The organism is Ruegeria sp. AB8 (assembly GCF_056542605.1).
On record NZ_JBQGAB010000022.1, the window covers coordinates 1 to 56,149 of the forward strand.

General features: G+C 59.9%; 55 protein-coding genes, 1 pseudogene and 1 riboswitch (1 of these 57 cut by a window edge). Of the genes and pseudogenes, 41 read left to right on the forward strand and 15 right to left on the reverse strand.

What is annotated here, in order from left to right; all coding sequences use genetic code 11:
- The 4 genes and pseudogenes from ACR0CG_RS19230 to ACR0CG_RS19245 all read right to left on the reverse strand — a co-directional run.
- Positions 1 to 99, reverse strand: a pseudogene (locus ACR0CG_RS19230) (IS5/IS1182 family transposase); the annotation flags it as partial.
- 208 nt (positions 100 to 307) lie between these two features.
- A complete protein-coding gene (locus ACR0CG_RS19235) occupies positions 308 to 1,534 on the reverse strand; it encodes an HlyD family secretion protein (RefSeq protein WP_480526890.1) in 1,227 nt (408 codons plus the stop codon).
- Complete coding sequence (locus tag ACR0CG_RS19240) at positions 1,527 to 1,865, reverse strand: hypothetical protein (RefSeq protein ID WP_170808275.1); 339 nt, start codon at positions 1,863 to 1,865, stop codon at positions 1,527 to 1,529. Before ACR0CG_RS19240 ends, ACR0CG_RS19235 begins: the two co-directional genes overlap by 8 nt.
- Positions 1,866 to 2,028: 163 nt before the next feature.
- The gene (locus ACR0CG_RS19245) at positions 2,029 to 2,904 is read right to left on the reverse strand and encodes a LysR substrate-binding domain-containing protein (RefSeq protein ID WP_480526892.1); all 876 of its coding nucleotides are present in this window, start codon (positions 2,902 to 2,904) and stop codon (positions 2,029 to 2,031) included.
- Positions 2,905 to 3,171: 267 nt separating this feature from the next.
- On the opposite strand from ACR0CG_RS19245, the gene ACR0CG_RS19250 reads away from it, so the two are divergent.
- Positions 3,172 to 3,678, forward strand: a complete 507-nt coding sequence (locus tag ACR0CG_RS19250; protein ID WP_480526894.1) for a YybH family protein — start codon at positions 3,172 to 3,174, stop codon at positions 3,676 to 3,678.
- A 171-nt stretch (positions 3,679 to 3,849) separates the two neighbouring features.
- Here the strand turns inward: ACR0CG_RS19250 and ACR0CG_RS19255 are convergent, their stop codons facing one another.
- Positions 3,850 to 4,185: a hypothetical protein gene (locus tag ACR0CG_RS19255; protein ID WP_170808272.1), complete on the reverse strand. Its 336-nt coding sequence runs from the start codon at positions 4,183 to 4,185 to the stop codon at positions 3,850 to 3,852.
- A 487-nt stretch (positions 4,186 to 4,672) separates the two neighbouring features.
- Positions 4,673 to 4,880, forward strand: a riboswitch (cobalamin riboswitch).
- Between the two features lie 94 nt (positions 4,881 to 4,974).
- Between ACR0CG_RS19255 and ACR0CG_RS19260 the strand changes: the two genes are divergently transcribed.
- From ACR0CG_RS19260 to cobJ, 7 genes are read left to right on the forward strand one after another with little or no spacing between them, the layout of a single operon-like run.
- Complete coding sequence (locus ACR0CG_RS19260) at positions 4,975 to 5,355, forward strand: DUF1636 domain-containing protein (protein ID WP_170682400.1); 381 nt, start codon at positions 4,975 to 4,977, stop codon at positions 5,353 to 5,355.
- Entirely contained in the window at positions 5,352 to 6,407 is a 1,056-nt protein-coding gene (gene cobW, locus ACR0CG_RS19265; protein ID WP_480526896.1) for a cobalamin biosynthesis protein CobW, read from the forward strand. The genes ACR0CG_RS19260 and cobW overlap by 4 nt, the downstream gene beginning before the upstream one ends.
- Positions 6,408 to 6,410: 3 nt before the next feature.
- The gene (cobN, locus tag ACR0CG_RS19270; RefSeq protein ID WP_480526898.1) at positions 6,411 to 9,704 is read left to right on the forward strand and encodes a cobaltochelatase subunit CobN; all 3,294 of its coding nucleotides are present in this window, start codon (positions 6,411 to 6,413) and stop codon (positions 9,702 to 9,704) included.
- Positions 9,701 to 10,828, forward strand: coding sequence for a precorrin-3B synthase (cobG, locus tag ACR0CG_RS19275; protein ID WP_480526900.1), 1,128 nt, complete (start codon positions 9,701 to 9,703; stop codon positions 10,826 to 10,828). The genes cobN and cobG overlap by 4 nt, the downstream gene beginning before the upstream one ends.
- Positions 10,828 to 11,457, forward strand: a complete 630-nt coding sequence (locus tag ACR0CG_RS19280; RefSeq protein WP_170609609.1) for a precorrin-8X methylmutase — start codon at positions 10,828 to 10,830, stop codon at positions 11,455 to 11,457. Before cobG ends, ACR0CG_RS19280 begins: the two co-directional genes overlap by 1 nt.
- The gene (locus ACR0CG_RS19285; protein ID WP_480526902.1) at positions 11,454 to 12,182 is read left to right on the forward strand and encodes a precorrin-2 C(20)-methyltransferase; all 729 of its coding nucleotides are present in this window, start codon (positions 11,454 to 11,456) and stop codon (positions 12,180 to 12,182) included. Before ACR0CG_RS19280 ends, ACR0CG_RS19285 begins: the two co-directional genes overlap by 4 nt.
- Positions 12,179 to 12,955, forward strand: a complete 777-nt coding sequence (cobJ, locus tag ACR0CG_RS19290) for a precorrin-3B C(17)-methyltransferase (RefSeq protein ID WP_480526903.1) — start codon at positions 12,179 to 12,181, stop codon at positions 12,953 to 12,955. Before ACR0CG_RS19285 ends, cobJ begins: the two co-directional genes overlap by 4 nt.
- Here cobJ and ACR0CG_RS19295 read toward each other — a convergent pair.
- Positions 12,946 to 13,677: a cobalt-precorrin-6A reductase gene (locus ACR0CG_RS19295; RefSeq protein ID WP_480526904.1), complete on the reverse strand. Its 732-nt coding sequence runs from the start codon at positions 13,675 to 13,677 to the stop codon at positions 12,946 to 12,948. The genes cobJ and ACR0CG_RS19295 overlap by 10 nt on opposite strands.
- Here ACR0CG_RS19295 and cbiE point away from each other — a divergent pair.
- From cbiE to mdoH, 13 genes are all read left to right on the forward strand, one after another.
- Complete coding sequence (gene cbiE / locus ACR0CG_RS19300) at positions 13,676 to 14,875, forward strand: precorrin-6y C5,15-methyltransferase (decarboxylating) subunit CbiE (RefSeq protein ID WP_480526906.1); 1,200 nt, start codon at positions 13,676 to 13,678, stop codon at positions 14,873 to 14,875. The two genes, ACR0CG_RS19295 and cbiE, sit on opposite strands and share 2 nt — an antisense overlap.
- Positions 14,872 to 15,234, forward strand: coding sequence for a cobalamin biosynthesis protein (locus tag ACR0CG_RS19305; RefSeq protein ID WP_480526973.1), 363 nt, complete (start codon positions 14,872 to 14,874; stop codon positions 15,232 to 15,234). The genes cbiE and ACR0CG_RS19305 overlap by 4 nt, the downstream gene beginning before the upstream one ends.
- A 2-nt stretch (positions 15,235 to 15,236) precedes the next feature.
- A complete protein-coding gene (gene cobM, locus ACR0CG_RS19310; protein ID WP_480526908.1) occupies positions 15,237 to 16,031 on the forward strand; it encodes a precorrin-4 C(11)-methyltransferase in 795 nt (264 codons plus the stop codon).
- Entirely contained in the window at positions 16,024 to 17,340 is a 1,317-nt protein-coding gene (locus tag ACR0CG_RS19315) for a cobyrinic acid a,c-diamide synthase CobB (protein ID WP_480526910.1), read from the forward strand. The genes cobM and ACR0CG_RS19315 overlap by 8 nt, the downstream gene beginning before the upstream one ends.
- Positions 17,337 to 18,065, forward strand: a complete 729-nt coding sequence (cobA, locus tag ACR0CG_RS19320; protein WP_170808263.1) for a uroporphyrinogen-III C-methyltransferase — start codon at positions 17,337 to 17,339, stop codon at positions 18,063 to 18,065. Before ACR0CG_RS19315 ends, cobA begins: the two co-directional genes overlap by 4 nt.
- The gene (gene cobF / locus ACR0CG_RS19325) at positions 18,058 to 18,801 is read left to right on the forward strand and encodes a precorrin-6A synthase (deacetylating) (protein ID WP_480526911.1); all 744 of its coding nucleotides are present in this window, start codon (positions 18,058 to 18,060) and stop codon (positions 18,799 to 18,801) included. Before cobA ends, cobF begins: the two co-directional genes overlap by 8 nt.
- Before the next feature lie 185 nt (positions 18,802 to 18,986).
- Positions 18,987 to 19,451 carry a DUF302 domain-containing protein gene (locus tag ACR0CG_RS19330; protein WP_480526913.1) on the forward strand — a complete coding sequence of 155 codons (465 nt, stop codon included), beginning with the start codon at positions 18,987 to 18,989 and terminating at the stop codon, positions 19,449 to 19,451.
- 79 nt (positions 19,452 to 19,530) lie between these two features.
- Complete coding sequence (locus tag ACR0CG_RS19335; RefSeq protein ID WP_480526914.1) at positions 19,531 to 21,150, forward strand: thiamine pyrophosphate-binding protein; 1,620 nt, start codon at positions 19,531 to 19,533, stop codon at positions 21,148 to 21,150.
- Positions 21,137 to 22,321, forward strand: coding sequence for a CaiB/BaiF CoA transferase family protein (locus ACR0CG_RS19340; RefSeq protein WP_480526915.1), 1,185 nt, complete (start codon positions 21,137 to 21,139; stop codon positions 22,319 to 22,321). Before ACR0CG_RS19335 ends, ACR0CG_RS19340 begins: the two co-directional genes overlap by 14 nt.
- Before the next feature lie 180 nt (positions 22,322 to 22,501).
- Entirely contained in the window at positions 22,502 to 23,872 is a 1,371-nt protein-coding gene (locus tag ACR0CG_RS19345) for a tetratricopeptide repeat protein (RefSeq protein WP_480526917.1), read from the forward strand.
- A gap of 31 nt (positions 23,873 to 23,903) precedes the next feature.
- Positions 23,904 to 25,121: an OpgC family protein gene (locus tag ACR0CG_RS19350; protein WP_480526919.1), complete on the forward strand. Its 1,218-nt coding sequence runs from the start codon at positions 23,904 to 23,906 to the stop codon at positions 25,119 to 25,121.
- Entirely contained in the window at positions 25,118 to 26,617 is a 1,500-nt protein-coding gene (locus ACR0CG_RS19355) for an OpgD/OpgG family glucan biosynthesis protein (protein WP_480526921.1), read from the forward strand. Before ACR0CG_RS19350 ends, ACR0CG_RS19355 begins: the two co-directional genes overlap by 4 nt.
- Entirely contained in the window at positions 26,614 to 28,485 is a 1,872-nt protein-coding gene (gene mdoH / locus ACR0CG_RS19360; RefSeq protein WP_480526974.1) for a glucans biosynthesis glucosyltransferase MdoH, read from the forward strand. The genes ACR0CG_RS19355 and mdoH overlap by 4 nt, the downstream gene beginning before the upstream one ends.
- Here the strand turns inward: mdoH and ACR0CG_RS19365 are convergent, their stop codons facing one another.
- Both ACR0CG_RS19365 and ACR0CG_RS19370 read right to left on the reverse strand, forming a co-directional pair.
- Positions 28,486 to 29,301 carry a CE1 family esterase gene (locus tag ACR0CG_RS19365; RefSeq protein WP_480526923.1) on the reverse strand — a complete coding sequence of 272 codons (816 nt, stop codon included), beginning with the start codon at positions 29,299 to 29,301 and terminating at the stop codon, positions 28,486 to 28,488.
- On the reverse strand, positions 29,301 to 29,771 hold the full coding sequence (locus ACR0CG_RS19370) for a rhodanese-like domain-containing protein (protein ID WP_480526924.1): 471 nt from the start codon (positions 29,769 to 29,771) through the stop codon (positions 29,301 to 29,303). Before ACR0CG_RS19370 ends, ACR0CG_RS19365 begins: the two co-directional genes overlap by 1 nt.
- 222 nt (positions 29,772 to 29,993) lie before the next feature.
- Here ACR0CG_RS19370 and ACR0CG_RS19375 point away from each other — a divergent pair, with 222 nt between their 5' ends.
- The 7 genes from ACR0CG_RS19375 to selD are packed head-to-tail and all read left to right on the forward strand — an operon-like array spanning position 29,994 to position 38,086.
- The gene (locus ACR0CG_RS19375) at positions 29,994 to 32,864 is read left to right on the forward strand and encodes a monovalent cation/H+ antiporter subunit A (protein ID WP_480526925.1); all 2,871 of its coding nucleotides are present in this window, start codon (positions 29,994 to 29,996) and stop codon (positions 32,862 to 32,864) included.
- Complete coding sequence (locus ACR0CG_RS19380; RefSeq protein ID WP_170609578.1) at positions 32,864 to 33,223, forward strand: Na+/H+ antiporter subunit C; 360 nt, start codon at positions 32,864 to 32,866, stop codon at positions 33,221 to 33,223. The genes ACR0CG_RS19375 and ACR0CG_RS19380 overlap by 1 nt, the downstream gene beginning before the upstream one ends.
- Complete coding sequence (locus ACR0CG_RS19385; RefSeq protein WP_480526927.1) at positions 33,220 to 34,770, forward strand: monovalent cation/H+ antiporter subunit D; 1,551 nt, start codon at positions 33,220 to 33,222, stop codon at positions 34,768 to 34,770. Before ACR0CG_RS19380 ends, ACR0CG_RS19385 begins: the two co-directional genes overlap by 4 nt.
- Complete coding sequence (locus ACR0CG_RS19390; RefSeq protein WP_170682411.1) at positions 34,770 to 35,267, forward strand: Na+/H+ antiporter subunit E; 498 nt, start codon at positions 34,770 to 34,772, stop codon at positions 35,265 to 35,267. Before ACR0CG_RS19385 ends, ACR0CG_RS19390 begins: the two co-directional genes overlap by 1 nt.
- The gene (locus ACR0CG_RS19395) at positions 35,264 to 35,533 is read left to right on the forward strand and encodes a K+/H+ antiporter subunit F (RefSeq protein ID WP_170609575.1); all 270 of its coding nucleotides are present in this window, start codon (positions 35,264 to 35,266) and stop codon (positions 35,531 to 35,533) included. The genes ACR0CG_RS19390 and ACR0CG_RS19395 overlap by 4 nt, the downstream gene beginning before the upstream one ends.
- Before the next feature lie 7 nt (positions 35,534 to 35,540).
- Positions 35,541 to 35,927: a Na+/H+ antiporter subunit G gene (locus ACR0CG_RS19400; protein ID WP_170609573.1), complete on the forward strand. Its 387-nt coding sequence runs from the start codon at positions 35,541 to 35,543 to the stop codon at positions 35,925 to 35,927.
- Positions 35,928 to 35,932: 5 nt separating this feature from the next.
- Positions 35,933 to 38,086, forward strand: coding sequence for a selenide, water dikinase SelD (gene selD / locus ACR0CG_RS19405; protein WP_480526929.1), 2,154 nt, complete (start codon positions 35,933 to 35,935; stop codon positions 38,084 to 38,086).
- Here selD and mnmH read toward each other — a convergent pair.
- Positions 38,083 to 39,135 carry a tRNA 2-selenouridine(34) synthase MnmH gene (gene mnmH, locus ACR0CG_RS19410; protein ID WP_480526931.1) on the reverse strand — a complete coding sequence of 351 codons (1,053 nt, stop codon included), beginning with the start codon at positions 39,133 to 39,135 and terminating at the stop codon, positions 38,083 to 38,085. The genes selD and mnmH overlap by 4 nt on opposite strands.
- A 41-nt stretch (positions 39,136 to 39,176) precedes the next feature.
- Positions 39,177 to 39,842: an SOS response-associated peptidase gene (locus ACR0CG_RS19415; protein ID WP_480526933.1), complete on the reverse strand. Its 666-nt coding sequence runs from the start codon at positions 39,840 to 39,842 to the stop codon at positions 39,177 to 39,179.
- Positions 39,843 to 39,895: 53 nt separating this feature from the next.
- Between ACR0CG_RS19415 and ACR0CG_RS19420 the strand changes: the two genes are divergently transcribed.
- Entirely contained in the window at positions 39,896 to 41,548 is a 1,653-nt protein-coding gene (locus ACR0CG_RS19420) for a tetratricopeptide repeat-containing sulfotransferase family protein (protein WP_480526934.1), read from the forward strand.
- 66 nt (positions 41,549 to 41,614) lie between these two features.
- On the opposite strand, the gene ACR0CG_RS19425 is transcribed toward ACR0CG_RS19420, so the two are convergent.
- On the reverse strand, positions 41,615 to 43,192 hold the full coding sequence (locus ACR0CG_RS19425) for a bifunctional metallophosphatase/5'-nucleotidase (protein WP_480526936.1): 1,578 nt from the start codon (positions 43,190 to 43,192) through the stop codon (positions 41,615 to 41,617).
- A 109-nt stretch (positions 43,193 to 43,301) separates the two neighbouring features.
- Here ACR0CG_RS19425 and ACR0CG_RS19430 point away from each other — a divergent pair, with 109 nt between their 5' ends.
- From ACR0CG_RS19430 to arsC, 4 genes are read left to right on the forward strand one after another with little or no spacing between them, the layout of a single operon-like run.
- Positions 43,302 to 43,640, forward strand: a complete 339-nt coding sequence (locus tag ACR0CG_RS19430) for a DUF952 domain-containing protein (protein WP_321251805.1) — start codon at positions 43,302 to 43,304, stop codon at positions 43,638 to 43,640.
- Entirely contained in the window at positions 43,637 to 44,068 is a 432-nt protein-coding gene (locus ACR0CG_RS19435) for a DUF1330 domain-containing protein (protein WP_480526938.1), read from the forward strand. Before ACR0CG_RS19430 ends, ACR0CG_RS19435 begins: the two co-directional genes overlap by 4 nt.
- Positions 44,065 to 45,123, forward strand: a complete 1,059-nt coding sequence (locus ACR0CG_RS19440; protein ID WP_170808246.1) for a quinone-dependent dihydroorotate dehydrogenase — start codon at positions 44,065 to 44,067, stop codon at positions 45,121 to 45,123. The genes ACR0CG_RS19435 and ACR0CG_RS19440 overlap by 4 nt, the downstream gene beginning before the upstream one ends.
- On the forward strand, positions 45,120 to 45,461 hold the full coding sequence (gene arsC, locus ACR0CG_RS19445; protein WP_480526940.1) for an arsenate reductase (glutaredoxin): 342 nt from the start codon (positions 45,120 to 45,122) through the stop codon (positions 45,459 to 45,461). The genes ACR0CG_RS19440 and arsC overlap by 4 nt, the downstream gene beginning before the upstream one ends.
- Here arsC and ACR0CG_RS19450 read toward each other — a convergent pair.
- The 3 genes from ACR0CG_RS19450 to ACR0CG_RS19460 are packed head-to-tail and all read right to left on the reverse strand — an operon-like array spanning position 45,458 to position 47,719.
- Complete coding sequence (locus tag ACR0CG_RS19450) at positions 45,458 to 46,774, reverse strand: MATE family efflux transporter (protein WP_170808244.1); 1,317 nt, start codon at positions 46,772 to 46,774, stop codon at positions 45,458 to 45,460. The genes arsC and ACR0CG_RS19450 overlap by 4 nt on opposite strands.
- Before the next feature lie 6 nt (positions 46,775 to 46,780).
- Positions 46,781 to 47,299 (reverse strand): PaaI family thioesterase, encoded by a 519-nt coding sequence (locus tag ACR0CG_RS19455; RefSeq protein ID WP_480526942.1) that lies wholly within the window; start codon positions 47,297 to 47,299, stop codon positions 46,781 to 46,783.
- Positions 47,300 to 47,719, reverse strand: a complete 420-nt coding sequence (locus ACR0CG_RS19460) for a PaaI family thioesterase (RefSeq protein ID WP_170808242.1) — start codon at positions 47,717 to 47,719, stop codon at positions 47,300 to 47,302. It lies immediately after the preceding gene.
- A 112-nt stretch (positions 47,720 to 47,831) separates the two neighbouring features.
- Between ACR0CG_RS19460 and ACR0CG_RS19465 the strand changes: the two genes are divergently transcribed.
- The 8 genes from ACR0CG_RS19465 (at position 47,832) to ACR0CG_RS19500 (ending at position 55,787) form a co-directional block, all read left to right on the forward strand.
- Positions 47,832 to 48,200 carry a MerR family transcriptional regulator gene (locus ACR0CG_RS19465; RefSeq protein ID WP_170619491.1) on the forward strand — a complete coding sequence of 123 codons (369 nt, stop codon included), beginning with the start codon at positions 47,832 to 47,834 and terminating at the stop codon, positions 48,198 to 48,200.
- A 277-nt stretch (positions 48,201 to 48,477) separates the two neighbouring features.
- Positions 48,478 to 48,879, forward strand: coding sequence for a MerR family transcriptional regulator (locus ACR0CG_RS19470; RefSeq protein WP_480526944.1), 402 nt, complete (start codon positions 48,478 to 48,480; stop codon positions 48,877 to 48,879).
- Positions 48,880 to 48,919: 40 nt separating this feature from the next.
- Complete coding sequence (locus tag ACR0CG_RS19475) at positions 48,920 to 50,701, forward strand: acyl-CoA dehydrogenase C-terminal domain-containing protein (RefSeq protein ID WP_480526946.1); 1,782 nt, start codon at positions 48,920 to 48,922, stop codon at positions 50,699 to 50,701.
- A gap of 55 nt (positions 50,702 to 50,756) precedes the next feature.
- Positions 50,757 to 50,969 (forward strand): hypothetical protein, encoded by a 213-nt coding sequence (locus ACR0CG_RS19480; protein ID WP_170609554.1) that lies wholly within the window; start codon positions 50,757 to 50,759, stop codon positions 50,967 to 50,969.
- A gap of 276 nt (positions 50,970 to 51,245) precedes the next feature.
- A complete protein-coding gene (locus tag ACR0CG_RS19485; RefSeq protein WP_480526947.1) occupies positions 51,246 to 51,884 on the forward strand; it encodes a glutathione S-transferase family protein in 639 nt (212 codons plus the stop codon).
- Positions 51,885 to 51,895: 11 nt separating this feature from the next.
- Complete coding sequence (locus ACR0CG_RS19490) at positions 51,896 to 53,107, forward strand: acetyl-CoA C-acetyltransferase (RefSeq protein WP_480526949.1); 1,212 nt, start codon at positions 51,896 to 51,898, stop codon at positions 53,105 to 53,107.
- Positions 53,107 to 53,592 (forward strand): cupin domain-containing protein, encoded by a 486-nt coding sequence (locus tag ACR0CG_RS19495; protein ID WP_480526951.1) that lies wholly within the window; start codon positions 53,107 to 53,109, stop codon positions 53,590 to 53,592. Before ACR0CG_RS19490 ends, ACR0CG_RS19495 begins: the two co-directional genes overlap by 1 nt.
- Positions 53,589 to 55,787 (forward strand): 3-hydroxyacyl-CoA dehydrogenase NAD-binding domain-containing protein, encoded by a 2,199-nt coding sequence (locus tag ACR0CG_RS19500; protein ID WP_480526953.1) that lies wholly within the window; start codon positions 53,589 to 53,591, stop codon positions 55,785 to 55,787. The genes ACR0CG_RS19495 and ACR0CG_RS19500 overlap by 4 nt, the downstream gene beginning before the upstream one ends.
- Before the next feature lie 52 nt (positions 55,788 to 55,839).
- Here the strand turns inward: ACR0CG_RS19500 and ACR0CG_RS19505 are convergent, their stop codons facing one another.
- Positions 55,840 to 56,149 carry the 3' end of a Hint domain-containing protein gene (locus ACR0CG_RS19505; protein ID WP_480526954.1) on the reverse strand. Its footprint extends 416 nt past the window's final position, so only the last 310 of its 726 coding nucleotides appear in the window; its start codon lies off the right edge, out of view; its stop codon occupies positions 55,840 to 55,842.

The window sequence follows — 56,149 nt, forward strand, 5'->3', positions numbered from 1 at the left end:
CACACGCCGGTCATCGACACGCGGCTTACCGTGAGACTTGGGAAAGAAGGGCTCAAGACGCGCCATCTGCGCGTCGGTCAACCAGAAAAGACCAGACATGTTCACCGCTCGTTTTTCAGCCGTGAATCATGCCGACCGCTGGAAATCAATGGGTCCTGACCCTAGAAAATGGATGACTAAGAACACCACCAAAAACAACAACATGGTTGACAACTAGATCAGGTCCTCAAAAAAGACGGAGGAAAACGGGTTAATGAAACTGGCGTCGCTGTCCGTCGCGACGCTTTTCCGTTCAACGAGATGGGCCTCAATTGAAAACCAACGCCTTGACGGGCAGCAAAATTGTCTGCGCGCGCAAGACGATCGCGTTTGCGATACCCATCCCGTCCACAATCCGTGCAAGAAAAGCCGAAAAACCCGTTATTTCACCGGCATCAATTTCCTTCGCCCGGCTTGTATAGGCAACGCCGACGCATGAACTTCCCGGGGGGATATCTTCCAGATGTTTCGGGAAGATTGGCGCAAGAAAGGCTGTCACAGTGCCGGGGCGCGCCCGATCCTGCTGATCCAGCAGCGCGTCCCCCGGCCTGAATTGCCCCGCAGCAATCGCGTCTTGCACCTCGTCCACGACCATCGGGATTATGGTCAAGGGTTTGGATGCGCAGGTGATTTCCACCAGCATGCCAGGCTTGAGCACGCTGGCTGAAATCTGACCGAAAGCCGCTATGAAACGCCCTTGTCCTGAGACGTCTGGCACCAGAATGCCAGCGGGACGCAGAATTGGGTTAACGATGTCGCCCGGCTTCAGGAGGAATTGCGTCACAACCCCGTCCACCTCGGCGAATACGGTTGATTTCGAGATTTCGTTTTCGGCCTCCCGAAGCACGGCGCGCGCGCTTTCAAGCTGCGCAGGAAGAAGTGAGGTTTGGCGAAGCTTGGCACCATCGAGTGCCGCGAGTGCGGCTGCGCGACGGCTCTCCGCCCCGGACACTGCCGTCTGCAACCGCTCCAGCTCCTGCTCGCTCACAACAGTATCGTTTCGCTCGGCAAGCTCTAGGCGTCGATCCAGATCGCTTGTGGCCTGCGCAAGATCTGATTCTGCCGCCTCAACACCAGCGGCGGCTGCCGCGATTTCTGTTGCGGTCAGACCCAAAGCGGCCTCGATCTCTTCTATACGGCGTTGAGCGGTATCTGCTGCTGCTTCCTGTCGGGTCGTGTCCAACCGGAAAATGGCGTCACCGGCATCAACCGCATCATTGTTGGCGACATACACCTCTGAGACGCGGCCACCGCGATCTGACAGTATGGTAACCGTGCGAAATGCGGCGGACACGTTCCGCGTTGAGGGGTGAAAATAGAAGATCACTGTGATCAGCGTAACGGCCAGTATTGCGCAGGCGGTCAAACCCCACCGCAATTCATACCAGACGTTGAACAGGGTTATTTCATGGCCCCATCTCTTGCCCTGCTTATAGCGACGGTACAGGTAATCCGGGACAATCGTGATCAATGCAGAGAATACCAACTCAAGCATCGTGGTTCTCCGAAAGGTCCACTTCGGTCCTGAGCGGGAATATCTCGTGCAGAGGCACAGCGGCAATCAGAATGGCGGCGATCCAGAAGGCATTGTTCAGTGTGAACAGCGAGATCAACCCAAGCACACCAACCAGTTGCATTTGAACCTTGTGCGCGCCTGCCGCCATGCGGTCGGGGATAGCCTGCACGGTAAAATACAATGCGCCGAAGCCCAGCAGGACAACGACAAGAAGAAACCCAACAACGATCAAAAAGCCGTCTGTTTCCCCCGGAGGTGTCACCCAAAACGGGAGCCGCGCCATCGCCTCATCAGAGATAGAGCTGTTCACGTGAACCTCCTGTTTCCAAATGATCCCCGGCAAGGATAAGCGATTGAAATCAAAAAAACCAATCCTGCACGAGGCAACTCTGATCAGCCCCCGGCCCGATAGCGTGAACATAATGACGGGCCAGTGCCCGATATGACGTTGGACGGAATCCAGTTCGAGGTTCTCAAGCCTCCTGAGAAAGTGGTGCGCACGTCACTTCAAGCCATTTCAAGAAAGCACCTACCTGATCGGAAATGCGCCCCTTTCGGTAGACCGCAAAGTAGCAGGCCACCCATTTCGGCGGCACGTCGATAGCTTCCAGTCTGCCTTTATCCAGGTACTTTTTGACGGTCACTAGAGGGCTTAGATGCAATCCGTAGCCTTGCAAGGCGGCGTCCAGCTCGAACTTCGATCCCCCCGGATCAACAAGCTGAAGGTCGTCGACGCGCAGGCCGAAGTCCCGGACGACACCTTCAAAGACTTGGGAACCGATGCTCTTGTCCTGTATCCACGGCACATCGGTCAGGTTTTTCGCACCCAACCTGACAAGCTCTGGTGTGCCGCATAATACGAACGGCGACTTTAGAAGCAGTTTCTGGGCCGCGCCGCTCCAAACATGGTTTGGCGGGCCTCCGCGTATCGCAATGTCAAAGGCTTCGAGATCGACGTCCCACGAATTTCCTTCCGCAGCGAAGGACACCTGGATGCCGGGGTGTTCCGCCCAGAAGCCGCCAAGACGTGGCATGATGACCGCGTCGACAAATCGGACAGTCGTAGACACACTCACACCGCGAGCGGCCTCCTGAGCCGTCACATCATCAATGCCTTTTGCGATCTGCTCGAATGCGTCGTTGAGGGTGCTGGCCAGCGTCCGACCGGCCTCGGTCAAAGCAAGTCCACGTCCCTCTCGGCGCACAAGTGGAATCCCCAGATCAGCCTCAAGCTTTCGCACCTGTTGGGCAATTGCGGCAGTGGTTACGTTCAGTGAACGCGCCGCAGCAGAATAGCCGCCTAAACGGCCGGTCGCCTCAAACGCCGTGAGGGTCGAAAGCGGCGGCAACTTATGCCAGTCAATAAGGTCATTCAGTAGAAATACTTAATGATTGCTATTTTTTCCTGCCTCGCAAGGTACACCAAACGTAACTATTGTCGAGAAATACACCCGATACGAGTTGAACAATCAGTGGTGTAGCTATCTGAAATTGCGATTGCCCTAAAAGCCTGTCGAATTGCGTTGCAATACGATCGTCCTGCAATGCGTTTTGCGTTGATAGGCGGGTTTGAACAACCGGCAAGGTCCAATCGCCGCAAATGCTTGGAGGCCGATATGACTATCAGGATAACCATGCTTTTTACTGGAATAGGGTTGGCTATCGCGACACCGGCGCTGCCCGACACCAGAGCCGACACTCCGCAAGCCGCACACGTAGCGTATCTTGCAGCGATCAACTCGAACAAACTGGATCAATTCCTTGAGACGGTCACTGATGACGTGGTCTTCATCGCACCCGGCGCGCCTGTTATGGAAGGCAAAGCCAAGGTCGGGCCTTGGGTGCGCGGGTATTTCGACGCCGTTCACACCAGTTGGAAAAAGCAATCGCTGGAATTTGTTGTGGCGGCGGACTGGGCGTTTGAGCGTTATGAGTTTACCGCCACCGATGTTCCGCGTGACCCGGGCCCTGCCACTGTTTCCACGGGCCATGGCATCAATATCTACCATCTCGAAGATGACGGAACATGGCGCGTGGCGCGGGATATCTGGTCCAACGCGAATACCTTCAGCGCCGGCAGATCAATCGCGCCCGCGTGTTCGGGGCGTGCCGAACCTTGCTGATCAAAAGATTTGATTGGTTGGCACGCCGCCCAGATGGCTTGGACACATACTGGATCGGCCGCTTTTAACCGGGTTCCGTCCACGGCCAACTACATTGGCCTCAGGACGGAACCAGGCAAGTACTTTTCTCGGCAACCGAAAGGCCCAACCCGCAGACCGGGCATTAGCGAATTACTGGGCCACAACTTCCTTGCAGCTGCCTTTGCCCCATCCGGATTTGCTGCCCGAAGCCGAATAGTCAAACGTGCCAGTCTTGAGATTCACGTTGTAATTCAGGGTAAAGCCGTCACCGATATACAGGTAAGTCAGGGTGTCGAGGCCGGGATACACCTCAGCCTTATTGTCGATATCACCAATGGTAATATGCCCTTTGTTCTGGCCTTCGTATTTGACCAGCGTGGCCGCCATTTCCGGATATTTTGCATCCGGCGCTTCACACTCGAACACCCGGTCTTCCGCAACTGCAGCGACGGGTAAGAACACAAGAAAAGCTGCTAACTTTTTCATTTTTTTGTTTCCTGGCATATTCTGTTCGCCGACGCCCGCTAAGGACAGTTTGAGGCATAATTTTGCAAAAATTCTGGCTACTCTGTGCACGGCAAGACGGCCATCAGATTCGATCTCGAAGCGGTCGTTTTTGCCGGGTCTTGCGCGAATACTGAAATGGAGTACCCCGAGCCGGTCGGAACGGCGGCTACTTAATCAACGAAACCCCAATCCCTCGGTTTAGCGATGCTCGGAGATGACGGTCGATTGGTCGCCGCAACGTCCACACACGGCCTGCCCCAGTGGCTCTGAAGCCGAATCTGCCCCGCCTGGCCGGGTCCCGCCGACCCCTTCCAAAATCAGCGAACATCACACTGAACCCCTCAATCACGCAGGATTTCCGGCGCAGCAAGCGCCCGGCGATGCCGCTGAGTGACCACCTCAGGTCGCTTTTCCCTTCCGGCGGCAAAACCGCGCATCCTGAAGCTTGACAAGTCCCCCGCCTGTGCCGCATGTCCGACCCGTTGGTGTCCATCCCTGGATGGATGAAAAGGGAATGCGTCAGCGGTTTTTCCGTCAAACGCAGCCGCCCCCGCGACCGTGACCGGAGAGGGTGCCCATAGCCACTGGCCGAAAGGCCGGGAAGGCGGGACATCTGCCAGAGCAAGCCTCTGACATCCGCAAGCCGGGAGACCTGCCAGCACCCGAAGAAGAAACCGGGCGGGGTGTTCCGGTGTCGGGTCCATGTGCAGACGCGTGGCCCGCATGAAACCCCGTCCCCCGCGAAGAGGATTTGGGGGGATGAGAGACATGACCGAGACCGCACCAGTCGAGTTGCTGGTCTGTACCACGTGCCGCCGTGGACTGCCCGTCGAGGATGATGAAAAACGCCCCGGCACATTGCTGCACAAAGCGCTGCAACAGGCCGACCTGCCCGAAGGCATCACGCTGAAACCCGTCGAATGCCTGTCGAACTGCGATCAGGGCTGCTCGATCGTGCTGCGCGGTGGACCGGGTCGCTGGACCTTTGTCTATGAGAACCTGAACGAAGCCGAACACGTTGACGTCATTGTCGACGGTGCGACCAAATATCTGGCGACCGAGGACGGCTTGGTCAAATGGCGTGAGCGCCCCGAACATTTCCGCAAAAACTGCGCCTCCCGCATTCCCCCGATTGGAGCCCTGAAATGAGCACTCTTGAGAAACTTCCCGTCACTGTGATCACCGGCTTTCTGGGCTCAGGGAAGACAACGCTGGTCAAGCACCTGATGCAGAACCCGCAGGGCAAACGTCTGGCGGTCGTGGTCAATGAATTCGGCGACGTGGGCGTCGACGGCGATATTCTGAAATCCTGCGCCATTCCCGATTGTCCGGCAGAGAACATCATGGAACTGGCAAACGGCTGCATCTGCTGCACCGTGGCCGATGATTTCATTCCGACCATCGAAGCGCTGATGGCGCTGGACCCGCGCCCCGATCACATTCTGATCGAAACCTCCGGCCTCGCCCTGCCCAAGCCGCTGCTGAAAGCCTTTGACTGGCCCGATATCCGCTCGAAAATCACTGTGGACGGCGTGATCGCTCTGGCCGATGCCGAGGCGGTCGCGGCAGGTCGCTTCGCTCCGAACGTCGAGGCGGTGGATGCCCAGCGCCTGGCCGATGACTCGATCGACCACGAAACGCCTCTTTCCGAGGTGTTCGAGGATCAGATATCCTGCGCCGATATCATCCTGCTGACCAAGCCCGATCTGGCAGGGCCAGAGGGTGTTGCCAAAGCCAAAGAGGTCATCGCAGCCGAGGCCCCGCGCCCGCTGCCCGTCGTAGAGGTTGCCGAAGGCGTCGTAGACGTCCGCGTCGTGCTCGGTCTGGAAGCTGCAGCCGAGGATGACATGGACGCGCGTCCGTCGCATCACGACGGTCATCACGACCACGAACATGACGACTTCGAAAGCATCATCGTCGAACTGCCGGAGCAAAGCGATCCACTCGATCTGGTTGCCAAGATCGAACGTCTGGCCAGGGAATTGAACATCCTGCGCGTCAAGGGCTATGCGGCAGTTGCCGGCAAACCGATGCGTCTGCTGGTTCAGGCTGTCGGTGCCCGGGTGCGTCATCAGTACGACCGCCCCTGGGAACCCGGCGAGGAGCGCCGCTCGCGTCTTGTGGTCATTGCCGAGCACGACGACATCAAAGAGGCCGAAATCCGGGATATCCTCGTGGGTGTGACCGAGGCCGCCGAGTAAGCCATGCACGTCGTCTTCCGCGAAAGCCACGGGCTTGAAGAAACCGAGACCCCGACCGATCTGGGCCAGAGCCCGGCGGATCTGGTGATGTTGTCCTTTTCGGACAGTGATCTCGGTGCTTTCGCGGCAGGCTGGCATCGCGGCGGTGGGCCGGAAGGGCGAATGCCGACGATGCGTTTGGCCAATCTGACGGCGCTGAAACACCCTCTGTCCGTTGACACATATGTGGAACAGACGCTTGACGGCGCAAAAGGTATCCTGATCCGCCTGATTGGTGGGGTGCCTTACTGGTCATACGGGCTGCAGCAGGTTCTTGCGCTGGCGCAGGCCAAAGGCATCGCGCTGGCGGTTCTGCCTGCCGACGGGCGTGAGGATACCCGGCTGGACGACTATTCCACCCTGCCCGTCTCGACCCTGCGGCGACTGGCGCATCTGTGCGACACCGGCGGCGAGGTCGCGGCGCAGGCCGCTTTGGCGCAGATGGCATTGGCGGCAGGTCTTTATGCCGGGCCGGTGATGGGGGCCAAAACCCTTCCGGAATGCGGTGTTTGGTGCCCTGACCGCGGCGTAACCCCGGTCGAAACCGCATTTACGAACGATGCGAAACGCATCATCGTCACTTTCTATCGCGCCTACCTGACCTCCGCCGACACCGCCCCGGTCGCCGCGCTGATCCACAGCCTGCGGGCGCGTGGGTTCGAGGCAATGGGCATGTTCGCCCCTTCCCTCAAGGCACCTGCCGCCGCCGATTGGTTGCGCCGAAACATCGTTGCACTGGAACCTTCTGCGATCATCAATGCCACCTCCTTCTCGGGCAAAGGTGCGTCGGGAACCTCTCCGCTTGACGCGGCGGGTGTGCCGGTTTTCCAGGTCGCTCTGGCAACTTCACGCCGCAAAGCGTGGGCCGAGGCCGAACGCGGTCTTTCCCCCGCCGACCTTGCCATGCACGTCGTGCTGCCCGAAGTGGATGGGCGGATCTCGGCAGGCATCGCCTCATTCAAGGAACCGGGCAAACGCGATCCGCACCTGGAGTATTCCCGCTTTGCCCACCGCGCTGAACCTGAACGGATCGAAGCGATCATTGATCGTGTAACCGGCTGGCTGAATCTGAACGACCGACCCAAAGCGGAACAGGTGCCGGTTCTGGTTCTGTCCACCTACCCCGGCAAGGACTGGCAGATGGCCCATGCCGTGGGCCTTGACGCGCTGGCATCAGCCGAAGCGATGCTGTCAGATTTGCAATGCGCCGGGTATGATACAGCCCCAGCCGAACCGATCGCCGACACATTGCTGGGCGCCCGGATTTCCTGGTCGCTCGAAGATTACCAGGCCGCGCTTGCACACTTGCCGGATCAACTGAATACGGACCTGCAAACAGTCTGGGGCAAGCCCGAGGATGATCCGACCTTTGTTGATGGCGCGTTCCATTTCACCGCGCTGCACCGGGGCAAGGCGCTGGTCGCGCTGCAACCCGAACGTGGCACGCCTGAACTGCGCGATGACGACTATCACGACCTTTCGCGCACACCGCGTCACAGCTATGTCGCGTTTTACCTTTGGCTGCGCAAAAGCCTGCACGCCGACGCACTGATCCATATTGGCGCCCATGGCACTCTGGAATGGCTGCCGGGAAAATCCGTTGCCCTGTCCGCCAAGTGCTGGCCCGAAGCGCTGATCCGTGATTTGCCGGTGATCTACCCCTTCATTGTCAACGACCCAGGCGAAGCCGCACAGGCCAAGCGTCGCATCGGAGCCGTCACGCTGGGTCACATCCCGCCCCCGATGAAGGAGAGCGGCACGCCGGACAGGATGGTGCGGCTTGAATCGCTGCTGGACGAATTCTCGAACGCCGACGGGCTTGACCCCAAACGACGCGACCGCTTGCAGGAAGATATCCGGGAAGAAGCTCAGGCCATCGGGCTGGAAAGCGATCTTGGTCTTGACCAGGCCACCTGTATCGCCGAGGCAATCACCCGCATCGACCGCTTTGTCTGCGACATCAAGGAAAGCCAGTTTGGCAACGGGCTGCATATTTTTGGCCGCGTGCCTGAAGTGACCGGCAATTTCGACCCCGCGCCATCTGCACACGCCGAACGCACTGCCTTGCTGGACGCGCTGGCCGGAAACCGGATCGAGGCTGGCCCGTCGGGTTCGCCCTATCGCGGACGATCGGATGTGCTGCCCACTGGGCGGAACCTCTACACCACTGATCCCCGGTCGGTCCCGACCCGCGCGGCTTATACACAAGGCGTGAAACTGGCCGAGGAACTGGTTCGGCGGCACCTGCAGGAGGAAGGCGATTATCCGAAAGGCCTGATCGTCGATCTATGGGGGTCGGCCACCATGCGCACGGCAGGCGAGGAATTCGCGATGGCGCTGCACCTGCTGGGCGTGAAACCGGTCTGGGACAAGGGATCAGAGCGGGTATCAGGCATCGAAGTGCTTCCAATCACCGACCTCAGCCGTCCGCGTCTGGACGTGACCCTGCGTGTTTCGGGCCTGTTCCGGGATGTATTCCCAACGCTCTCCGCTCTATTTGGCCAGGCCGTTCGGGCGCTGTCCCAGCGGGACGAAGCGCCGGACTGGAATCCCTTCGCGGGGCAGACCCCGAACCCGCGGGTTTTTGGCCCGGCTCCGGGCAGTTATGGCCTGAACATGACACACTTGTCGGAAACCTACACCGACGAGGCCCGCGCGCAGGCGGGTGAGGCCTGGCTACAGGCCAGTTCATTCGCACTGGAAGGCGAACACGTCGCACAGGATATCGACGGCATTACCCGACAAGTCGCCAATGCGGACAGCTTCGTGCACCTTCAGGACCTGACCGAAACCGACCTGCTGCTGGCCAACGACTATGCCACGCATGAGGCCGGTTTTGCGGCGGCCAAGAAGATTACCGGCGGCGGGGTGCAACTTTACCATCTCGACAACACCAATCCGGATAAACCCCGCGCCCGCACCCTGCCGGAAGAGATCAGCCGCGTCGTCCATGCCCGGGCCGCCAATCCCGCCTGGATCGCGGGGATGCAGCGCCACGGTTTCCGCGGGGCGGCCGAGATCGCGGCGACGCTGGATCACATGGCTTCTTTTGCCCACCTGTCCGGTACGGTCGCGCCACACCTCTTCGACCTCTACCATGACGCGACGCTGGGCGATGCCGAGGTGGACGCGTTCCTGCAACAGGCCAACCCGCAAGCGCATCAGGCCATGCAGGACCGGTTCCGCACGCTGCTGGAGGCCGGGCTTTGGAACACGCGCCGGAACTCGATCCGGGCCGATCTGGAGGGGCTGAGATGAGCGCGCCGATCGTACAAGGCTGGTGCCCCGGGGCGCATCGACCGATGATGTCCGGCGACGGGCTGGTCGTTCGTGTGCGCCCTCGGCTGGCGCGGCTGGATGCCAAACAGGCATTGGGCCTGTGCGATCTGGCAGGGCAATTCGGCAACGGCACCATCGACCTGACCAACCGGGCCAACTTGCAATTGCGCGGCGTGAGCGAAGCTGATCACCAGCCTCTGCTTCAAAAACTCTCTGCACTGGACTTGCTGGATGCAGAGCCCGGCATTGAAGTGCGGCGCAACATACTCGTCTCGCCGTTGTATCAAACCGGCGATCGGACCAGCCGTCTGACTACGGAGTTGATTGACCGGCTGGGTCAATTGCCCGACTTGCCCGCCAAGTTCGGCTTTGCCATCGACACCGGCCCGAACCGTCTGCTTGCAGCGGATTCAGCGGATATCCGGCTGGAGACCGGTCCTGACGGCCTGATCCTGCGCGCGGACGGGTCTGACACCGGGCGACGTGTCACCGAGGCCGAAGCGATCGACCAATTGATCGCGTTGGCACAATGGTTCTCAGGGAATTTCACCCCGGAAAATCGCCGCATGTCGCGGGTCGTGGCAGCACTAGGCCTGCCGCAGGAGTGGCAGGGCAGCAACCCTGCCCCGACTGGCGAACCGCTTCAGCCTGGCACTCACGATCTGGGTACATTCTATGGCGCGGCGTTCGGGCAACTGCCCGCCCAGCCACTTGCCGAACTGATCGCGGTGACTGGCGCGACTGCTCTGCGTGTCACACCCTGGCGGCTGATCCTGCTGGAAGGCGGGGCGTCGATACCTGCTGCAGAATTTGTCACCGATGACGCCGACCCACTCATGACCACAGATGCCTGCCCCGGTGCGCCGTTCTGCCCTCAGGCGCAGGCAGAAACCCGCGACATTGCCCGTGCCCTGGCCCCGCGCGTGGCCGGCACACTGCACGTGTCCGGCTGCGCCAAGGGATGTGCCCGCATGGGCCCGGCCGACGTCACTTTGGTTGGCCGGAACGGCCGATTTGATCTTGTAAATCAGGGCCGCGCGGGGGATGAGCCCAGCCAGCGCGGGCTGAGCCCCGAAACACTCATGACTATGGACCTGACCTGATGCCCTATGAATACGAAACCGATGGTGCGGCGATCTACAAGGAAAGCTTTGCCACCATCCGCTCTGAGGCAGATCTGGCCCGGTTCGACGCTGACGAGGAACAGGTCGCCGTTCGCATGATCCATGCCGCCGGAATGGTGGGGCTGGAAGAGTTCGTGCATTTCTCGCCGGGATTCGTGACCGCGGCCCGCACGGCGCTGGAAAGCGGCGCCCCAATCCTGTGTGACGCGCGCATGGTCAGCGAAGGCGTGACCCGTTTTCGCCTGCCCGCCGACAACCAGGTGATCTGCACCCTGCATGACGAACGCGTGCGCCCGTTGGCCGCCGAGATGAGCAACACCCGGTCTGCCGCCGCGCTGGAATTGTGGCGCCCTCATCTGGAAGGCGCTCTGGTCGCCATCGGCAACGCGCCCACCGCCCTGTTCCATCTGCTCAACATGCTGGAAGACCCCGGCTGCCCCCGTCCCGCCGCCATCATCGGCTGCCCCGTGGGGTTCGTCGGCGCGATGGAATCCAAGGACGCCCTGTGGGAAGCACAGCCCGTGCCGTCCTGCATTGTCAAAGGCAGGCTGGGCGGCAGCGCCATTACCGTGGCCGCAATCAACGCTATCGCAAGCCGGGCGGAATGAAGATGGGCACAATATACGGTGTGGGCCTTGGCCCCGGCGATCCCGACCTGATGAGCGTTCGGGCGGATCGCCTGCTGCGCAACGCAAAACACGTCGCCTTTTTCCGCAAGCCGGGCCGCAGTGGTCAGGCCCGCAAGATCGTAAACGGGATGATCCCGGAAGGGGCAGTTGAATTCCCGATGGAATACCCCGTCACCACGGAAATTCCCGTCACGGACCCGCGCTACAACGAATTGCTGTCTGAGTTCTACGAAGACTGCACCGCGCATCTTAAGGCGCTGTCTGAAAACGGCGAAGACGTGGTGGTTCTGTGCGAAGGTGACCCGTTCTTTTACGGCTCGTTCATGCATCTATACAGCCGCTTGCGCGACAACGCTCCGGTCGAGGTGGTGCCCGCCATCACCGGCATGTCGGGCGCGTGGACCGCAACCGGCGATCCGATCACCTGGGGCGATGACGTGCTGACAGTACTGGTCGGCACCCTGCCCGAGGACGATCTGGCCCGGCGCATGGCCCAGACGGATGCGCTGGTGGTGATGAAAATCGGCCGCAATATCGACAAGGTAAAACGCGCACTGCAGACAGCCGGGCTTTATGACCGTGCCTGGATCGTCGAATACGCGCAAATGCCGAACCAGACCGTGTCTAAGCTGTCCGAAGCGTGCGGCAAGATCACGCCCTATTTCTCGATCATCGTTGTACATGGCCAGGGTCGCCGTCCATGAGTGGCTGGGTCAAAATCGCGGGGCTGGGCCCGGGCAATGCGGATCTGGTCACACCCGAGGTTTCGGCGGCATTGGCCGAAGCGACCGACGTTGTCGGGTACATTCCCTACGTCGCCCGGGTGGCAGAGCGCACCGGCCTGACGCTGCACGCAAGCGACAACCGGGTCGAGATCGACAGGTCGCAGCACGCGTTGCAGATGGCGTCAGAGGGCAAGCGCGTGGTGGTTGTGTCCTCGGGCGATCCGGGTGTCTTTGCCATGGCCGCCGCTGTGTTCGAGGCATTGGAAAACGGCCCCTCGGAATGGCGTGAAATTCCGATTGACGTGCTGCCCGGGATTACGGCGATGCTGGCCGCTTCGGCCCACGCTGGAGCGCCGCTGGGCCATGATTTTTGTGCCATCAACCTCAGCGACAATCTCAAGCCGTGGCCTTTGATCGAAAAACGTCTGCGACTGGCCGCGCAAGGGGACTTCGCGATGGCGTTTTACAACCCTCGCTCCAAGTCCCGCCCCGAAGGCTTTGTAAAGACACTGGAAATCCTACGCGAGGAATGTGAGCCCGAGCGGCTGATCCTGTTCGCCCGAGCGGTTACGCGGCCCGACGAGGCCATTCGCATCTCGACCCTTGCCGAGGCGACACCTGACATGGCCGACATGCAGACCGTGGTGATTGTCGGATCTTCGCTGACCCGTGTGATTGACAGGGACCACGGGCCAATTGTCTACACGCCCAGGTTTACTCAGGCCAGCGATCAGGCCAGGGATCAGGAATGACCCAGCCAGTCCAGAACGTCAGCAACATTCGACAATTCGGTTCGCTGCGGCAGGACCGGACGGTCGATCATCAGCACCGGCAGGCCCAGCGCCCGCGCGGCGTCCAGCTTGGCCCGTGCGCCGGTTCCGCCCGCGTTCTTGGACACCACCAGTTCTGTACCGTGCTGCGCCATCAGCGCCCTGTCGTCCTCCACCGTAAACGGTCCGCGGGAAACGACGACGTCGCAATCCGGCAGCGGCAGGGAGTCAGGCTTATCCACCAGCCGCAGCCGGTAATGATGCTGGGGCTGGGCGGCGAAATCCCCGAGATGCATCCGGCCTACCGCAAGAAAAACGCGCTGAGACGCCCCGGACAGGGCATCCACCGCCGCGGCGATGTCTGCCACGTTTGTCCAGCAATCCCCGTTTTGCGGGGTCCAAGCTGGCCTGGTCAGCGCGGCCAGCGGAATACCTGTTTCATCACATGCCTGAACCGCATTCCGGCTCATCTGCGCGGCAAAGGGATGGGTGGCATCAACCACATGGCTGACACCGTGATCACGAATGTAACGCGCCAGCCCTTCCGCCCCGCCAAACCCGCCCACCCGGACCGGCAATGGCTGCGGTCGCGGATTGTCCACCCGGCCTGCGTAGGAGTAGGTTGCAGCTATGCCCCGGTCGGCAACCGCCTTGGCCAACGCGTTGCCCTCGGTCGTGCCGCCAAGGATCAGGAGGTGGGACATGCATGAAGCTCCGTGGCTGACCGTTCTTGGACTGGGCGAAGATGGACTGGATGGCCTGTCGCCGGCAAGCCGTCAAGTGCTGGACCGCGCCGAAGTCGTCATGGGGCCACCGCGCCATCTGGCGCTGGTTCCCGAAAACGGGGCCGAGCGGATCGCGTGGCCCGTGCCATTTGCCGATGGGTTGCCCATGCTGACCGGGCTGCGCGGTCGCGCCACCGTGGTACTGGCCTCGGGTGATCCGTTCTGGTTCGGTGCCGGGTCGGTGATCGCGCGCAATTTCGATCCCGGTGAGTGGTTGGCCTTGCCTGGTCAGTCGACTTTTTCCCTGGCTGCCGCGCGGCTGGGCTGGCCCTTGGAAAGCACTTTGACCTTCGGGTTGCATGCCGCCCCTCTGACCCGCTTGCGCCCGCATCTGTCCCCGGGATTGCGTGCAATCCTGCTGCTGCGCAATGGCGCGGCGGTGGCCGAATTGGCCAATTACCTGACCGAGACCGGCTTTGCCGACACGCAACTGCACGTGATGGAGGCGCTTGGCGGCCCGCGTGAACGGGCCCGCAGTGTCTCGTTGACCGAGGCGCTTTTGGGAACCTTCGAGCACCCGGTTTGCGTCGGACTTGACGTCGCGGGTGCGGGCCGCGCCCTGCCCAAAGCCTCGGGCAAGCCGGATGAGATATTCGAAACCGACGGGCAAATCACCAAGCGCCCCATCCGCGCGCTGACCCTGTCTGCGCTGGCCCCTCAACGCAGCGAACATCTGTGGGATATCGGTGGCGGCACAGGCTCGATCAGTATCGAGTGGCTGATGTGCGACCCGAGCCTGACGGCGACCACGATCGAGCCTCGCGCCGACCGGGCCGAGCGTATCCGCCGGAATGCCGATACACTGGGGCAGGATCGGCTGAACGTGGTTCACGGTACGGCCCCCGGGGCGCTTTATGGTTTGACCCCGCCTGATGTTGTTTTCATTGGCGGCGGGCTGAGCGTTGACCTGCTGGAATGGCTGCGGAGCAATTTGCCCCAAGGTACGCGATTGGTGGCCAATGCGGTCACACTGGAAAGCGAGGCATTGCTGGCCCAATGGCACGAGGAACTCGGCGGCGACCTGTTGCGCATTGACCTGTCTCATGCGGCACCGCTTGGCCCGCGTCGCGGCTGGAAGGCCGCTTATCCGGTCGTGCAATGGAGCGTGACACTATGATCGTCGCGGGCCTGGGCTTTTCGTCCTCCGCCACGGCGGACAGTTTGCAGGCGGCGTTCAAGGCTGCCGCATCCGGGCATCGTGTGGATGCGCTGGCCACTGTTGCCGACAAGCAAGGCCACCCTGCCCTGACTGATTTTGCCCAAAAGCTGGCCTTGCCCGTGCATTTCATCTCGCCCGCCGATCTGGCCGGGCAGCGGACCCTCACCTGCTCGAACCGCAGCCGGGCCACGTATGGCACCGGCAGCGTGGCCGAAGCATCCGCCCTTGCCGCCGCCGGTTCCGGGGCGCGGCTTCTCTCACCCAGACTGATTTCGGACGACCGGCTTGCGACCTGCGCCGTCGCCATCGGAGGATAGACATGACCGTTCATTTCATTGGCGCCGGGCCAGGCGCCGCCGACCTGCTGACGCTGCGCGGGCGCGATATCATCGCGTCCTGCCCGGTATGCCTGTACGCCGGATCACTGGTGCCCGAAGAAATTCTGGATCATTGCCCCGAAGGCGCGAAGATCGTGAACACCGCACCGATGGATCTGGATCAGATCATGGCGGAGATCGAGACCGCGCATCAGGCTGGTCACGACGTGGCGCGGCTGCATTCCGGCGACCTGTCGGTCTGGTCGGCAATGGGCGAACAGATTCGGCGCATGAAACAGATGGGCATCCCGGTCAGCGTCACCCCCGGCGTTCCGTCCTTTGCCGCGGCCGCCGCGGCGCTTGGCACGGAACTGACCCTGCCCGGACTGGCACAATCTGTTGTTTTGACCCGTACGCCGGGCCGCGCATCGTCCATGCCCGAAGGCGAGACGCTGGAAAACTTTGCCCGCACCGGCGCAACACTTGCCATCCACCTGTCGATTGGCAATCTGGACAAGGTGATCGCCGACCTTACACCGGCCTATGGCGCGGATTGTCCGGTCGCCGTCGTGTATAGGGCAAGCTGGCCGGATGAAAGGATCATCCGCGCGACGCTGAACACATTGAAAGAGTCTCTGGACGAGAGCATTTCGCGTACCGCGCTGATCCTTATCGGTCCTGCCTTGGCGGGTGAAGGATTTGACGAAAGTTGCCTGTATTCAAAGACCTATGATCGTCGCTACCGCCCGCAAAGTGCGGAAAGCCCCTGGTCGAGCTGGAGCCACGGCGATGACTAACCCCCCGGGATTGCTGATTTCCGCCCCTTCTTCGGGAACCGGCAAGACAACAGTCATGCTGGGCCTTTTGCGTGCGCTGGCCGAAGATGGCTTGTCAGTTCAGCCGTTCAAAAGCGGGCCGGATTATATCGACCCGGCGTTTCATCGGGCGGCAGCCGGGCGGGCCTCGTTCAATCTGGACAGCTGGGCGATGGGCGACCCCTTGCTGAACGCGATTTCAGCCCAGGCCGAAGGCGCGGATATCGTTGTGGCCGAAGGCTCGATGGGCCTGTTCGATGGCGTCGCAAAACCCGGAGAACTCGGGCACGGGTCCAGCGCTGAGACAGCGCAGCGCATGGGCTGGCCCGTTGTACTGGTGCTGGATGTAGGCGGTCAGGCGCAATCTGCGGCGGCGACAGCACTTGGGTTCCGAATGTACAATCCGGACCTGCCCTTTGCCGGAGTAATCCTGAACCGCTGTGCCAGCCCACGGCATGAACGCCTGACCCGTCTGGGGATGGAACACGCGGGTCTGCCGGTGCTGGGCGTCCTGCCGCGGCGCGGCGATCTGACCCTGCCTGAACGCCATCTTGGCCTGATTCAGGCGGTCGAACACCCGGATCTGGAAAGTGCCATTGCCGGGTATGCAGTATTTCTGCGTGAACATGTGGACCTTGAGGCGATCAAGGCTGCAGCTTCCTCAGGCCCGAAAGGGCCATCGTCAGCCGCGCTGCCGCGCCCTCCGGCACAACGGATCGCATTGGCACAGGATGCGGCGTTTTCGTTCACCTACCCGCATCTGCTGGAAGGGTGGCGCGTAGCAGGGGCTGAAGTTCTGCCATTTTCGCCACTGGCGAACGAAGCTCCGGCCGCGGATGCTGATCTTGTGTGGCTGCCCGGCGGGTATCCGGAATTGCACGCCGGAACGCTGGCGGCGGCTGATACGTTCCTGTCAGGGCTGCGCAAACATGCCGATACAAAGCCCGTTCACGGGGAATGTGGGGGCTACATGGCCTTGGGCGAAGGGTTGATCGACAAGGACGGTACCCGGCACCGGATGGCCGGATTGCTGGGTCTGGTGACATCATACGAAAAGCGCAAGTTCAATCTGGGCTATCGGCGGGCGGAATTGCTGTCGCCGATGCCGGGGCTTGCCGCTGGTACGGCTTTGCGCGGGCATGAGTTTCATTATTCGTCGATTGTCGAACAGCCAGACCCCCCTTTGGCGCGCGTGTTTGACGCGGAAGGCACCGAAGGACCGCAGACCGGATCGGTACGTGGACACGTGACAGGCACCTTCTTTCATCTGATAGCCGAGGCCTCGGAATGAGCGGTTTTGTTTCCTTCATCGGCTCTGGCCCGGGCGATCCCGAGTTGCTGACGCTCAAGGCGGTGAATCGGTTGCAAAAGGCGGACGCGGTGCTGTTTGACGATCTCAGCAGTGGCCCAATCCTGTCCCATGCGCGCGATGATGCCGATCTGGTCGGGGTAGGCAAACGGGCTGGTCGCCCGTCGCCGAAACAGGATCATGTCAGCCGCTTGCTGGTGGACTATGCCCGTACTGGCCAGCATGTTGTGCGCCTGAAATCCGGTGATGGCGGCTTGTTCGGTCGTCTGGAAGAAGAGCTTGTCGCGTTGCGGGATGCTGGTATCGACTATGAAATCATTCCCGGCATTCCGTCAGCCGTTGCGGCCGCTGCAGCAGCGGGCATCCCATTGACCCGTCGTCTGACCGCCCGCCGCGTGCAATTTGTGACCGGACACGATGTCAGCGGCCAGTTACCGGAAGATCTGAATCTGCCCGCACTCGCGGACCCTTCCGCGACAACAGTGGTTTTCATGGGCAAACGCACCTTCCCCTTGCTCGTCGAGGCACTTCGCTCCCATGGCTTGCCGCTGGATACTCCGGCATTGATGGCCGAGTCCGTCTCGACCCCCGACCAGAAGCTTCGCCGTGCCACCATCGGCGCTTTGGCGGAACAGTTGCAATCCGAAATCGGCACAGCCCCGGCCCTGATCCTGTATGGCCCGCTGGCGGAGTTTGACAATGTATGAGCTGTCCCTGATCGGCATTGGCACGGGCAACCCGGATCACGTGACTTTTCAGGGGGCAAAGGCAATCCGTGATGCCGATCTGATCCTGATCCCGCGCAAGGGCGAGAACAAGGCCGATCTGGCAGGACTGCGTGAAGAGATCATCGCGCAGGTGACAGATACCCCGCCCCGGATCGCTTATTTCGACATTCCCGAACGCCGGACGGAGGACGGCTATCTGCGCGGTGTTGATGAGTGGCACGACGCCATCGCCCTGCGCTGGCAGGAGGCAATGCAGGCTGATCCAGAGGCCCGGAATGTGGCGCTATTGATCTGGGGTGATCCGTCGCTTTATGACAGTTCTTTGCGCATTGCCGCGCGACTGACCCCGCAGCCACGAAAACGGGTAATCCCCGGCATCACCGCTTTGCAGGCGCTGACCGCAGCGCACGGAATTCCGGTCAACGATATTGGGGCGCCTTATGTTGTCACGACTGGCCGAAGGCTTCGCGAACAGGGCTGGCCCGAAGCCGCGACCAAGGTGGCGGTCATGCTGGATGGTGAATGCTCGTTCCAGTCTCTGGAGATGAAGGATTATGACATCTGGTGGGGCGCGTTCGTCGGCATGAAGGAAGAGCTGCTGATCCATGGCCAACTTTCCGAGGTGGCGCAGGCGATTCTGGATACCCGGGCCCGCGCACGGGCCGAGCATGGCTGGATCATGGATATCTATCTGCTGAAAAGGCGCGCGGTCTGACGCAAAGTGGCATAGCAGGTGAGTTTGCCTATCAGGCGGGAAGCTTCGATGCGAAAAGCCTCATGGCTCAATCGAACCACTAATGGACGGCGCACTCCTCCGACGTTCCACCCCACAAGAATGTGAATGCGTCGGTGCTGAATTTCTGGCATCACAAGGTCGTCCACACCAAATGAGGCAATGCTATGAGATTGCTCCGGGTCCTGTTCTGTCTGCTGGCCTATCCCGTTTGGGCTGATGATCCCGACATCCCCGAAGGCTGGGCGGTTTACGTGACCGACAAGTCATATGAGGACCTGGTGGACGCCACCAAAACAGCAGTCAAGGAAAATGGGCTGATCGTGGTGACGCAAGCCGGGCCAACAAAGGCCGCCGCTGCGCGCGGGATCACCATTCCCGGCAACCTGGTGATCGGCGCATTCAACAACGATTTTGCTGTGCGTGTTTTGGAAACATCGACCAACGCGATGATCGAGGCGCCGATCAGGTTTTACGTGACCGAAAACGAAGACGGAACTGCCACCCTGTCCTATAAAACGCCCGGATTTGTGTTTGCTCCTTATGCCTCAGAAGGTGGCGCAAAGCTGAGCGAAATTGCCCGGGAATTGGACGAAAAGTTTCAGGCCGTGGCCGAAGCTGCAGTCAAATAGTCACACTGCCGTGATCTGCCTTGCGTCCGACGGCGTCCTCCGCAATCTGCTGTGCAACTTGTGTATCGGAGCATGACGGATGCAGGACTTTTCACCCCGCGCGGCGGATATTCTGGCCCAACGCCTGTACGAGGCCGGTTGTCGCCATGCTTTCGGTATGCCCGGAGGAGAAGTTCTGACGCTGGTCGACGCGCTTGAGAGGGCGGGTATCACCTTTCATCTGGCCAAACACGAAAACTCGGCCGGTTTTATGGCCGAGGCGGTACATCATCGCGATGGTGCGCCTGCAATTCTGGTGGCGACATTAGGCCCCGGTGCGATGAACGGAATCAACGTGGTGGCGAACGCGTTGCAAGACCGGGTTCCCATGATCGTGCTGACCGGCTGCGTCGACGCGGACGAAGCGCTGACCTATACGCATCAGGTTATGGACCACTCCCGGGTCTACCGCTCGATCACGAAGGGCACGTTTGTAATGACCGCCGAGGGCGCGGATATCGTCGCAGACAAGGCCGTGTCGCTCGCCAATCAGCCACGTCTTGGCCCCGTGCATATCGACGTGCCGATCTCGGTTGCCGATACGCGTGTCAGCAACACGAAACGGCGCCGGCTGACCAAGCCCGCCGCCGTTGCCCCCGAAGGGAACTGCCTTGAAAAGGCCCGGCGCTGGGTCGCCGACGCCGAGCGTCCGCTGGCCATCATCGGGCTTGATGTCCTCTATGACGACTCGCGCTGTGTAGTGCGGGCCTTTCTTGAGCACTTCCGAATTCCTTTTGTAACCACCTACAAGGCCAAGGGTGTGGTGCCCGAGGATCATCCCCTGTGTCTGGGCGCTGCAGGGCTGTCCCCGCTGGCGGACAAGCATCTGGTGCCATTGGTGGAGCAGGCCGATCTGGTCCTGTGCCTGGGTTATGACCCAATCGAAATGCGCCCCGGCTGGCGCGAGATCTGGGACCCCGAGGAAAAGCGCGTGATCGACATCTCGGCGGTCGTCAACGATCACTACATGCATCAGGCCGGGCTCAATCTGGTTGCCGACACAGCGGCCACGCTGGAGGCCATCGCCAAGGGCAATCCCGCGCGCGCGACGTGGCCTGGTGGTGAGCCCGAACAAGTGAAAGCGGCACTGGCGCAAGCGTTCCCGATGGATGACGACTGGGGACCCGCCGCAGTGATCGCGGAATCCCGCGCAGCGCTTCCACCTGAAACCCTGGCGACGGCCGACAGCGGCGCGCATCGCATCCTGCTCAGCCAGATGTGGGAATGTTCTGAGCCGCGCGGGCTGATACAATCCTCGGCCCTGTGCACCATGGGCTGCGCCGTGCCGATGGCCATAGGCCTGAAACTGGCAGAACCGGACCATCCCGTGATCAGCTTTTCCGGCGACGCCGGTTTCCTGATGGTCGCCGGTGAGCTTTCGACGGCTGCTGAAATGGGTGGCAATCCGATCTTTCTGGTCTTTGTCGATGCCAGCCTTGCGCTGATTGAGCTAAAGCAGCGCCAGCGTCAGATGGGCAACCGGGGCGTTGACTTCGACCGCCACGATTTTGCCGCCATGGGGCGCGCCTTTGGCGGCAATGGCCACACTGTTCGCAATCGCGCCGAATTGCGCGCGGCACTGGATGCCGCCATAAAAGCCGACACATTCACGGTCATCGCCGCTGAGATTGAGCGCGGAGGTTACGATGGCCGCATCTGAAGGGCCGCTGAAAGGCGTCAAGGTTCTGGATCTCAGCCGTATTCTGGCCGGGCCGACCTGCACGCAATTGCTGGGCGACTTGGGCGCCAGTGTCATCAAGATCGAAAACCCGGCAACGGGTGGCGACGACACACGGCAGTGGGGCCCGCCATATGTCGAGGATGCGGACGGAAACCGCTCGGACCTGAGTGCTTATTTCATGGCAGCCAACCGCAACAAGAAATCAGTGGCGATCGATATCACGACCGCCAAGGGTCAGGCCGAAATCAAGCGACTGGCTTCGTACGCGGATATTTTGATCGAGAACTTCAAACCCGGCGGGCTGGCCAAATACGGGCTGGACTATGTATCTCTGTCACAGGAGCTTCCGGGGCTCGTGTACTGCTCGATCTCGGGCTATGGGCAAACCGGACCTAATGCGAGCAAACCCGGCTATGATCTGATGGCGCAGGGCTATGGCGGGATCATGTCGCTGACCGGCGACCCCGAAGGCGCGCCGATGAAAGTTGGTGTCGGCATTGCCGACGTGATGTGCGGCATGTACGCCACCGTCGGCATACTGGCGGCTTTACGGCACCGCGACCAGACCGGCGAAGGACAGCAGATCGATCTGGCGTTGGTCGACGCGCAGATCGCATGGCTGATCAACGAAGGTGTGAACTACCTGACATCCGGCAACGTTCCGCAACGGCGAGGCAACGGGCATCCCAATATCGTGCCCTACGACGTCTATGAAACGTCAGACGGCCACGTCATTCTGGCAGTCGGCAATGACACACAGTTTCAAAGATTCTGCCGTTTCATCAACCGCGAAGACCTTGCCGACGATCCCCTTTTTGCAACAAACCCGGCCCGCCTTGAAAACCGCGATGCCCTGAACGCAGTGCTGCGGCCTGCCCTGAAAGGCATGGACACCGCAACGGTGATCGCGGGTCTGGAAGACCAGAAAGTTCCCGTTGGTCCGGTACAAACATTGGATCAGGTTTTTGCCACCGATCAGGCGGCGGCCCGCAACATGCAGATCGCCATGCAAGCGCAGCCCGGGCCCGTGCAACTGATCGGAAATCCGCTCAATTTATCGCGCACGCCGGTCACCTATCGTGCGGCTCCGCCAACATTTGGCGCCGATACCCAGGCCGTTCTGAGCGCCGAAAATCCCTTCGACGATTGAAACACAGTGCCCGTTTCGGCGGCATGTTGCTGAAACATGCCCTTGAATCGGCGGTTTTTTTCGCGTTTTACACACACAGCCTTTCACCAATTCGAGAGCAGGGTCGATACTGTTACGTCCCGTCGGCACACTCTGATAAATCGAACAGTGTCAAATATCGCAATCAGATTGGACCCAAGTATGAAACAAGACGTTTTTGGACAAATGAACACTTTGACCCAGCCGGCAAGCGTCGAAGCGTGGAATGGTGTTCTGCTTGGGTTCATGGCGCATTCAGCGGTCACGCCCCAGCACTTGGGCAAAGTGCTGGAGCTTGAGCCGGATTTTGCGCTGGGTCATGCCATCAAAGGATTGTTCATGGCATTGCTGGGCCGGCGTGAAATGATGCCTGTCGCAGTCGAAGCGCTGACGGCTGCAAATGCCGCAATGGCGCGGCAGCCGATCTCGGCCCGCGAACGTCTTTATGTCGATGCACTGGCGCTTTATCTGGCCGGTCAGTTAGAGCAGGCGGTTCAGAAGTTCGAAGCGGTGCTGCGCGACCATCCGCAGGATACGCTGGCCATGAAACTCAGCCACGCAACCCGGTTTGTGCTGGGCGATGCTCCGGGCATGCGCCGGTCGATCGAACGCATCCTGCCCGCTTATGCGCCGGATCATCCAGGGCGCGGATACCTGCTGGGCTGCCACTCGTTCGCGCTTGAGGAAACCGGTGCCTATGAAAAGGCCGAAATCGCGGGCCGTCAGGCACTGTGGATGGTTTCGGACGACGCATGGGGTCTGCATGCGGTCGCGCATGTGCATGAGATGACCGGCAACGCGCAGCTGGGTCTGGACTGGCTGGCCGGTCGGGAAAACGCCTGGTCGCACTGCAACAACTTCCGCTATCACGTGTGGTGGCACAAGGCGCTGATGCATCTTGATCTGGGCCAGATCGATCAGGTGATGGAGCTGTATGATCACCATATCCGCCAAGACAAGACCGACGATTACCGCGACATCTCGAACGGAACCTCGTTGCTGATGCGGTTGGAGCTTGAGGGCGTAAATGTCGGAAATCGTTGGGAAGAACTGGCCGATTTGTCCGCCGCGCGAACCGAAGATGGCTGTTTGATTTTCGCGGACCTGCATTATCTTCTGGCGCTGACCGGCGACAACCGCACAGACGCCACGGCAAAGATGCTGAACCGCATCCGGCAAGACGCAAAACGCGCCAAGGATGACACTACCCGCCGCATGGCCGATCCCGGCGTAGCCGCGGCACTGGGTCTTGAGGCATTCGCCGACGGACAGCATGGCACCGCCTTTGACCATCTGTGTGCCGCGCGCGGATCAATGCAACTGGCAGGTGGCAGCCATGCGCAACGTGATGTTTTTGAACGTATTACAATCGATTCCGGCCTGCGCGCCGGACGTCTGGATGAGGTTGAGCACATTCTTGACGACCGTCGTGCCAAGCGGGCCGGAGGCGAGGACAACTATGCCCTCGCGCGCCGGGCACTGATCGCAGCGGCACGCGACAGCGGTGACATGCAAAGCGTGCCCGCCGAATAACAATAAAAAGACCAGGAAGGACAGAGAACGTATGGCGACTGTTTCGCCCGCTACTGATTTTGCATCGGTTGCAGCTTCGGCTGCGACCCCTGCCAGCACGCGCGATCCGCGGCTGGATTTCTATCGCGGCATCGCGATGTTCATCATTCTGATCGCGCATATCCCGAACGATCCGTGGGCCAAATGGATTCCGGCACGCTTCGGCTTCTCGGACGCGACAGAGATTTTTGTGTTCTGTTCCGGCATGGCCTCGGCGATTGCCTTTGGCGGGGCCTTTCTGCGCAAAGGCTGGTGGCTGGGCACCGCCCGGGTCGCCTACCGTATCTGGCAGGTCTATTGGGCACATATCGGCCTGTTTTTCTTTGTCGCCATGACCATGGCCGCACTGGACCAGACTGGCACGTTCGAGAAAACATATGTCTCGTCTCTGAACCTGCAGCATTTCTTCAACGATCCTGCGCCGCAGATGGTCGGGATTTTCACACTCACCTATGTACCGAACTATTTCGACATCCTGCCGATGTATCTGGTGGTTCTTGCGATGATGCCCTTGTTCATGGGCCTGTCCCGGATCGGTTTCTGGGCGGTTGCGGCAACCTCGATCGCGATCTGGCTTGTCGCCCAGTTCGGAGTGCTGGCCCTGCCCGCCGAGCCGTGGTCCGACCGCCAATGGTTCTTCAACCCATTTGGCTGGCAATTGCTGTTCTTTACCGGTTTTGCATTCATGCGCGGCTGGATTCCCGCGCCGCCTGTCTCAAAAACACTGATCTGGATCGCGGCGCTGTTCCTGATCTTGTCCGCGCCCTTTGGGTCGTGGAAGGTGTTCCTTTGGGTGAATTCCGCAGCACCGGAACTGGGCGCGCTGATCCGCAAGGCCTGGCCCCTGACCGAGGAATTGCGGAGCAAAACCGAATTCGGACTGTTCCGTTATCTCCATTTCCTGTCACTGGCCTATCTGGGCTGGGTCGCCGCCGGGGAACACGGGCATCGCCTGATCGCCTCGGGTCACGGCGTGGCGGCGCGGATCTGGCATTGGCTGCTGACCGTCATCACCAAGGTGGGTCAGCAATCGCTGGCAGTGTTCGTATTTTCGATGGCAGCGGCACGACTTATCGGCGTTGGACTGGACCAGACCGGGCGGGATTCCGCCGCTGTCTTTGCCGCCAACATAATTGGCTTTGCCATGATCATCGGTGTGGCCTATCTGGCCGCATGGTTCAAATCGCAACCATGGAAATCTAAGAAATGATTCTTACACGCCGCGCATTTCTGACCTTATCGACGGCACTGGCATTTGCCCCATCCGCGTTTGCGACTGGCGGTGAGGTTCCGTTTGACCGCAATGATGTGATTAAGCTTGCCCGCGATCTGGCCAGCCGCCCCTATACGGACCGCGAGATGGTGCCGCAGGAATGGCAGGACCTGACATATCAGCAGTATCGCTCGATCCGGTTCCGGCTGGACCGGGCGCTGTGGTACGAGACCGAGACACCCTTCAACGTCGATTTCTTTACCCCGGGCCTTTATTTTCCGCGCACTGTTCAAGTCTCGACCGTTGAAAACGGCATGACGACGCCGGTCGCGTTCGATCTAGCGATGTTCGACAAATCCGAAGACGTGCCACACCTGCCCGTGGACGAAACTCTGGGCTTCTCCGGTCTGCGCCTGCGCACCGAGATGCACCGCCCCGGTAAAACCGATGAGTTCTGCGTCTGGCAGGGTGCCAGCTATTTCCGCGCCATTGGCCTGCACGAAGTTTACGGCCTGTCAGCCCGCGGGCTGGCGCTGAAGACCGGCGATCCGGATGGCGAGGAATTCCCCGAATTCATCCGTTTCTGGCTGGAGCGCCCCGCGCCTGGCCAACGCAACATGATCGTCCATGCGCTGATGGACAGCCCCAGCGTAACCGGCGCTTACCGCTTTGATGTCACCGCAGGCGCGGATTGCGTGATGGAGGTAGAGGCGACCCTCTTCCCGCGCGAGGATCTGACCCATGTAGGCATCGCGCCCGGAACCTCGATGTTCCTGTTCGATCAGACCAATCACAGCCGGTTCGACGATTTCCGGCCCGCCGTGCATGACAGCGACGGGCTGATGGTGCGCAACGGCGCGGGTGAAGTGCTGTGGCGGCCGCTGGCAAACCCGACGAGGTTGCAGATTTCTTCCTTCGTCGACACCAACCCCGTCGGCTTTGGCCTGATGCAACGGAAACGTGAGTTCTCGGATTACGCTGATCTTGAAGCGAACTATCACAAACGCCCCGGCCTGTGGGTCGAACCCAAAGGCGACTGGGGCAAAGGCTCGGTCACGCTGGTCGAAATTCCTGCGGATCAGGAGATCTACGACAACATAGTTGCCTATTGGCGACCGGCTGCCCCGTATGCTGCGGGCAGCCAGATCGATATATCCTACCGCCTAATCTGGGGCGACAATCCACAGCGTACGCCGATGGCCCGCGTAATCAACACGGCAATGGGCGAAAATACGTTCGGCGAAGGGCGTCTTGCCGTCATCGACTTTGAGGCCAGCGACTTGTTCGACGACCTCGAGGCGATTTCGATCTTTGTGGATTCGCCTCATGCCGAAACCTCGGACGGTGTGTTGCAACGCAACCCCGATACCGGCGGAATGCGGTTGGCATTTTCATTTGAACCCGCCGAACGGGATCATGTCGAACTGCGCGCGCAGTTGCTTGTCGGAAAACAACCGGCCTCCGAGGTCTGGCTGTACAGATGGACCACATGAACCGCGATCTGCATATCATGCCCCCCGAGGCGCCTCTGGCCATGCCGGCGCAGGATTTCAGCGCCGGGTTCCGTGACGCACAGGTTCCGTCCCGGACGGACAATCCGTCTGCCGGGTTCTGGCGCGCCTTGGCTTTTTCACCCGCGATGGCCGCAACGCTGGGCCTGTTGTGGGTGATGTCCGACTGGTTCGGGGCCGAAGGGATCAACCTGATCGAGGGCATTCTGCTGACGCTGATCTCGTTCAATTTCTTCTGGATTTCGTTCACGGTCTGCACAGTTCTTCTGGGCATGGCGTCGCTTGCGCGGCAGGAGCAGCCCAAACACCAGACCCGCCCGACCCCGCTGCGCGTCGCGTTGTTGATGCCGGTTTATAACGAAGTGCCGTGGTTCGTTCTGGGCAATGCCCGGACAATGCTGGAAGAATTGCGTGCGCGCGGCGGCCAGCATCACTATGCCATGTTCATCCTGTCCGACACGCGCGACCCCGAGATTGCAGCGCAGGAACAGGCCAGCGTCGAGGCGCTGCGAACCTCGCTCGCACCCGGGCTGGAGTTGTATTACCGCCGCCGCGAACAGAATACCGACCGCAAGGTCGGCAACATCGCCGACTGGGTCAGCCGTTGGGGCGCGGACTGGGACGCGATGCTGGTGCTGGATGCCGACAGTCTGATGACCGGCCGCGCCATCGCCCGCCTGACGGATTCTCTGGCGCGTGATCCCGGCGCGGGCCTGATCCAGAGTTATCCGCAACTGATCGGTGCGCAGTCGGTCTTTGCCCGGATGCAGCAGTTCGCCAACGGAGTTTATGGCATTGCCTTTGCCGAAGGTTTGGCCCGCTGGTGTGGGCAGGAAGGCAATTACTGGGGCCACAATGCCATCATTCGTACCCGTGCCTTTGCTTCCTGCGCCGGGCTGCCCAAACTGCGATCTTTCAGCGGGCAGGACCAACTGATCATGAGCCACGACTTTGTCGAGGCCGGGTTGTTGCGCCGCGCCGGCTGGGGTGTGCGATTCCTGCCGCGTATTCGCGGATCGTATGAAGAGACACCGCCCACCCTGATTGACCACGCCATGCGCGACCGCCGCTGGTGTCAGGGTAACCTGCAGCACCTGAAACTGCTGGGCTCTGCCGGATTCCGCTCGGTGTCCCGCTTCCACATGTTTCATGGTGCGGTCGGCTATCTGATGTCGCCGCTGTGGTTTGCGCTGCTGGTCATGTGGGCGCTGATCGGTCAGGGCGAAGACGCGTCGGTTCTGCATTACTTCAGCCCCGACAACCCGCTATTTCCGCAATGGCCGGAAATGACTGAAACCCGCCACGTGCTGATCATTCTGGTCATGTATGCAATGTTGCTGGCGCCCAAGGTACTGGGCGTCGTAGCCCTGCCCCTCAGCGGTGTTCGCTATTCCGATTTCGGTGGCGGGCGGCGGTTTTTCATCTCGTTCCTGTCCGAGGTGATCCTGTCGATCCTCTATGCCCCGATCCTGATGGTACAACAGATGATCGCAGTCTTTCGAACTGCATTGGGCATCCAAAAAGGTTGGTCCCCGCAAGCCCGCGACGGCTGTAGCTATAGCCTGCGCACCCTTGTTCTGTGCCACGCTCTGGAAACGATCAGCGGTATCGCACTGAGCGTTGGGATTCTGGCCGGGCTGGTATCGGTCTGGCTGGCCCCGATCGCCATCAGCCTGGCCCTGGCTATACCGCTGTCCGCGCTTAGCGGTGTGTCCGCAGGAACGGCCCGGCGCATGGTCGGTATGCGCGAGGACTTCGCCGAACCCGCAATCACCCGTTCGGCCCGCCGCCACCGTGACGAACTGAAACGCCTGATTGAGGGCAAGGGGACGATGACTCCGGCGGAATGATCAGCTTCCGGACAGGCCTTCGTACCAGTCCACCATCATGTCCGCCCAACCTTTGGGAACACCGTGACCACCGGGAAACAGCGCAAACTCCAGCGCGCTGTTTTCGGCGCAGCCCGTCCAGTTTCGGCGCATGAAATTGCCCGTGATCGAAAACCCGGATGGTTTGGTATCCGGGCATTCATTGGCTTCCCGCCAGATTTCAAACCCAGCAAAGATATCCCCCTGATGGAACCGGCCCCCACCCAGTATGCGCCCCTCCAACGGGACTACATTGTCTGCCCAGCCATGGGTGTGAAACAGCTTGACCGGCCCTGCGCAGCTTTCCGGATTTGGCCGCCAAAAGCCTCCTGACACGGGCACATAGGCCGAAAACGTCTCTGGCGCATCGCAGGCCAGATAGTTCACCATGAACCCGCCTGCGGAAAACCCGCCCAGCACGACCCGGTCACTGTCGATGCCAAATCGGTCGGCTGCGTCCTGCACCACTTCGGTCAGAAAGGCGGTATCGTCCCGCCCCTCCCAGCCGGGATAGAAGTTCCAGCTTTTGCGCCCGTTGCTCATTGCCCCTTCGGGTGCCATCACCGCATAGCCACGCGCGAGCAAGGGATCGACCATATCGCGGTTTTTCATCGCACCGCTGCCGCTGCCGCCATAGCCGTGCAGAAACACGACCAGCGGCGGGTTTTCGGCCTTTGGCAATTCGATGTGGTATTCGCCGGACGTGGTCTCGCACGGACCTTCAGATTCGGCACAAGTGGCCAAAGCCGTTTGTCCGGCGAATGAAAGGCTCAGCGCCAGCCAGAATTTCGCTTTCATCAAATGTCCTCTTTGTAAGCTTCGACCGGCAGCCCTGCGCGCAGCCAACCCGGCCCGGCGGCCGAGCCCAGCATGCCTTCGGGGACGTCGATAACATTGGTAAAACCGGCAGCCGTCAGTTGATTGCTCAGCCGCGCCGACCGGACGCCACGAGCGCAGATCAGTGCAACAGGCGCAGACCGATCGCCATCGGCAAGCTGCGTGAGCACCTGCAAGAAGTCCTTGCGGCGCATATCAAGCGGATGCGCGCCCCTGCCAATCCCGGTTGCGCGCCATTCCCGGGGTGTGCGGATATCCACCAGCAGGATGTCCCCCGAAACTGCCTTCTGATACGCGCCGGCGGCCTGAATCCGTCCACCGGAATAATTCTGTGGAATCAGACGGTACTGCCGTATCGCAAAGCCGGCGGCGATGGCGGCACCAACACCCAAAACTACCCGCCTTCGCGTTCGGTTCACTTTTTCTGCCACGCCGCGCTCCCATGCCGACAAATCGGTTTTATCACAGGGCGAAGCACATTGCCGCGTCGAATTGGCATCGACCGGATCAAGTTCGCGTCATTTTCGCCCCAAAGGAAAATCCGCGCGCCCTTCACGCCGAAACGGGCGCATAATCTTGCAATCGCTGGACAGTCAGAGAATTATCCTTACAAAATCAATACCACTTTGACCGCCCAGACCGGAGTATCGCACTTGTCCCTATTCCTTATCGCGGCCCTTCCCTTCCTCGGAGCTGTGTTCCCAGCCCTTCTGATCCGGGCGGGACGAAACGCGGCGGCCTCGGCTGCCGGACTGACCACATTTCTGGCACTGATGGGGCTGCTGATCCACATTCCGTCCGTCATGCGCGGCGAGGTGGTGACCGCCAGGTTCGACTGGATACCGGGGCTGGGACTGAACGCGAATTTCATGCTGGACGGGCTGGGCTTTCTGTTTGCCCTGCTGATCCTGGGGATCGGTTTGCTGATTATCCTCTACGCGCGGTTCTACCTGTCCCGCGAAGACCCGATGGGGCAGTTCTATACCTATCTTCTTCTGTTCCAGGGCGCGATGGTGGGCATCGTTCTGTCCGACAACATTCTGCTTTTGTTGATTTTCTGGGAACTCACGTCGCTCAGTTCCTTCCTGTTGATCGGATACTGGCGGCACCTGCCCGAGGGGCGTCAGGGCGCGCGCATGGCGCTGGCTGTCACCGGATCAGGCGGGCTGGCGATGATCGCTGGGATGCTGATCCTTGGTAATATCGTGGGGTCCTACGACCTGAGCGTTATCCTCCAGAACAAGGAGCTGATCCAGTCGTCGCCCTACTACATGCCCGCGCTGATCCTGATCCTGCTGGGTTGTTTCACCAAGTCAGCGCAGTTCCCGTTCCATTTCTGGCTGCCGCACGCGATGGCCGCACCAACACCGGTTTCGGCCTACCTGCACTCAGCCACGATGGTAAAGGCCGGGCTGTTCCTGATGGCGCGGATGTGGCCGGTTCTGGCCGGGACCGAGGCCTGGTTCTACATAGTGGCAACAACCGGTCTGGTAACGATGTTGATCGGTGCCTGCATTGCGCTGTTCAAGGATGACCTCAAGGCCTTGCTGGCGTTTTCGACCGTGTCGCATCTGGGTCTTGTGACCATGCTGCTGGGTTTTGGCACCAAGATTGCCGCCGTGGCCGCCATCTTCCACATCATCAACCATGCAACGTTCAAGGCCGCCCTGTTCATGACCGCAGGGATTGTCGATCACGAGACCGGAACCCGTGACGTCAAACGGCTGGGCGGGTTGCGGCACCTGATGCCGATCACCTTCACCATCGGGACGATCGCAGCCCTGTCGATGGCTGGCCTGCCACCGCTGAACGGGTTCCTTTCCAAGGAAATGATGCTTGAGGAAACAGTCCATACAACATGGCTGAACTCGCATTATCTGGTGCCCGGGCTGGCCCTGTTGGCGGCGCTTTTCTCGGCGGCCTATTCCTTCCGCTTTGTGGGCCACGTTTTTCTTGGCCCCGAGCGGGACGATTACCCCGCGCATCCGCATGATCCGCCCGTCGGGCTGTGGTTGGCCCCCGCATTTCTTGTGGTTCTGGTTGTGCTGATCGGTCTGTATTCCGCCGCTATTGTTGGCCCGCTGGTCGCCGTTGTCTCCAGCGCGGTGATCGGCGGAGAGAACCTGCCCTACTATTCGCTCAAACTGTGGCACGGCTTTACTCCGGCGCTGTACATGTCCATCGTGGCAACGCTGGGAGGTCTTTTCCTAGTGTCGCTGCACAAGCGCGGAGAACAGGTCTGGAATGCGCTGCCCCGGCCCGAGGCAAAAGACATCTTCGACGCAGTGATCGGCGCGCTGACAAAGCTCAGCCAATGGGTCACGGACGAGTTGCACAATGGCGTCATCTCGCGTTACGCCGTTATCTTGATCGCTTTTACCGTGGGGATGGGTTTTTACGCCTATTCGACCGGAACGATCGGGCTTGAAACCCGGGTGCCGCTGCCCGCACCAATCATACCGATTATCGGCTGGATCTGTCTGGTGGGCGCTACGCTGGCGATCATGTGGTTCCACCGCAACCGCCTGTTGTCACTTGTGCTGATCGGTGTTGTGGGTCTGATCGTGTCAATGGCGTTCAACTACCTGTCCGCCCCGGATCTGGCACTGACGCAGATCTCGGTCGAAGTGGTCACGATGATCCTGCTGTTGCTGTCGCTGAACTTTCTGCCAACCGAAACCCCACGGGACAGCAGCGCCCAGCGCCGCTGGCGGGATGCAGCGATCTCTGTCGTGGCCGGGATCGGCAGCGGCGCCTTGATCTATGCGCTGATGCTGCGTGATTTCGCTTTTCCGACAATATCGGATTTCCATCTGGCGAACTCGTACAAGGGCGGCGGTGGCACCAACGTGGTCAACGTCATTCTCGTCGACTTCCGGGGCTTTGATACCTTTGGCGAGATCATCGTTCTGGGCATTGCCGCGCTTATCATCTTTGCCCTGACCGAGGCGGTTCTGAGCACCAATGTCCGCGGCTATCTTCTGAACCGCAAACCGCACTGGCCGCAATCGGGCGACTCGCACCCGCTTATGATGGTGGTTGCAACCCGCGTGATGATGCCGATTGCCCTGATGGTGGGCGCCTACATCTTTTTCCGCGGCCACAACCAGCCCGGCGGCGGCTTTATTGCCGGTCTGATCGTCGCGATCGCCTACCTGATGCAATACATGGCCAGCGGATACACCTGGGCCATTGAACGGCAGAGGTTCTTTTACCACGGAACAATCGGCTGGGGCGTTCTGATAGCCGCTGCGACCGGACTGGGCGCGTGGTTCAATGAAAGGCCGTTCCTGACCAGCGATTTCGGCTACATTCACTGGCCGCCGCTGGAAGAGTTCGAATGGGCCACCGCCATCTTGTTCGACACCGGCGTATTCCTCGCCGTTCTGGGTGCTGTCATGCTGGCGCTGGACAGCCTGTCACGGTTTGCTTGGCAACCGGGCATGGCGCAGGAGTTCCCGATGGATATCAACCCGCTTCGGGATGATCCGCCAGAAGAAGACCAAGAGAAGGAGCAGGCCTGATGGAAGCGCTCGTAGCCTCTGCCGTAGGCGTCATGACCGCAGCCGGGATCTTCCTGATCCTTCGTCGCAGGACTTTCCCCGTCATTCTGGGCCTGTCTTTGCTGACCTATGCAGTCAATGTGTTCCTGTTTGCCACCGGGCGGCTGGCGCTGAACGCGCCGGCGGTTCTGAACAAGTACAAGGACGTGCCCTACACCGATCCGCTGCCGCAGGCACTCGTGCTGACGGCCATCGTGATCTCGTTCGGTATGACGGCGGTGATCGTGATGATCGCCCTGTCCGCCTATCTGTCGTCCATGGATGACCACATCGACATGAGCGCGCAGGACAGCGTGGACGGCGCAGGAGAAGACGCATGAATCACTGGATCGTTGCGCCGATCGTCCTGCCCGCGATCCTGGCCCCCTTCATCATCATGGTACTGCGATTCCATCTGGACCTGCAGCGCATCTTTTCGGTTGCCGGTGTCGTAGGCCTGCTGGGTATCGCCCTGACCATCACCGCAAAAGCATCGGGCGGCGACATTCAGGTCTATGAACTGGGCAACTGGCCCGCGCCATTCGGGATCGTGCTGGTGCTGGACAAACTGTCGGCCATGATGGTGCTGCTGACGGCATTGCTGGCCCTTCCCATCGTGCTGTATTCTATTGCCTCCGGCTGGGACGACAGGGGAAAGCACTTTCACGCCCTGTTCCACTTCCAGCTTATGGGTGTTTGTGGTGCCTTTCTGACCGGAGACGCGTTCAACCTGTTCGTTTTCTTCGAAGTTCTGCTGATCGCCTCTTACGGCCTGATGACGCACGGTGGTGGTTCTGTACGGCTGAAAGCCGGGGTTCAGTACGTCACCTACAACCTGCTTGGCTCGACCCTGTTCCTGTTTGCACTTGGCACCATCTATTCCGTGACCGGCACTTTGAACATGGCCGATCTGGCGCTGCGCGTGGCCGAAATTCCACCTGAAGATACAGCTTTGCTGCGGGTCGGCGCGGTACTGCTGCTGCTGGTCTTCTGCATCAAGGCCGCCGTTCTGCCGCTGCATTTCTGGCTGCCCGCCAGCTATGCCAACGCGCCTTTGCCTGTGGCCGCGCTGTTTGCGATCATGACCAAGGTGGGCGCATACTCGATCCTGCGGGTCTATACACTGGATTTTGGTCCCGACGTCGCAGTGACAGAAGGCCTGGTCGGAGCTTGGCTGCAACCAGCTGCATTGGTCACTCTGGCGGTCGGAGCAATCGGCATTCTGGGAGCACAGCACATCGCGCGCCTGGTCGCGTTCTGCGCGATTGCGTCGATGGGCACTTTGCTGATCGCGATTTCGCTGTTCTCGCCCGGCGCAACCGCTGCCGCGCTATATTACATTTTCCACTCGACACTGGCGACGGCGCTTTTGTTCCTTGTCGCCGACCTTGTGATGCAGCGGCGCGGCGGTGCCATTGAGCCCGGCACTCCGATGCCGCAAAGCGGGTTGATTTCGGCGCTGTTCTTCATGGGCGCAATTGCGCTGGCCGGTATGCCGCCACTGTCCGGTTTTGTCGGTAAACTGCTGGTACTGGACGCCGCGCGGGATGCCCCGGACGCCAACGCAATCTGGGCGGTGATCCTGATCGGGTCTTTTGTGACCATCGTTGGACTGGCCCGGGCCGGGTCGCTGATCTTCTGGAAAAGCCACGACGCGCAGCTTAACACCACAGCAGAGACCGAAAATGAAGATGAAGATGAAGACGTCGTTCTGCCTGCGCCCGAACCTCAACCGGCGCTGGCATTCACGGCGGTATTCGGATTGGTCCTTGGCCTGATGCTGTTGACCTTGTTCGCTGGCCCGGCGCTGACCTACGCTGAAGGCACGGCAGGACAATTGTTCTCGCCCGAAAATTACATCTCGGCCGTCATGGGAGGTGAAGAATGATCAAACTGCTACACCGGATATTTCCGCACCCGCATCTGACCATTCTGCTGACGTTTGTGTGGATGTTGCTTGCCAACCAACCCTCGCTGAATTCGCTGGTGTTTGGTCTGATTCTGGGGATCATCATCCCGTTCATCACGCAGCCCTACTGGCCGGACCGTCCCATACTGCGCAACTGGCCGATGATCGTGGAATACATGCTTGTCGTTCTATGGGACATTGTGATGGCCAATATCGCGGTCGCCCGGATCATCCTGTTCAAGCGCGACAGTGATCGGCAACCAAACTGGGTCTGTATTCCGCTTGAACTGCGCACACCCGAGGCGATTACCGTGCTGGCCGGAACGATCACCATGACGCCGGGCACCGTCAGCTGCGATCTGTCTGCGCAGGGGCACAACCTTTTGGTCCATTGCCTTGACGCCCCGAACCCTGACGAGGTTCGGGACCAGATCAAGCAACGCTATGAACGTCGCCTCAAGGAGATTTTCGAATGATCACCTATGCCATCTACTTTACTTTTGCCTGTTTTGGCGCGGCGATCATGATGTGTCTGTGGCGGATCGTAACGGCCGACGGTGTCGGCACGCGGGTACTGGCGCTGGATACCATGGTCATCAACACCATCGCGTTGATGATCCTTTACGGTCTCAGGCTGGGAACCGAGATCTTCTTTGAATCCGCCATGATCATCGCCATGCTGGGCTTTGTTTCAACGGTGGCTTACGCACGCTTCATGCTGCGTGGCAACATTATCGAGTGAGGGCGACATGGGTTTCATTTTCGAATTTCTCATCGCTTTCTTCCTGATCGTCTCGGGCATATTTGGTTTCGTGGGATCGTTTGGCATGATCAAGCTGAAGGATCCGATGTCCCGGCTGCACGCGCCGACAAAGGCCACAACTCTGGGCGTGGGGGGCGTTCTGCTGGCGTCGATCTTTCATTCCGTCCTACTGGAGGATCACGCGTCGCTGCACGAGCTGCTAATAACGCTGTTTTTGTTCCTGACCGCGCCGATCACGGCCCTGTTCATTGCCAAATGGCACATTCATCGCCATGAATCGCCCGGCGATCTGCCGGATGCAGGCGAGGATGAGCTTTGGGCCACCCACGCGGTCGAGCAGGTCGAAGACGTCCCGGATCACACAGCGAACTGACCCTGATGCATACACCTTCGTTGCCGCTGACCCGCGATCTGGTTCTGATCGGCGGGGGCCACACGCACGCGCTTGTGCTGCGCAAGTGGGGAATGAACCCCTTGCCCGGCGCGCGACTGACCATCATCAATCCCGGCCCGACCGCGCCTTATTCCGGCATGTTGCCGGGTTATGTGGCCGGGCATTACAGGCGGGACGAGCTGGACATCGATCTTATAAAGCTGGCGCGATTTGCAGGGGCGCGCATCATTCTGGGCGCGGTAAACGGCCTGGATCCAGCAAGCCGGGTTGTTCACGTATCAGGACGCCTGCCTGTTTCGTTTGATGTTGCTTCGGTCAATGTGGGCATAACTTCTGACATGCCCGCTTTGCCCGGATTTGCAGAATACGCGGTGCCGGCGAAGCCTCTGGGCCTATTTGCGGCACGATGGGCCGACTACCTGAAGACGCCCGGGTCCGCGTCAGTCGCTGTCATTGGCGGCGGTGTTGCCGGGGTCGAACTGGTCATGGCGATGGCACACGCGTTGCGGGAACAGGGCCGTGACGCCCGGGTCGCGCTGATCGACAACGCCAAGGCTTTGACGGCCACAGGCCCCAAGGCCGGGGAAACCATCCGACAGGCGATGGAAAGCCTGAGGATCGCGATCTTCGAAAACGCTTCCATTCGCCAGATCGGCAAAGATTATGTTGAACTGGAAGATGGCCGCCACATCCCAGCCGCGTTCGTGACCGGAGCCGCTGGTGCGCGACCCTATGACTGGATCGCTGAAACAGGGTTGGAGGTGCAGGATGGCTACATCAGGGTCAACGCGCATCTGCAGTCCAGCGACACCTTGATCTTTGCCGCCGGTGATTGCGCGCACCTGTCCGACAACCCGCGCCCCAAGGCCGGTGTCTATGCGGTCCGTGAAGCGCCGGTTTTGTTTGACAATCTGCGCGCGGCATTGGGAGCAGGACGGATGCGGCGGTACGTACCGCAGAAAGATTATCTGAAACTGATTTCGCTGGGCAAGAAGTCCGCCCTTGCGGAAAAGTTGGGAACGTCATTCAGCGGTCCGTTGATGTGGAAATGGAAAAACCACATCGACCAGAAATTCATGAACAGATTTCGTGACTTGCCGCAGATGGCAATACCGAAACTGCCCGGGCATCATGCGGACGGTTTGCGCGAAGCATTGGGTGACAAACAGATGTGCGGCGGTTGTGGTGCCAAGGTTGGGCGTGGCGCCTTGCAGCAAGCCTTGCAGACGTTGCCTGCGCCCGAACGCACGGATGTCACCCCCCTGCCCGGCGATGATGCGGCCCTGCTGACAACGGGTGGGGCGCGTCAGGTCATCACGTCGGATCACTTGCGCAGCTTCACCGCAGACCCCGTGTTGATGACACGCATCGCGGCCGTGCACGCGCTTGGTGATATCTGGGCGATGGGTGCGGCGCCGCAGGCGGCGACTGCAACTGTGATCCTGCCCCGCATGTCCGCTACGTTGCAGCACCGCACGATGACGGAAATCATGACAACCGCCAGCGACGTTCTGCGGCAGGCTGGTGCCGAGATTGTTGGCGGCCACAGCTCTATGGGCGATGAGATGACCATCGGCTTCACCATCACCGGTCTTTGCGCCCAGGAACCTATTACTCTGGCCGGTGGTCTGCCGGGGGATGCGTTGATCCTGACCAAACCCATTGGCAGCGGTGTTTTGATGGCCGCTGAAATGGCTGGTCAGGCCGATGGCGCGTGGGTCGCGGCCGCATTTCGCCACATGACCCACCCACAGGGCACAGCCGCCGAAATCCTCAGGCACGCGCATGCGATGACGGATGTCACGGGTTTTGGTCTGGCCGGCCACCTGAAGGGAATGTGCGAGGCTTCGGGTTGCGGTGCAGCACTGGATCTTGAGGCCGTGCCTGTAATGGTCGGCGCTGAAGAGTTGTATTCGAACGGCATCCGGTCGAGCATTTTCGCTGACAACAGGGCAATAGCTCCGGAACTGCCTGCGGAAGGTAAAGCAGGCTTGTTATTCGACCCCCAAACCGCCGGAGGATTGCTGGCTGCGGTCGCCCCGGACCAGGCTCAGGACCTGTGCGCGGTACTTCGTGATGCGGGATATCCGGCAGCTATTGTCGGTCGGTTGTCCAAGGCTCCGGTCTTGCGTCTTTAAAGCCGGGCCAGAACCTGTTCGATCCGGGCGGCAACATCGGCAAGACTGTCGGTATCCAGCCGGTCGGCCTGAAGCTCCGCAATGACCTGAGCACCCCTACCTTTCTGCGACTTGGCGTAGGCCGGATCATAGTGCTGATCCATCAGCGCCCGCGTCAAACCACGTTTATCTCCGGCCTCCATTAGGGACAGCCAGTTATCGACGACGTCATGGCCGCGATGAAAGCGCAGCGGTGACAGCCGGTCACGCATCCGCTCGTGATCTGAAAGAATGTCATCATAGGCAGCGACCAGATAATCTGCCCGCGCTGCAAGCGGGGCATCAATTCGGATACGTGGAGCCGCACGCAGCCCGTTCCAAAGGCTTGGCGGCAGGATCAGACTTCCAATTTTGGACGACTCGGCCTCGACGACCACAGGCCGACTGGCGTCCATCCGGCAAAGCGCTGCGGACAATGCGGATTCAAACCCTTTCTGGTTGGGTTGTCCTCCGGGCATTTCACCCAGCAACGAGCCGCGATGATTGGCCAGCGCCTCAAGGTCCAGAACCTGCACGCCTCGCTTTGCAAGATGCGCCAGCAATTCGGTTTTTGCCGTTCCGGTATATCCGTCCAGCGCTACAAGGCGGTTCGGCAGGACGTCATCGTACAGATAGCGGTTCACCAGCCGGCGGTAGGTGCGGTAGCCACCTTCAACCACGTCGGCACGCCACCCGATTTGCTGCAGCATCCAAGTAAACGACCCTGACCGCTGCCCTCCGCGCCAGCAGTAGACCAGAGGCCGCCATCCTCCCTCGTAATGGCTGAGGCTGTTTTCGATATGCGCGGCGGCATTGCGAAACACCAGAGCCGCGCCCAGCTTGCGGGCCAGGAACGGACTTTCCTGAACGTAGATCGTGCCGACTTTCGCCCGTTCTTCATTGTCCAGAACCGGCAGATTGATGGCACCCGGCAAATGATCCTCGGCGTATTCTGCAGGGCTTCGCACATCGATCACGGTATCGAAGTCGTGTGTGTAGAGGTCAGGCAGGGTGGTGAATTTCAGAACCATATCTGCGGTCTATCTTGGGCTTGGCTGAAAGAAAAGCCAGCTCACTCCTCGACTGGTTCGATCAGTTCTGCGCCGCTGGCCCGGTTCGAGTTCACCGCAGGATCAACCCGATGGTAGTTCAACACATCTTCCGCACCGGGACGCATCAGCCGGGCCGCCCCTTTACCCGCCTCACCCAGCCAAAGCGCCCAGTCGTCGGATTCTAGGATCAATGGCATCCGATGATGGATCTTGCCCAGATTTTCGTTGGCCGCAGTGGTGACGATGGCGCAGGTGCTTTGGCGTTCACCGTCAGGACCCCAGTCCTGCCAGACACCGCCGAAGGCAATCGGTTCGTTGTTGCGGCGCGAGATATACCAAGGCAACCGCTGTCCTTGGTCGGATTTGGTCCATTCATAGAACCCTGTCGCCAAAATCAGGCAACGCCGCTCGCGGCAGGCCGCGCGAAACGCGGCTTTCTGGGCCAGGGTTTCAGCGCGCGCATTGATCAGCAACGGGCCATCATTTTGCGCCTTGTACCAATGCGGCAGAAACCCCCAACGCATCGGATCAAGCTGGCGGCCTCCTTCACCGGTCCGCACGACATGCACCTGATTGGTCGGGCACACATTGAAATTGGGAACGCCCGGAAGGCTGTTCGCCGGGCGCGCAGAAAACAGCTGCGCCATTGCGTCGTTGGGAAGAGTTATTGCAAACCGTCCGCACATAGGTAATGAACCACTGACATTTTTTCTCCAGGCTCAAGTTCACACGAGGTCACATGGCAAATCAAACAGCTAAATCCCTTAAGGGCAAAGCGCTTGGTGATCTCGAGGCAGGTAAGTTGCCGCAGGCACTTAAAAAAGCGCAGTTGGGGATCAAGAAGTTTCCAAAGGATACGGACTTTCAAGCCATTGCGGGTTTTGTTTTCACCGAATTGAAACAGTACAAGAAGTCCATTCCCCATTTCGTCGAAGCCGCGCGTCGCAAACCCGATGACCCTCAGTTTGCTGAAAACCTTGCAAACGCTCTGATGCAGACGGGCCAGATCCCGCGCGCGCTGGCTTATGCCGAGAAAATGCTGGAGCAGTTTCCCAATAACGCAGAGCTTGTTCGCGTTGTGGATGAGATCCAACTAAAAGGATCCAACTGGCGCGAGATTGTTGAACATGCGACCGAAAAACTCAAAAAATCTCCGGACGATGTCACGCTGTTGACGACCCGAGCCCGCGCTTACGACAGAATTGGGTTCAGCGACAACTGCAGGCAGGACGCCTATCGCGCCTATGAACTGGCGCCAGACGACAACGCAGTCGCATTCCAAAAAGCATCGATTCTTCATCAGGAGGGCAAGAAAAAGGATGCCGCCGAGATTCTCGACCGGATCATCACCAATGATCCCGCTCATGTGGCGTCACTATTGCAGTTGTCCAACATGGCCGACGAGGACCGCGCGCGCGACCTGGAACCGCTTGTAGCTGCTGCCATCGACAACAGCGATCATCCTGTCTCGCAGCTTGAGTTCGCCAAGGCGCAAATCACATCCGTTCTGCATGGGCTGACTGCTGCAATGCCCGGGTTCGCGCGGGCCAACGAACTGCAACACGAGTTGAATCCGTACAAATTCGGCGACGAAGGCCAGAAACTTCGGCGCATCGTGCAGTTGTTCCCCGAAATGGACACTCCGATCTCCTCCGAGGTGGTCGATGGGCCGACCCCGATTTTTGTCATCGGCCAACCGCGCTCCGGGACGACGCTCATGGAAATGATGCTGAGTTCGATTCCGGATGTCGCAGGGTGTGGGGAACTGACTGTAGGGCCGGACTTGTCCTACGACTTTATCCATGAAGGCAAAGCCTATGACGCGAAAGACGCGGAGGAGTTTGCCCGAGATTTCCGCCGCCTGATGCCACCGGTCCCGGAGACATCAATCGCGTTTGTCGACAAGTTGCCTCATAACTACCAGCAGGTAGGATTCTTACTTTCCGCATTCCCGAATGCGAAAGTTATCAATATGATGCGCGATCCGCGCGATGTCGGTTTGTCGAAATGGATCAGGCGCTTCCCGGCACCGGGTATGAGATATGCGTCCAATCTGGAAGCAATCGGGCATTCCGCGAACATGTACCGCAAATACATCGCCCATTGGGAAACCATTTTCGGCGACCGGATTCTGACCGTGCCGTATGAAAAACTCGTCGCTGACCCCGAAACCTATAGCCGGCAGGTTGCGGACTTCCTTGGCCTCGAATGGCACGAGACGATGATGCACCCGGAAAAGAACAAAAAGCAGGTGCGCACCGCCAGCATTGATCAGGTTCGAAAGAAGATTTCGACCAAATCAATCGGCGGCTGGCGTCAGGTCGCAGACCACATCCAACCGATGCTGAACGGCTTCGATCCCGAGCTTTGGCCGGAATACGATCTCAGCTGACACAAATCACACCGAACAGAAAAGGCCGCATCGGGGATGCGGCCTTTGTCGTTGGTGCCGGGATGCTTACTTCTGCTTGATGCGTCCGTCCAGATAAGGCTGGTACGGCGCATTTGCGGCCAGATATTCAGCGGTGACATCCGCCAGATCCGGTCCGAAGTCATACGCTTTCTTGTCGTCGCCCTCGAACATGGAATAGCCATCACCACCGTTGCGGACATAGTTGTTGGTCACGACCAGATATGTCGCCGCCGGGTCAATCGGCACGAAGCCATCGCCATCGGCCACCATCACCTCAGTTACGCGTCCCTCGTTCGGGGCAACCGACGGATCCCATGTGAAGGCCAGACCGGCCACCTGCGGGAAGCGGCCTTTGACTTCTTCAACCTGGCTCACGCCGTTTTCCAGGGCGTCGATGACCCCCTGACCGCTGATCTGGAAGGTCGACAATGTGTTCTGGAACGGCAACACCGTCAGAACCTCGCCCATGGTCACCTCGCCCGGATCGATCGAGGCCCGCAAGCCACCGGAATTGGCGATGGCGATCTGAACGCCCTGATCCGCCACACGGGCCAGCATTGCATCGGCAACCAGATTGCCCATCTGGCATTCCTGCACGCGGCAGATCGCGCGGTCGCCTTCAATCGCATCGGCAGCATTGGCCACAACCTTGTTGCGGATTTCATCCAGGGGAACCGCCAACTCGGCGATCCGGTCCAGCGCGGACTGATCCTCGGTCACGGTGTTGTCCATGATCAGCGGCTCACCAACGGCCTCGATCACATTTCCGTCGTCGTCGAATGTCACATTCAACTCGCCCAGGAATTTACCATAGGCGTAGGCCTGAACGATCTGAACGTCATTCACGACGGTCGGGTAAGGCCCGACGGCCCTGTCGGACACGTTCGACAGGTACGTGTTGGAATGCCCCCCTACGATCACGTCAACGCCGGTGGTTTCCTGCGCCACGCGCTGGTCCACACCATAGCCCGAGTGGCTTAGAACAACGATCTTGTTGACGCCTTCGCTGGTCAGCTTTTCCACTTCAGCCTGTACGGCCGGAACCGGGTCGGAAAATGTAACGTTTGGCCCGGGTGAGGCCAGTTCGTCCGTATCCTGAGGCGTCAGGCCGATCAGGCCGATCTTTTCACCGCCAACCTCGATAACCGTCGACTTCGCGATCTTGTCGGTCAGCAGTTCTTCGTCAGCAATGTTCGCGTTGGACATCAGAACCGGAAAATCGACGGAGTCGACGAAACCGCGCAGCACTTCGGGGCCGTCGTCAAATTCGTGGTTGCCCACGGTCATCGCGTCATAACCCAGCCGGTTCATGAACTCGGCCGCGACTTTGCCCTTGTAGTAGGTATAAAACAACGAACCCTGAAACTGATCTCCGCCATCCACCAGAATCGAATTCTCAGCGCGGCCGCGGGCTTCTTCCACTGCGGTCACAAGGCGCGCAGAACCGCCGAAACACTTGCCTTCGGCATTGTCTTCGGCGTCGCAGCCGCTGTCATATTTGTTGATCGGCTCAAACCGGGAATGGAAGTCATTGGTGTGCAGAATGGTCAGTTTGTAGTCGGCAGCCGCAACACCTGCGGTCAGGCCCACAATGGCAGTAGATGCCAGAAAACGGATCAACATTAATGAAACTCCCTGTCGTTGATTGCAGGGATCGTGCGCCGACTGAAACAAAGAGTCAAAGGGGGAAATCCGCCTTGATTCCCCACGCCGTGCAAGGCATCACCACCTCATGCTGATTTACAAGATTTTCAGGTCCGATGAATGGACCACGCTGCAGGATCAGGGCGCGTCAGACGGCGCGCCGATTGACGTTACCGACGGATTTGTCCATTTCTCGACGGCCCAACAGGCCGCCGAAACCGCCGCCAAGCATTTTGCCGGAGTTGATGGCCTTGTCCTCTTGGCCTGCGACGCCGACGCCATGGGCGATGATCTGAGATGGGAAGTTTCGCGCGGGGGTGCCTTGTTTCCCCACCTTTACCGGCAGATCCGGATGACCGATGTGATCTGGACCCGCGCCCTGCCCTTTGACGGGGCGCTACACCAGTTCCCCAAGGAGATGGTATGACCGGCTTCATCGATCCTGATCGTGAGCAGTTCGAGTTGTTCAAGGCACTGGATCGCAATCAGCCGATCGAGATGCTCAACCTGGTCAGGTTTCGCGCGCAGGCTGAATATCCTTCCGGACACGCGCTGGCAGATGTCGGCCTGTCCGGCGCTGAGGCCTACCAGAACTACGGGTCGGAAACCGCGCCCATTGTCTCCCGCATCGGCGCGTCCATTTTGTGGCGCGGTGGATTTGAAACCACTTTGATAGGCCCCGCCGACGAAATCTGGGATGCTGTGTTCATCGCCCGATATCCCAGCGCGCACGCCTTCCTTGAGATGGTAACCGACCCCGTTTATCGCACCGCCGTGGTGCATCGTCAGGCGGCTGTTTCGACCTCGCGGCTGATCCGTTGTTCGCCAGCACAGGTCGGAGGGACCTTCGGATGAAACTGATCGAAAAGCTTGGGCTGTCAGCCTTACACAGGCTGGACCCCGAAACTGCCCATGGGATGTCGATCCGGGCTTTGAAAGCCGGATTGGTCCCGGCTGCCGGCCCTGTCACGTCACCACGCCTGCGTACGCAGATCGCCGGTCTGACGCTGGCCAATCCGGTCGGCCTGGCCGCTGGATTCGACAAGAATGGCGAGGTTCTGGGCCCTTTATCGCGGGCCGGGTTCGGGTTTATTGAAGTCGGTGCGGTGACACCGCGTCCACAACCGGGCAACCCGAAACCGCGCCTGTTTCGCCTGACCGAAGACAAGGCGGCCATCAACCGTTTCGGCTTCAACAACGAAGGAATGGACGTCATGGCTCGCCGTCTCCTGAGCCGTCCCCGCGATGCGGTCATCGGATTGAACCTTGGCGCCAACAAGGACAGCGACGACCGCCCCGGTGATTTTGCCAAAGTACTGGCCCATTGCGCCGCCCATCTGGACTTTGCCACGGTCAACGTGTCGTCCCCCAACACCGAGAAACTGCGAGACTTGCAGGGTAAGGCCGCGCTTGGCGCTTTGCTGGCGGGTGTTGTCAAAACGCGAGACGCGCTGCCGACACCGATTCCCGTATTCCTGAAAATTGCTCCGGACCTGACGGCTTCAGAGATACAAGATATCGCCGATATCGCGCTGGAAACCGGAATTGACGCGGTCATAGCCACGAATACCACCTTGTCCCGCGACGGACTGAGAAGCGCACACAAGGATGAGGCTGGCGGCCTGTCTGGCGCGCCATTGTTCGAAAAATCGACCCGCGTTCTTGCGCAGCTCAGCCAACTGACCGAAGGACGCATTCCCTTGATTGGCGTGGGCGGCATCAGCAGCGCGGAACAGGCCTATGCCAAGATTTGCGCCGGAGCCTCGGCCGTCCAGTTCTATACGGCCATGGTTTACGGCGGCATGTCGCTGGCATCGGAAATCGCCCGGGGTCTGGACGAACTTCTGGCCCAGGACGGGTTTGAAAATGTCGCACAGGCGGTTGGCAGCAAACGAGAGGATTGGCTGTGATGGAATACTGGCACAACCCGCGGTGTTCGAAATCGCGTTCGGGGCTTGCACTGCTTGAAGAAAACGGCGCAGAACCCCGTGTCCGGAAGTATCTGAAGGACGCACCGTCAGAAGACGAATTGCGGGCCGCGCAGGCGAAACTGGGCATTGCTGCAATCGACATGATGCGCACAGGTGAAAAGCGCTTCAGGGAACTGGGGCTGAACAATGCGACGCCGGACGATACCTTGATCCGTGCCATGGCCGAAAACCCGATCCTGATCGAACGCCCCATTGCCATTCGCGATAACAAGGCCTCAATCGGGCGTCCGCCCGAAAACCTGCTGACCCTGCTTTAAGCGACTTGCGCCTCTAGCTTCGGATAGCGCCATCCCAGCGTGACGCCACGCGCGATGTTCAGAACCATCAACGCGGCCCACAGCCCGTGATTGCCAAATGCAGGCACCAGAATGAACAGGGACAGGACGTAGATCCCGACCGAGTGAATCATCGCCTGGCGCATGTCCCGGGTCCAGGTCGCGCCGATGTAGATACCGTCGAACATCCAGCTGGCCACGCCAATCACCGGGGCAATCGCAGCCCAGATCAGAAATTCGCGCGCGGCCTCACGCACCTCGGGCGAGGTCGACATCACATCGATCAGCGCGGGTCCTGCCAGATAGAAAACCAGACCCAGCGCGAAAGCGCCGCCTACGCCCCATTGTGACGCCATCACGGACGCGCGCCGCACCTGAAAGCGGTCCTTTGCCCCGACCGCCCCGCCGACCAGCGCCTCGGCCGAAAAGGCGAAGCCGTCCAGCGCAAAGGCCGTGATTTCGAGGAACTGCAGCAGAACCTGATTGGCGGCCAGATTGACGTCGCCAAGATCCGACCCGACAAAAAGAAAAGTGGTGAACGATCCGGTCAATAGGACGGACCGCACCATGATGTCACCGTTCACCTGCATCATCCGCCGCAGCCGTGCGCCGTCGAAAATGCGCGGCCAGTCTCTCCACTGATTGCCGGCAAATGCCTGCCGGCAGAGCCATAGCCCCAGGGCCAACCCGGTCCATTCGGCGATCAGTGTCGCCAGTGCGACGCCCTCGACGCCCCATCCCAGCCCAAGCACGAACCACAGATCCAGCAGGATATTCAGGCCATTCATCCAGACCTGAAGCACAAATACGCCCCGCGTCCGCTCGATCGCGATCAGCCAGCCTGTAACGGCATAAAGCGCAATTGTGGCCGGGGCACCCCAGATCCGGATTTCCAGGTATTGCCGGGTCAGCGCTTCGACTTCGGGGCTTGCGGGGGACAGGGCAAATGCCCCCCACAGCACCCAGACCTGCGTCAGAATGAAAAACAGCCCCGCCGCGCCGCCCAACAGCAAACCGCGCATCAGCAGCGCGCCGGTTTCAGCCGTGTCGCCAGCCCCGCGCGCCTGTGCAGCCAATCCCGTGGTGCCCATCCGCAAAAAGCCGAATATCCAGTAGATGGCCGACAGGATGACCGCGCCCATACCGACAGCGCCGATCGGGGCGGCCAGCCCCATCTGCCCGACAACACCAGTATCAACCGCCCCCAGTATCGGGACAGTGGCATTGGACAGAACGATAGGTGCTGCGATCTTCAGCACCCGTCTGTGCGTGATGGGTGCCGAGGCATCCCGCATCCAAGGCTATCCTTCGTCCGAATCCGATTGCGGCATCAGGAAATGCCCCGAAGCCTGCGCGAACAGGCGCGCATGGTTGTCCTGCCACGCCTCAACCCGGACCGAAGCATAACGCCGCCCGGAACGGCTGATGTAAGCGCGGGCGTAGGCATCGCGCGGCAAGCCCGAACGCAGGTAGTCGACCGTGAAATCGATGGTTTTCGGGTATCGGAGCAAACTGGCATCCCGAATGTCTTCGGCACTCATCTCTCCGCTTTCGATGCGGTGAAACACGGTCTCCCAGCACAGGGTGATCACGCCGGTCACCTCCAAAAACGCGGCAGTGACCCCACCGTGCAGCGCGGGCAGCAGCGGATTGCCAATCAGTTTTTCGTCAAAATTCAGAACACCCGTCAGTTCATCCCCACGCCGGTCGAAGGTGATGTTGAGAAACCGGATATACGGCACCCCATCGACCATGGCGTTCAGTGCGGCGTCCCGGCGGTTCTTGACCACCTGCATCGGCTCCGGTCGATTGCGCGCCATTTACCTGCCCTCCACGGTGAAAGACCCCGATGCGGTTGCGACAGGATGTTCCTGATCGTCATCCGTTGCGGTCGCACGCACGAAGGCCACATTGCGCGTGATGTGATAGCATTTGGCGCGCGTTGTAATGTTCTGCCCCGGCGTAGCCGCCCGCATGTAGTCTATGCGCAGGTCAATTGTCGCCGTGGCACCCGGCGCGGACGGATGGCTCATGACAGCCGCACCGCTGCAAGTGTCCAGCAAAGCGAACACCGCCCCACCATGAATGACACCGGTGCGCGGATCCCCGACAAGGTCCGCGTTGTACGGCATGGTGATCTCGGCTTCTCCGGCACCGATATACGTCAGCTCCATGCCCAATGCCCTGGCATGTGGAATCGCCTCGATGAACTGGCGCGCGAAACCCAATTTTTCTACCATTCGGTCTTTTCCTTCTTCCGCGCCCTTTATGATCGCCAGTTCAGCGAAAGGGCAAGCCCGACTGTTGCGCTTGCCGCTACGACTCCATAGGTTGCAGGCAAGGAGATGAGGAATGTCCGACACCCGTTTGTCATTCAAAGAAATGTGCGCCGAGTTCGACGTAACGCCCCGTACCCTGCGCTACTACGAATATATCGAATTGCTGCAACCTGACCGCGAGGGCCGCTCCAGGTATTACGGCCCCCGTGAGCGAGCACGCATGACGCTGATCATGCGCGGACGCAAATTCGGGTTCCCGCTGGAAGAGATCCGGCAGTGGCTGCTGATCTATGAACATCAGGGCAACCAGGCCCAGATGGCGACATTTGTGGAAATGGCTGACCGGCAAATGGAGGAGTTGCGCCAGCAAAGGCAGCAACTGGACGAAGCCATGGACGCCCTCAAGCAACTGCGCGACCAGACGGCCAATTCTCTAGGCTGACAACCTTTCAAGCGTCATTTCGGTCGAAACTGAAGCTCCCGTGGTCCCGCTGCGGGATTTTTCTTGTGGAGAACGTCGATATACGCAGCGCGGAATCGCGAGATTTCCCCTTACCTGAGGGAAAGAAGATTACCGAAACACGGATTTACGCGAACGGATGTTACGTCAACTTTTTTGTGACGTAGCGTTCGCATTACGTAAACGTCATCTGCATGTTGTAAGAAGCCCATCAACTGCGCAAATCTTTTTCACGACGCCAGTGATGAGAGTTTGAACCATGACCGAAGACCTGATGACAATCCGCGAAATGTGCGAGACCTATGATGTCACACCACGTACCTTGCGGTTCTACGAGGCCAAGGAACTTTTGTTTCCTATCCGTGAAGGCCAGAAACGTCTGTTCACCAAACGCGATCGTGCCCGTCTGAAACTGATCCTGCGTGGCAAGCGCTTTGGCTTCAGCCTGGAAGAAATCCGGCAGCTTCTGGACCTGTATCACGTCGGTGACCAGCAACTGACACAGATGTCCCGCACCTATGAGATCGCGTGCGAACGCCTGGCAGACATGGAAGCACGCCGCGAAGAACTGACACAGGCCATCGACGATCTGGAAGAGCAGTTGCGCTGGGGCGAAAAGGTCATCGTCTCGATGAAACAGGAAAAGAAGGCGGCCGAATAATCTCGCCCGCCCCCGGACATCTGAATTAAGGGAGCTTCACATGCCCGTCTACAACGCGCCAATCAAAGACGCACAGTTCATTTTGCATGATGTACTGAAAGTCTCGACCTCGGACATTCCGGGATATTCCGATCTGGAGGCCGAGTTCACCGGCGCCGTGCTGGAGGAAGCGGGCAAGATCGCCACAAATGTTCTGCACCCGCTGAACGTGGTTGGCGATACCGAAGGATGTCGGCTGGAAAACGGTATCGTCTATACGCCATCCGGGTTCAAAGATGCCTTCGAGCAGATGAAGGAAGGCGGCTGGACGGGCCTCGACATGCCGGAAGAATATGGCGGTCAGAATATGCCCTATGTTCTCGGAACTGCCGTGGGCGAGATGTTCTCGGGCTCCAACCAGGCATTCACCATGTATCAGGGCCTGACGCACGGCGCGGCGTCTGCGATCTTGGCGCACGGAACCGACGAGCAGAAGAACATGTACCTGCCCAACATGGTCAGCTGTGAATGGACTGGCACCATGAACCTGACGGAACCGCATTGCGGCACCGATCTGGGTCTGATGCGCACCAAGGCGGCACCGCAGGGCGACGGCTCTTACAAGATTTCCGGCCAGAAGATCTTTATCTCGGCCGGCGATCACGACATGGCCGACAACATCATCCACCTGGTGCTGGCAAAAATCCCCGGCGGCCCCGAAGGGATCAAGGGCGTGTCGCTTTTCATCGTGCCCAAGTTCATCGTCAACGAAGACGGCAGCCTGGGCGAGCGCAACGGCGTTTCGGTCGGCAAGATCGAAGAGAAGATGGGCATCCACGGCAACTCAACCTGCGTCATGAACTATGACGAGGCGACCGGCTGGCTGCTGGGAGAGGAACACAAAGGCATGCGCGCCATGTTCACCATGATGAACGAAGCGCGTCTGGGTGTGGGCATGCAAGGCCTGTCTCAGGCCGAAGCTGCGTATCAGAACGCTGTCGAATATGCCAAAGACCGCCTGCAGGGCCGCGACGTAACAGGTGTGAAGAACCCGGACGGCCCCGCCGATCCGCTGATCGTGCACCCGGACATCCGCCGCAACCTGATGGATCAGAAAAGCTTCACCGAGGGTGCACGTGCGTTCATCCTGTGGGGCGCGACCATGATCGACAAGGCGCACCGTTCGCGTGACAAGGATGCGGACGGGCTGATTTCGCTGCTGACCCCGGTCATCAAAGGCTTCCTGACGGACGAAGGCTATGACATGACCGTTCAGGCCCAGCAGGTCTATGGCGGCCACGGCTACATCGAAGAATGGGGCATGTCGCAATACACACGCGATGCCCGGATCGCGATGATCTACGAAGGCGCGAATGGCGTTCAAGCGCTCGACCTTGTAGGCCGAAAGCTGGCACAGGATGGCGGCAAGCATGTCATGGCCTTCTTCGAGATGGTCAAAACCTTCTGCAAAGAGAGCGGCGGCAAGGATGAAGCCTATGACAAAGCCTTCATCGAACCGCTGAAAGCCGCATCCAAGGATTTGCAGGCCGCTGGCATGTACTTCATGCAAGAAGGCATGAAGAACCCCAACAACGCCTTGTCCGGGTCATATGACTTCATGCACATGTTCGGTCATGTCTGCCTGGGTCTGATGTGGGCGAAAATGGCAAAGGTCGCACAGGAAGCTCTGGACGGTGGTGCCTCGGACAAAGAGTTCTACCAGACAAAGATCAACACCGGTCGCTTCTATATGGCGCGCCGTCTGTCTGCCACATCCATGCATCTGGCCCGGATACAAACCGGCGCGGATACTGTAATGGCGCTGGACGCGGCAAATTTCTGAACTCAGTCTGGTTTCGGGTGCTTTCGCCCGGAACCAGATACCCGGAGGACAAGACATGCCGAAACGTTTTCGCTTAACCCGCCGCTTTCCGGTTGCAATGACCGAAGACGGGTATCGCCGTCTCAAGGGTTTCGCCCGCGAAGCGGGGCTGGACGAGGGTGAAGCGCTGTCTTTTCTGTTCGAGAATTTCAACAGTGTTATTGACGAGGAGAACCTGACTCACCGGCTACGCATATTCAATTCCGAACTGGAAGCGCGAAAGCGGTGAGGCAATACACCAATTCTTCGCCTGCTATCGCATCGAGGCCGGACGCCTCCGGCGGGAGTATTTTTGAAAAGATGAAGGCCTGATGCGCCCCTGCCACCGGGCGCACTCGCCATCAGGACAGGGACGACTTCACCTTTTGCGGTCATCGGCTCTACAGCCTGTACCGCTCGTTGATTGAAACAGACCAAGGTTGATCAAAGGTAAACGTCGGCTCTTCATCTTTTCCAAAATACTCAATTCCAACCTGACCACATGCGCCTTGGGAGGGGTAATCGCATGACTATCAAACTGCATTGTTTCGGAGAAAGCGGGAACTCCTACAAAGCGGCGCTGGCCTTGGAGATGTCGGGGCTGGAGTGGGAGCCGGTCTTTGTCGATTTCTTCAATGGCGAGACCCGCACGCCAGAATTTCGCGCGGAGGCCAACGAAATGGGCGAAGCGCCCTTTCTGATCGATGGCGATTTCCGCACCAGTCAGTCCGGCGCCATTCAGGCGTATGTGACTGAGAAATCAGGGAAGTTCGGCGGCAGGAACCGGGAAGAGAACTACGAGATTTTCCGTTGGGTGTTGTGGGATAATCACAAACTCAGTTCAATGGCTGGCCTCACTCGTTTTCTGATCAATTTCCTGCCGGAAAAGCACCGCAACCCGGATGTGATCGCGTTCAATCAAGGTCGGCTTAAGGCGGCATACGAGATTCTGAACCAGCATCTGGCCGGTCGTGACTGGATCGTCGGCGACGGCGTGACAAATGCAGATCTCAGTTGCTGCGGCTACCTGTATTATCCGGAACCATTCGGTTTCGACCGCGCCGACTGGCCAAATATCGACGCCTGGCTGACACGTCTCAGTGAACAGCCCGGTTGGAAACACCCCTATGACCTGATGCCCGGCAACCTGTCGGATCGAGCTTGAGGAGAAGACCCATGACCGAAGCCTATATCTATGACGCCCTGCGCACCCCGCGCGGCAAAGGCCGCAAGGATGGCAGCCTGCACGAGGTAACCTCGGTGCGCCTGTCCGCCCTGACCCTGAACGCGATGAAAGAGCGTAACAACCTCGAAGGCCACGCCGTAGAGGACGTGATCTGGGGCAATGTCACGCAGGTGATGGAACAGGGCGGTTGTTTGGCACGTTCGGCCGTGCTGGCGTCCGATCTTGACCAGTCGATCCCCGGTCTCGCGATCAACCGTTTCTGCGCCTCTGGGATGGAAGCGGTGAACCTGGCGGCTAACCAGGTGAAAGGCGGTGCTGGCGACGCGTACATCGCTGGCGGCGTCGAGATGATGGGCCGCGTGCCCATGGGCAGCGATGGTGCCGCCATCGCCGTTGATCCGTCTCTTGCGATGAGCACATATTTCGTCCCGCAGGGCATTTCGGCCGATATTATCGCGACGGAATATGGCTTCAGCCGGGATGATGCAGATTCGCTGGCGGTTGAATCGCAAAAGCGCGCAGCAGAAGCATGGGCAGACAACCGGTTCGAAAAGTCGGTTATCACCGTCAAGGACCAGAACGGGCTGACCATTCTTGACCGCGACGAATACATGCGCCCCGGTACGGACATGCAGAGCCTTGGCGCGCTGAACCCCTCATTTGCGATGATGGGTGAGCAGATGCCCGGCTTCGACAAGGTGGCCATGCTGAAATACCCGCATCTGGAAAAAATCAATCACATTCATCATGCAGGAAACAGCTCGGGCATCGTGGACGGTGCGGCCGCGGTTCTGATCGGCAACAAGGAATTCGGCGAGAAATACGGCCTGAAACCACGTGCGCGCATCAAGGCAACCGCGAAGATCGGCACCGACCCGACCATCATGCTGACCGGCCCGGTTCCGGTCACCGAAAAAATCCTGGCCGACAACGGCATGAAGATCAGCGATCTGGACCTGTTCGAGGTGAACGAGGCTTTCGCCTCGGTCGTGCTGCGCTTCCAGCAGGCGTTTGACGTCGACCCGGCGTTGGTCAACGTCAACGGCGGCTCGATCGCGATGGGTCACCCGCTGGGTGCGACCGGTGCGATGATCATCGGCACGCTTCTGGATGAGCTGGAGCGTCAGGACAAGGAAACCGGATTGGCCACGCTTTGCATCGCGTCCGGCATGGGTGCGGCAACGATTATCGAGCGTGTCTGATGCCCAAGCTGGATCTCTCTCGAATCCCTTTCCGGGGCGGTTCGGGTTACCCCGGCAAGCTGGCCAAAGCTGGCGATGGCCGCTTTGTTCAACCGGTCGGAGATGCCGGCGGGCTATCCCAATACGGGGTCAACATCGTGCGGCTTGAACCGCAAGGCATGTCCTCGCTGCGCCATTATCATATGGAGCAGGACGAGTTTGCGATCATGCTCACTGGCACCTGTGTGCTGATAGATGACGATGGTGAGCATGAGATGCAGCCCGGCGATTGCGCCGCCTGGCCCGCAGGTGAGGCCAATGGCCATCACCTTGTAAACAAAACCGATGCGCCCGCGACCTTTCTGGTGGTGGGCACACGGACCCCGACCGAGACCGGATATTATAGCGACATAGACATGATGGTGAAGTTCGATGCCCACGGCTTTCGCTTCACCCGCAAAGACGGCAGCCCGCTGACGGCTGACCAGATCGGAGACGAGACATGACTGATTTCACCATGAAAGTGGACGCCGACGGCGTTGCCATCATCACCTGGGACGTACCCGAGAAAAGCATGAACATCCTGCGCGTCGAGGCGCTGGCCCTGATCGAAGAGATGATCGATCAGGTTCTGTCAGATGACAACATCAAGGGTGCTGTTATCACCTCAGCCAAGGACAGTTTTGCCGCCGGTATGGACCTGAACGTACTGGGATCGATCCGCGAGAAGTCGGGCGATGAACCGGCGCAGGCCATGTTCGATTTCACCATGAACGGACATCGCATTCTACGTAAGATCGAACTGGCGGGAATGGACCCGAAGACCAAAAAGGGCGGCAAACCGATTGCCGCCGCCCTGCCCGGCACCGCGCTGGGGATCGGGCTTGAGGTGCCACTGGCCTGTCATCGCATTTTCTGCGCCGACAACCCGAAGGCCAAGATCGGCCTGCCCGAAATCATGATCGGCATCTTCCCGGGCATGGGCGGAACCACCCGCATGGTCCGCAAGCTGGGTGCCGTTGGTGCGGCTCCGCTATTGCTGGAAGGCAAAACACTGGAGCCGAACAAGGCCAAGGGTGCGGGAATGGTCGATGAGGTCGTCGAAAACCCGCTGGCCGCCGCGAAGGAATGGGTGCTGAACGCCAGCGATGCGGATCTGGTCAAGCCTTGGGATGCAAAGGGGTACAAGATGCCCGGTGGTGCGCCGTACCATCCGGCTGGCTTCATGAACTACGTTGGCGCGTCGGCGATGGTCAACGGCAAGACACAAGGCGCGTTCCCGGCCGCTCAGGCCCTGCTGAGCGCGGTTTACGAGGGTGCTCTGGTCGATTTCGACACAGCCCTGAGGATTGAGGCGCGTTGGTTCACTTCGATCCTGATGAACCCGTCCTCGTCAGCGATGATCCGCAGCCTGTTCCTGAACAAGGAAGCGCTGGAGAAAGGCGCAGTGCGACCTCAGGGTGTGCCGGACCAGTCGGTTAAGAAGATCGGTGTTCTGGGCGCGGGCATGATGGGCGCGGGCATCGCGCTGGTGTCCGCTCAGGCCGGGATGGAAGTCGTTCTCATCGACCGCGATCAGGAGGCCGCCAACAAGGGTAAGGCCTATACCGAAGCGTACCTGGACAAGGGTATCAAGCGCGGCAAGGTCACGGCTGAAAAGAAAGAAGCCATGCTGGCCCGCATCACCGCAACGCCCGATCTGGAGCATCTGAAAGGCTGCGACCTGATTATTGAAGCGGTATTCGAAGACCCCGCAGTCAAGGCCGACATGACCAAAAAGGTCGAAGCGATCATTCCCGAAGATTGCATCTTTGCCTCCAACACCTCGACCCTGCCGATCACCGATCTGGCCAAGGCCAGCATGAGGCCGGATCAATTCATCGGCATCCATTTCTTCTCGCCGGTCGAGAAGATGTTCCTTGTCGAGATCATCAAAGGCAAGGAAACCGGGGATCGTGCGGTGGCCAAGGCGCTGGATTACGTGCGTCAGATCCGGAAGACACCGATCGTCGTCAACGATGCGCGGTTCTTCTACTGCAACCGATGCATCATCCCGTACATCAACGAAGGTGCGCGCATGATTACCGAGGGCGTCAGCCCTGCATTGGTTGACAACGCCGCACGTCAACTGGGTTTCCCGGTCGGGCCGGTACAGCTGACCGATGAGACCTCGATTGATCTGGGCGCCAAGATTGCCCGCGCAACCAAGGCGGCGATGGGCGATGCCTATCCCGAAAGCCCCTCGGACGATCTGATCTTCTGGATGGAAGAACAGGGACGTCTGGGCCGCAAGGCAAATGCAGGCTTCTTCGACTATGACGAAAAGGGCAAGCGCGTCGGGTATTGGAAAGGTCTGCAAGACAAATACCCGCTGGTCGAAGATCAGCCCGACCTGATCGAGGTGCAGGAACGCCTGATGTTCGCACAGGTTCTGGAAGCGGTCCGCGCGCTGGAAGAAGGCGTTCTCGAGGATATCCGCGAAGGTGACGTGGGTGCCATTCTGGCGTGGGGTTTTGCCCCGTGGTCCGGTGGCCCACTAAGCTGGCTGGACATCATTGGCGCACCTTACGCCGCCGAACGCTGCGACCAGCTGGCAGCGCAATACGGCGAACGGTTCGCGTGCCCGCCGCTGCTGCGCGAGATGGCCGATAAGGGCCAGACGTTCTATGGCCGCTTCGCGCCCGAGGCAAAGGCCGCCTGAACAAGTGATGCAGGCGCGTAATACGCGCCTGCATCGTTTTCTTAGTGTTTGGTTAGGTCTGCCATTCAGGCCGCAAAAACAGGGCTGGCACATTCGGCCTGCCGGGTCTTCCCGGGCGGCGCACTCCCAACTGTGGCCTGACGGGAAAAATCGGTTCTTGCGGGATGGGCGCGGGCAGCGCACCCAACGGGTTTGCAAGGGCTGATAGTTCGCCCTTGTATGCGATCAGATCGACAAGGTGGTCGGCGTCCTGCGCCTCGGCGATCTGGTATGAAGACTGATCCGAGGACCCGCGCGATCCAAAGCGACTTGCCGGGCAAAAGGCCTGCAACCCGCCTTCAAGAAACACCACCTCGTCACAA

What these genes read in the sequence shown, in the direction of transcription:
- ACR0CG_RS19250 (WP_480526894.1), top strand. Translation starts at nt 3,172, where the DNA reads ATGACTATCAGGATAACCATGCTTTTTACTGGAATAGGGTTGGCTATC.
- ACR0CG_RS19280 (WP_170609609.1), top strand. Translation starts at nt 10,828, where the DNA reads ATGCCCTATGAATACGAAACCGATGGTGCGGCGATCTACAAGGAAAGC.
- ACR0CG_RS19350 (WP_480526919.1), top strand. Translation starts at nt 23,904, where the DNA reads ATGGCGACTGTTTCGCCCGCTACTGATTTTGCATCGGTTGCAGCTTCG.
- ACR0CG_RS19430 (WP_321251805.1), top strand. Translation starts at nt 43,302, where the DNA reads ATGCTGATTTACAAGATTTTCAGGTCCGATGAATGGACCACGCTGCAG.
- ACR0CG_RS19480 (WP_170609554.1), top strand. Translation starts at nt 50,757, where the DNA reads ATGCCGAAACGTTTTCGCTTAACCCGCCGCTTTCCGGTTGCAATGACC.
- ACR0CG_RS19440 (WP_170808246.1), top strand. Translation starts at nt 44,065, where the DNA reads ATGAAACTGATCGAAAAGCTTGGGCTGTCAGCCTTACACAGGCTGGAC.
- ACR0CG_RS19260 (WP_170682400.1), top strand. Translation starts at nt 4,975, where the DNA reads ATGACCGAGACCGCACCAGTCGAGTTGCTGGTCTGTACCACGTGCCGC.
- ACR0CG_RS19395 (WP_170609575.1), top strand. Translation starts at nt 35,264, where the DNA reads ATGATCACCTATGCCATCTACTTTACTTTTGCCTGTTTTGGCGCGGCG.
- ACR0CG_RS19255 (WP_170808272.1), bottom strand. Translation starts at nt 4,185, where the DNA reads ATGAAAAAGTTAGCAGCTTTTCTTGTGTTCTTACCCGTCGCTGCAGTT.
- ACR0CG_RS19235 (WP_480526890.1), bottom strand. Translation starts at nt 1,534, where the DNA reads ATGCTTGAGTTGGTATTCTCTGCATTGATCACGATTGTCCCGGATTAC.
- ACR0CG_RS19415 (WP_480526933.1), bottom strand. Translation starts at nt 39,842, where the DNA reads ATGTGCGGACGGTTTGCAATAACTCTTCCCAACGACGCAATGGCGCAG.
- cobN (WP_480526898.1), top strand. Translation starts at nt 6,411, where the DNA reads ATGCACGTCGTCTTCCGCGAAAGCCACGGGCTTGAAGAAACCGAGACC.
- ACR0CG_RS19295 (WP_480526904.1), bottom strand. Translation starts at nt 13,677, where the DNA reads ATGTCCCACCTCCTGATCCTTGGCGGCACGACCGAGGGCAACGCGTTG.
- ACR0CG_RS19500 (WP_480526953.1), top strand. Translation starts at nt 53,589, where the DNA reads ATGACTGATTTCACCATGAAAGTGGACGCCGACGGCGTTGCCATCATC.
- ACR0CG_RS19490 (WP_480526949.1), top strand. Translation starts at nt 51,896, where the DNA reads ATGACCGAAGCCTATATCTATGACGCCCTGCGCACCCCGCGCGGCAAA.
- ACR0CG_RS19315 (WP_480526910.1), top strand. Translation starts at nt 16,024, where the DNA reads ATGACTAACCCCCCGGGATTGCTGATTTCCGCCCCTTCTTCGGGAACC.
- ACR0CG_RS19335 (WP_480526914.1), top strand. Translation starts at nt 19,531, where the DNA reads ATGCAGGACTTTTCACCCCGCGCGGCGGATATTCTGGCCCAACGCCTG.
- ACR0CG_RS19495 (WP_480526951.1), top strand. Translation starts at nt 53,107, where the DNA reads ATGCCCAAGCTGGATCTCTCTCGAATCCCTTTCCGGGGCGGTTCGGGT.
- ACR0CG_RS19425 (WP_480526936.1), bottom strand. Translation starts at nt 43,192, where the DNA reads ATGTTGATCCGTTTTCTGGCATCTACTGCCATTGTGGGCCTGACCGCA.
- mdoH (WP_480526974.1), top strand. Translation starts at nt 26,614, where the DNA reads ATGAACCGCGATCTGCATATCATGCCCCCCGAGGCGCCTCTGGCCATG.
- ACR0CG_RS19465 (WP_170619491.1), top strand. Translation starts at nt 47,832, where the DNA reads ATGTCCGACACCCGTTTGTCATTCAAAGAAATGTGCGCCGAGTTCGAC.
- cobM (WP_480526908.1), top strand. Translation starts at nt 15,237, where the DNA reads ATGACCGTTCATTTCATTGGCGCCGGGCCAGGCGCCGCCGACCTGCTG.
- ACR0CG_RS19450 (WP_170808244.1), bottom strand. Translation starts at nt 46,774, where the DNA reads ATGCGGGATGCCTCGGCACCCATCACGCACAGACGGGTGCTGAAGATC.
- cobW (WP_480526896.1), top strand. Translation starts at nt 5,352, where the DNA reads ATGAGCACTCTTGAGAAACTTCCCGTCACTGTGATCACCGGCTTTCTG.
- ACR0CG_RS19460 (WP_170808242.1), bottom strand. Translation starts at nt 47,719, where the DNA reads ATGGTAGAAAAATTGGGTTTCGCGCGCCAGTTCATCGAGGCGATTCCA.
- ACR0CG_RS19485 (WP_480526947.1), top strand. Translation starts at nt 51,246, where the DNA reads ATGACTATCAAACTGCATTGTTTCGGAGAAAGCGGGAACTCCTACAAA.
- cobG (WP_480526900.1), top strand. Translation starts at nt 9,701, where the DNA reads ATGAGCGCGCCGATCGTACAAGGCTGGTGCCCCGGGGCGCATCGACCG.
- ACR0CG_RS19330 (WP_480526913.1), top strand. Translation starts at nt 18,987, where the DNA reads ATGAGATTGCTCCGGGTCCTGTTCTGTCTGCTGGCCTATCCCGTTTGG.
- cobF (WP_480526911.1), top strand. Translation starts at nt 18,058, where the DNA reads ATGTATGAGCTGTCCCTGATCGGCATTGGCACGGGCAACCCGGATCAC.
- mnmH (WP_480526931.1), bottom strand. Translation starts at nt 39,135, where the DNA reads ATGGTTCTGAAATTCACCACCCTGCCTGACCTCTACACACACGACTTC.
- ACR0CG_RS19475 (WP_480526946.1), top strand. Translation starts at nt 48,920, where the DNA reads ATGCCCGTCTACAACGCGCCAATCAAAGACGCACAGTTCATTTTGCAT.
- cobJ (WP_480526903.1), top strand. Translation starts at nt 12,179, where the DNA reads ATGAGTGGCTGGGTCAAAATCGCGGGGCTGGGCCCGGGCAATGCGGAT.
- ACR0CG_RS19400 (WP_170609573.1), top strand. Translation starts at nt 35,541, where the DNA reads ATGGGTTTCATTTTCGAATTTCTCATCGCTTTCTTCCTGATCGTCTCG.
- cobA (WP_170808263.1), top strand. Translation starts at nt 17,337, where the DNA reads ATGAGCGGTTTTGTTTCCTTCATCGGCTCTGGCCCGGGCGATCCCGAG.
- ACR0CG_RS19380 (WP_170609578.1), top strand. Translation starts at nt 32,864, where the DNA reads ATGGAAGCGCTCGTAGCCTCTGCCGTAGGCGTCATGACCGCAGCCGGG.
- ACR0CG_RS19385 (WP_480526927.1), top strand. Translation starts at nt 33,220, where the DNA reads ATGAATCACTGGATCGTTGCGCCGATCGTCCTGCCCGCGATCCTGGCC.
- cbiE (WP_480526906.1), top strand. Translation starts at nt 13,676, where the DNA reads ATGCATGAAGCTCCGTGGCTGACCGTTCTTGGACTGGGCGAAGATGGA.
- ACR0CG_RS19455 (WP_480526942.1), bottom strand. Translation starts at nt 47,299, where the DNA reads ATGGCGCGCAATCGACCGGAGCCGATGCAGGTGGTCAAGAACCGCCGG.
- ACR0CG_RS19470 (WP_480526944.1), top strand. Translation starts at nt 48,478, where the DNA reads ATGACCGAAGACCTGATGACAATCCGCGAAATGTGCGAGACCTATGAT.
- ACR0CG_RS19435 (WP_480526938.1), top strand. Translation starts at nt 43,637, where the DNA reads ATGACCGGCTTCATCGATCCTGATCGTGAGCAGTTCGAGTTGTTCAAG.
- ACR0CG_RS19355 (WP_480526921.1), top strand. Translation starts at nt 25,118, where the DNA reads ATGATTCTTACACGCCGCGCATTTCTGACCTTATCGACGGCACTGGCA.
- ACR0CG_RS19305 (WP_480526973.1), top strand. Translation starts at nt 14,872, where the DNA reads ATGATCGTCGCGGGCCTGGGCTTTTCGTCCTCCGCCACGGCGGACAGT.
- selD (WP_480526929.1), top strand. Translation starts at nt 35,933, where the DNA reads ATGCATACACCTTCGTTGCCGCTGACCCGCGATCTGGTTCTGATCGGC.
- ACR0CG_RS19420 (WP_480526934.1), top strand. Translation starts at nt 39,896, where the DNA reads ATGGCAAATCAAACAGCTAAATCCCTTAAGGGCAAAGCGCTTGGTGAT.
- ACR0CG_RS19285 (WP_480526902.1), top strand. Translation starts at nt 11,454, where the DNA reads ATGAAGATGGGCACAATATACGGTGTGGGCCTTGGCCCCGGCGATCCC.
- ACR0CG_RS19345 (WP_480526917.1), top strand. Translation starts at nt 22,502, where the DNA reads ATGAAACAAGACGTTTTTGGACAAATGAACACTTTGACCCAGCCGGCA.
- ACR0CG_RS19365 (WP_480526923.1), bottom strand. Translation starts at nt 29,301, where the DNA reads ATGAAAGCGAAATTCTGGCTGGCGCTGAGCCTTTCATTCGCCGGACAA.
- ACR0CG_RS19340 (WP_480526915.1), top strand. Translation starts at nt 21,137, where the DNA reads ATGGCCGCATCTGAAGGGCCGCTGAAAGGCGTCAAGGTTCTGGATCTC.